The sequence below is a fragment of the Rhodohalobacter sp. SW132 genome, from assembly GCF_003390325.1.
In the GTDB taxonomy this organism is placed as follows: domain Bacteria; phylum Bacteroidota; class Rhodothermia; order Balneolales; family Balneolaceae; genus SW132.
In genome coordinates this window covers 346,029-403,699 of record NZ_QUOK01000003.1, presented here as the reverse complement: position 1 = coordinate 403,699, position 57,671 = coordinate 346,029, and the positions used below count along the sequence as shown (strand labels likewise).

Here is a 57,671-nt window from a genome sequence, read left to right as displayed (position 1 = left end):
AAAGCCTGCGCCGCCGCGCCCGCTCCCTGATTGAAATCGCCCATCCCAAACATCGCGAGGAGCTTGAAAAAGCGGCCTATGAGCGGTTTAAGGAGGTGTGAATTTTATTTTTAGGATCTCAGACTTCAGTATATGGAAGTTTTTAATTTTGAGTGATGAGTTTTAAGTGAAGCCTGAAAGCTGAGCTTAAAACTATCTTTTTTTTAAATCGTTCTATTTCTGTCCCATGGTAGCGATACTATAGATAGAGATTAACTTAATAGTACAGAGTTATGGAAAAAACAGTTTTAAAAAAGGAAGTTGAAAATATGCTTAATGATCTTCCCGAAGACGCAAATTGGGACGATTTGATGTATAAGATATATGTACGGCAATCCATTGAGCAAGGCCTCATAGATTCTAAAGCGGGTAGAACCGTATCAAATAAGCAGATCAAAAAGAAATACCAGCTGGCTGAATGAAAGTTGAGGCATGGAACCAAGCTTGCCGAGTTCTATAGCGATCTAAAAGATGAGACAGCCAACCCGAAATTCCGATAATGTAAGTTTGGCTGCAACCGATCAAACAGTAACCGGATTTCAGGTGTTGAGATGACTCATTTTTGTATATTTGTGTCATGATCCATTTTTCTTCAAGTTTATCTGTTTTGGGACTGCTTTTACGGCGGTCTTCTTTTTTTGTGATGAGGATGTTGCCTGTAATGCTGCTGGTAGTTGTGCTGCAGGCGTGTGAAGGTCAACGGTCTCCTAATCTAACACCCGTCCAGCAGCCTGAAGAGCAGTTGGCGGATCGATTCATGATTGCGGCTGCGAATGACCTGGCGGTTGAGGCTGGCCTGGACATGCTTCGAAGCGGCGGAAATGCAGTGGACGCAGCCGTGGCTGTGCAGATGATGCTCACTTTTGTCGAACCCGCCGAAAGCGGTATTGGAGGCGGAGCCTTCATGATGTTCCGCAACGGGGAAACCGGCGAAATGGTAATGTTCGACGGACGAGAAACGGCTCCCGCAGCCGCCACGGTAGATCGGTTCACGTGGCTGTTTGGCCGTCCCATGCCGCTATACCTTGCGATTCCGACCGGCTCCTCTGTTGGTGTGCCGGGCACTGTGGCTATGCTATACGAAGCCCATCAGCAGCACGGGAGTTTGGAATGGGCAGAGTTGTTTCAACCAGCCATCACTGCTGCAGCCGGGGGCGTTCCGTATCCGGATCAGCTGAAACGACAGGTTGAGCGGGATTTTTCGCTTCGTTTTTTTGGTGACCTGCGCCGGTATCTTGTCCAGCAGTCGGGGGGAGATGAGCCGGTGCTCCGCAACCCGGAGCTTTCCGAAACGCTAAGCCGTATCGCTAATGAAGGACCATCAGCACTTCTGGAGGGTGAAATTGCGGATGATATTGTAGACGCCGCCCGTTCGCGCCGGCCCCGCCGCAGCGATATTACCCTGGATGATCTCGCCGGCTACGAACCGAAACAGCGGGAAGTGGTTTGCGGCGCTTATCGGGGTCACGAACTCTGCGGACCGGCTCCGCCATCCTCAGGTGGAATTACCGTACTTCAGATTCTGGGCATTCTCGAGCAGTTTGATATTGCATCGATGGAGCCGAACTCGGCCGAAGTTGCCCACCTGATTGCCGAAGCGAGCCGGCTTGCCTTCGCCGACCGCGCAATCTACATTGGTGATCCCGACTTCACTGATGTGCCGGTGGACGCACTCATTTGTCCGGACTACCTGCGGGAGCGGGCCGCGCTGATCGATCGTGAACTCGCAATGGAGGACCCAAAGCCCGGATCGCCAGAGCTGATGGAACCTGAGCTGGATGATGTCACGCTGCCCGACGAGCAGGAGACAACCGGAACGAGTCACTTTTCGATTGCAGATGGAGACGACAACTGGGTTTCCATGACGACCTCCATCGAGGTACCGTTCGGAAGCCGGATTATGACTAACGGGTTTATTTTAAACAACCAGCTGACTGACTTCACATTTACTTCTGAGATCGACGGACGACCGCTTCCCAACCGTGTTGAGGGCGGTAAGCGTCCGCGAAGTTCGATGTCTCCTTTTTTTGTGATGAGCCCCGATGGCGATCCCAGGCTGGTGATAGGCTCCAGGGGCGGAAGCCGCATCATCGGGTACGTGGTCAAGACGATGGTAGGCGTGATTGACTGGGAGCTCTCAGTGCAGGATGCTATCAATCTGCCCAATGTAGTGCATCGCGGCGACGGACTCGAACTTGAATACGGAACCGACGCCGAATTGGCCGGGCCCGAGCTGAAGCAAATGGGCCACCGGGTGAACATTACTGAAATGGAAAGCGGTGTCCATGGAATTGAATGGGTGCAGGCGCTCAACCAGTGGAGAGGAGGGGCGGATCCGAGAATTCGGGGAATTGCACGCGGTGAATGAACTACCTCGGGGCAGAGCCCACGAGGTATCAAATTAGAAGCCATAATTATTTGGTCAATATGGAGTTTATTCTGCTCACTCCGTTCGCGTCCTCCTCAAAAGCAATGTTACTAACTTTAGAATTTAAATTTTGCTGGATTTTTTTTGTAATTCATGATCTTATTGTTTACCCAAGATTCACCGGCCTCTGATTTCTGAAGGCGGTGGGTGCTTTTCGGGGAGTGTATGCGATGTTTGTAAAAACATACCGGCCAAATCTTAGATTAAAGTAACAAAGTGAGATGGACCATTGTTTTTACATCGCAAAACGGACCGCAAAGCCCGCCTGAAGGAATCATTCGCCCGGCGGTTTTTGGGTACTTTTGAACGCTCAAAAGTACCAAGGGAAAAATATATTGTTGGCTAATATTTGTGAGATTACCTTCAAAGGGGGACTTTTATGTTTTCCGAATCAATGGGTCGGGGAATTAAACCACTTATGATTAAAGACTACCTTCCGTCATGAAAATATGCATTCTCGAAAGCGCCTATGAATCATCGGATTCACCCATGAAATCCCACGACATGGCATCTTCACCCGAGTCATATTTTAAGGGACATGAAATCGAGCACCATTTTCTGCATAAAAAAACGGCTATCCGCCGCGTGACGGAACTGGTCTCGCAGGGTTTTGATGTTTTCGTAAACCTTTGCGACGGCAGCTGGGATGAGGACCGGGCCGGGATTGAAGTGGTGCAGGCCCTGGAGCGGTTTAACGTGCCCTTTACCGGGGCCGGCAGCTCATTCTACGACCCAACCCGCGACCTGATGAAAATGGTGTGCCGGTATTACGGGGTCAGGGTTCCCGGTCATGTGATCATCACTAACCCGGATGATCTCAAAACCGAAACACGCAATCTTCAATATCCGCTCATCGTAAAACATCCGAACAGCTACAGCAGTATCGGCCTTACGTCATCCTCACGTGTCGAAAACCGTGAACAGTTGCTCAAGCAGGCCCGGATCATGATCGACCGGTTTGGGCAAGCTATGGTGGAAGAGTTTATCGAAGGACGCGAATTCACGGTTCTTGTTGCTGAAAATCCCGATAATCCGGATCATCCGGCAGCCTATGAACCCCTTGAGTTTCTGTTTCCGCCGGGAGAACGGTTCAAGCATTTTGATCTGAAATGGATCAACTACAGTGGTATGAAAACCAGGGCGGTTGAAGAGAGAGCGCTTGCAGATCAATTGATGCATGCATCCCGAAGCCTGTTTAAAGGATTAAACGGAACCGGTTACGGGCGGTGCGATTTGCGCGTGAATGAAAATAACGAGGCCTATATGCTTGAGATCAACCCAAACTGCGGAATCTTCTATCCTCCCGGAGCTGAAGGGAGCGCCGATCTCATTCTTTTGAATGACGAACGCGGCCACGAACATTTTGTGGAACTCATTCTTGAATCAGCCATGAATCGCGTCTTCCAAAAACCATGGGAGCGGACATTTCACCCCGAATATGGTTATCGAATTGTAGCCACAAAGGATATTTTGAAGGATGAGCTCATTTTTGAACATGAGGAACAGAAACACCACCTGGTCAGTCGTTCACACGTGATGAACAACTGGAGTGAAGAAAAAAAGAGGTGGTTCAGGCAGTATGCATGGCCGATTAGCGACGAGATCTATGTGATGTGGAGTCCGGACCCCGATGAGTGGACTCCAATAAATCACTCCTGCGATCCCAATGTCTGGCTGACGGGATTGAATGTGACCGCCCGCAGATCAATCCGGGCCGGAGAGGAGATCACTCTTGACTATGCCACGTTCTGCAATGAGATCATGGAGCCTTTTTCCTGCAAGTGCGGGGCAAATGACTGTCGCGGACTGATAAAAGGAACCGATTACAGGTCGGATTTTGTGAGGGAAAAATATGGGGAGCACGTTTCAGTCTACGTTAAGAAAAAGACGGAAAGAGAGGATAGCGGGAGTATGTCATGATGGTGGTTTGCCGGCCACTGCATGCTGACATCGTTCGATGCCATTCGAAAAAGTTACCGCTCTAAATAAGCCACGTAAAATTGGGATTCTCCAGAATTTACTGAAACAGGATTTTACTATAGTACTCAATACGTATTACCATATGAAGACGTTCTTATAAATAAGAGTCATTAGGTCTCCTTTCGTATTCAATATTGCCAGCTGTGGGAGTCAGCTGAGCCAATAAGTATCAAACCACCAACTAAAGAATATTAGAGAATTATATCCAGGTATAGGTTGCCTGTGTACATGAATTGAGATTCATGGAACCTGATTGAGTTTTTGCAATTACAATAAGAGATAGAAGTGAGAGAAGTTTTAAGAGACAGGTCTGTAGGTAAAGACTAAAAGGTAGTTTTAAAATTAAGATTTTAAGAGAAGATTCCTTTCAGGAGTTAAAAAATGTCCAGAGAATCATATAGATTTTATTCCGGAGAAGGTCCTGTTGTGGCTGTAGCACTCCATAGCGGGCATGATGTGCGAAACGTGCTCAAACCCCTCTACAACCTCACTGATTCAGAGCGGTTGCGCGAGGAAGATCCACATACAGACTTACTTACCACGATTGTTCCGTCACGTATTATTGTCAGGAAATCCCGGTTCGAAGTAGACCTGAACCGTGAACGCAGTTTAGCTGTGTACCGTAAACCAGAGGATGCGTGGGGCCTCAATGTATGGAAAGAGTATCCTGAGGAAGAATTGGTAGAAAAATCTTTGGCCATGTATGACAGGTTTTATGCAGATTCGAGAGTATTTCTGGGCCGCATCATCCAGAAATATGGTTACGTTATCGTTTACGACATACACTGCTACAATCATATGCGAGAGGGCCCGCATGCAGAACCGGCTGATCCGGCCGGCAATCCCGATGTAAATTTGGGTACGGAAAATCTGAACAGGCATGTCTGGGGGGCGGTCGTGGACGGGCTTGCCAATGATCTTCGCACGTTCAATTACCCGGGTGGCCCCCTCACGGTGGGTGAGAATATCCGTTTTAAGGGTGGCCATTTCTCACGCTGGATACAACAGGAATTTGGCGACCAGAGCTGCGCCATTGCTATTGAGTTTAAAAAAATCTTTATGAATGAATGGACTCATGAACTCGACCCGGTGAAATTCAACGCGCTTTACAATGCTCTTAAATCTACACTTCCGGGATTGCTGACTCATAGTAAACAAATTACAGAAGTGCACGCGGGTGGTCTGTAATGAAAAAAAGCCAGGTCGTAAGTGAACCATTTGAAGAGGTGATCGCGGATGTGACTCAAAAGCTTAAAGAAGGAGAGCAGGTCCGAATGGAACTGCCTGACGGCGGAATGCTTCACTTCGATCGCCCCTTACCCTTTCTGGTAGTATTTCGGAAACCGCAGGATGGGGATAACAGGGCGGTCAGGCTGTTGGTGCGATCCCAGACATCCTTTCTGATTGCACCAGCCGATGGCAAGCTTGAAGATCTGAAGGCGCTCGTGCGTGCGATCGCAAAAACAATTTCCAAAAAAAGTGGAGCATTTCTGATTGTTGAAATTTGGCCGGAACAGCCCACATTCAAATCCGGAGATACGGTTCAAGAGGATGATGCAGAATCAGGTCGTCCTTCAACAAAATCCGATCCTGCTGCAGACTTTCATATCCGGGCACCACGCGAGGTGGCCTATTCAAGTGTAAGCTACCTGAAAAAAGACCTGGAGAAAATCCTGATTGGACATCAGAATGCAACTGCAGAAATATCTCTGGATGACCGCCATCCCCCCGGACTGATGCAGTTACTGGAAGCGGATGATCTAAAAGAGATGGGGGCCCTGCTGATCGGGTTGGAAATTCGTCCGTTTTACATCAATTCCGAAAGCGGAAGAGCATATCCTCTTTTGCTCAGAAAAATGGCACGAGAGCTCTCAAAGGCATTAAACCGTACATTTTTTGAATTTGTCAGAATCCAAACGAATCTGGATGTTTCTCATTTTCAAATGCTGGGACGACAACTAATGACTCGCCCGGCCCGTGAAATAGATATTGATCTGGCCCGAATTGATGACAGTTTCAGTTTTCTGCAATTGGTTACACCCATAAATATTCATGAAGCCTGGTCGTATTTCAAGAGCAATCATTTCAAAAAAACACCTCTGTTTCATTACAGGCTGATGTCGGAAGACCCGGAGATCCTCAAACGCGAGCTGTATAATTTATCTATTGAACGCGTTGAAGACCCAACTCTGGAGTTTATGTTTCGGGAAAAACGGAGCGAACTCGATAAAATGCTGACTCTGCTCACAGAACGCGGAAAGCCTGAGTTCATGCCGGGAAGCATGCAATATTACGGTCCGCTTGAAGAATCGGTGACCAACCTTGCTGCGGATTTGCTGTCGGCCATTTCCCCGAATTCAGACAGCAGCGAGCAAAACATGATATCGCCGGATGATTTTGCCGAAATGGCCCGAAAAGAGATCGATTTCTATCATACTCAGTATGAACCCATTGATGCCAGGGTGTGTGTTCAGGATGATATCGCCGGGCTACTCGTTTCGAATGGAAATTTGCATATAGGGACGGATGCCCGCATCTCAACTGCGCGGGCAGAGGCATTGATACAGCATGAAGTGGGTACTCACATCCTCACCTATTACAATGGGAAAGCCCAGCCGCTCAAACTGCTCTATTGCGGGCTGCCCCGATATGAAGAGCTGCAGGAAGGCCTCGCGGTGCTCAGTGAATACCTGGTCGGGGGGCTGCTGCCGAGCCGTCTTCGGCTTCTGGCAGCAAGGGTAATTACCGTTCAGGCCATCATGCGCGGGGCTGATTTTGTCGAATCGTTTCATATTCTGCATGAAGATCACGAGTTCGATGCCCGGGAGGCATTCACCATCACAATGCGCGTGTACCGCGGGGGAGGACTTACCAAAGACGCAATATACCTGAAAGGACTGATGCGTGTTCTTAAATGGCTGGAAAATGGCAACGAGCTTCAGCCTCTCCTGATCGGAAAAATTCGTGAAGACTATCTTCCGCTGATAAATGAGCTGCTGCATCGTCGAATTTTGCGTCCGGCACCTCTGAGTCCGCGCTACCTGGAATTTCCCGGAGCCAGAGAGAAACTTGAGCAGCTAAAAAAGGGATCATCCGTCTTAGACCTCTTGCAGGAATAAGTAATTTCAAGAATGTATCCACAATCATAAAATTAAAAGAGAATTAAATGAGAATCGCACTGATCATAAATGATATTGAAACCGAAATAGCGGAGTATACATCCGTTTACCTGGGTCTGAAAATGCATAACCTGGGCCACGAAGTTTATTTTACCGGTGTTGCCGATCTGGTGTACTATCCGGACGGCCATATGGGGGCGACAGCAAGAAGGGCTTCGGGCAATAAATATAAGACCACCAAGACCTATATAAAGGCTATCAAGGATGATAGTGCAATAGAAGAAAAGATAACGGCTGACAACCTGGATGTGCTTCTGTTGCGCAATGATCCTGCCTCGGAACCTGTCGGCAGGGGATGGGCTAAAAACGCATCTGTGATTTTCGGTCAGCTTGCCCTCAGGCACGGTGTGATTGTCCTGAACGATCCCAATAGCCTGTCAGAAGCCGTTAACAAGATGTATTTCCAGCATTTTCCTGAATCCGTGAGGCCGCATACCCTCATTACACGTGACCCGAAAGAGATCCAGGAATTTCATAAAGAACAGGGGGGCAACATTATCATGAAGCCACTCCAGGGCTCCGGTGGTGCAGGTGTTTTTCTGGTAAAAGAGGACGATGCAGTAAACCTGAACCAGATGATCGAGGCGATTAGCCGCGACGGATATGTTATTGCCCAGGAATATTTACCTAAAGCCACTGAGGGTGATGTGCGGTTATTCGTGGTAAATGGTGATGCGCTAAAATGGAAAGGGAAATACGCGGCGATCCGTCGTGTAAATGAAAGCGAGGATATTCGAAGCAACATGTCTGCCGGAGGAAGTGCCGAGAAGGTAAAAGTTGATGATACGATGCTCGAAATTGTCGATACCATTCGGCCGAAACTTGTGCTTGACGGCATGTTTATGGTTGGGCTCGATATTGTGGGTGATAAACTGATGGAGATTAACGTATTTAGTCCCGGAGGACTGCAGGGAGCAAGCGAACTCCAAGGTGTGGATTTTTCAATCCCTGTAATCCAGGCGATCGAAAACAAAGTTCAATACAGAAAAAATTACACGGATTTAATTAGTAATAAGCTCCTTGCAACAATTTAATCCCCACTCATCCGATGAAAGTCCCTCATCCGCTGACTTCCTGTCATCGGATGAGTGTGTTAAGGTCCGGATCTCTACGGTAGGTTTCGGCATGCCAGGCGACATGCCCTAACGATTCATCGGATGAAGCGAATTCGTCCGATGAAAGTCACTCATCCGACGACTCCCCGTCATCGGATGAGTCGGGTAAGGCCCGGATTTCTACGTCAGGTCTCGATCTGCCAGGCAACTTGCCCTAACGATTCATCGGATGAAGCGAATTCGTCCGATGAAAATCCCTCATCGGACGACTTTCCGTCATCGGATGAGTGGGTTAAGGTCCGGATCTCTACTGCAGGTCTCGATCTGCCAGGCGCCTTGCCCCAACGATTCATCGGATGAAGCGAATTCATCCGATGAAGATCCCTCATCCGCTGAAGCTTGTAATTTCTTTCACCCAAAACACCATTATTTTGTCCGATTCTGACTCTTCATCGATATCTTTCCAGCGATAGGTGGTGCGCAGCTCCGGTTTTTTTTTGTAACCATATTTTTGCCAGATGGGATCCAGCGGCTGGTAATCATCAGGCCGAAGCGGGTGGTCATCCGGGCGCTGAACAGCACAAAAACATGTGAAATGGATGCCTGATATTTTTTTTGCATGGGATTCCCTCTCCTCAAATAAACGGCGGTAGATTCCGCGTCCCCGGTACTCTCTCTTTAAAATCGATTCTCCGCAGTAAAAATAGTTTTCGGGATTTAACCCATGTTTCTGAAATGGCCGTCTGAAATCCTCTTCCTCATCTGTCATCGGCAGGCCGGTGGAAGCCCCCACAACCTGATCTCCATCCATCACAAGTACGGCGATGCTGTTTTCCGAATTCAGATACGTTTTGAGGTACGACAGCTCATACTCCTGCGATCCGTCATACAGATAGGGAAATTCCCGGAAAACCTCGATTCGCAGGCTGGCCAGGCTATCAGTATATGGCATCAGTCTACTGCCGGTGACGGTTTTGATGGATAATGAACTTTGCATGGTAGTATTTCTTGATTCGTATTGCCTCGATTTTGAGAAAACTCAACCTATGATTTTACTACACTATATTAAATCAAGTCAGAGATAAAGTATCTGCAATTTTATGTTTAAAATGTAGTGAAACTAACTGTTTTTGATGTACGTAACCTGAATTCAACTTTAATCAAATTACACAGCTCTATGCGTCGATTTACGTTACTGATTGCAGGATTAATTTTGCTTGCCGGTTGCCTTAATGTCGGTTCATTTGCTCAGGATACTATCAAGGGAAATGGCGATATAGTCACCGAAAACCGGGATGTCGGACACTTTTCTGAGCTCAGAATCACCGGATCAAACAGCACAGTCGTTTATGGGGATGAGGATGGGCCGATTCGCATTACAGGTGATTCAAATATCCTTGAAAATATTGATTCAACCGTTCAAGGGAGCCGCCTGGTGATTACCGCCAGGGAGAATGCATTCCTGAATCCCACAAAACGAGTTGAAATTGAGATTCCTTCCACGAGTTTGAATGCGACAAGCGTCTCAGGTTCGAACCGCCTTGAACTAAAAAACATCCACCATCAGACGTTCACCATTAGAGGCAGCGGCAGTACGGAAATATTTGCAGGTGGATATACTGATATTCTGGAGATCCGAATGTCCGGCAGTTCCAGAATTATTGCCCCGGATTTGGTTTCAGAATCGGCATCAATTCGAACCAGTGGATCATCAAAGGCAGAAATAAACGCTTCTGGAAAACTGGAATCCCGTTCCTCAGGATCTTCTGAGATTATTGTACACGGCAATCCCTCAGAGATCTCTAACCAATCCAGCGGTTCTAGCCGATTGCGAACCGTTGAAAATTGATCCCACCCCTCATCCGCTGACTTCCCGTCATCGGATGAGTGGGTTAAGGTCCGGATCTAAACTGCAGGTCTTGGTAAACCAGGCAACTTGCCCCAACGATTCATCGGATGAAGTGAATTCGTCCGATGAAGATTCCTCATCCGACGACTCCCCGTCATCGGATGAGTAGGTTAAGGTCCGGATCTAAACTGCAGGTCTTGGTAAACCAGGCAATTTGCCCCAACGATTCATCGGATGAAGCGAAATCGTCCGATGAAGATTCCTCATCCGACGACTTCCCGTCATCGGATGAGTGGGTTAAGGTCCGGATCTCTACTGCAGGTCTCGATAAACCAGGCGCCTTGTTCGAACGATTCATCGGATGAAGCGAATTCATCCGATGAAGATTCAATTCCGAATCGTAATTCAACAGATTTCAGCCTATATTTGATGTCAAATTCAATCAAATCAAAGGTACCTTGAGTCAAAATCTTCTGATAAAAAACGGCAGGCCGGTCGGAAACGGCTACGATGGAAATTCTGAACTGGATATTCGAATCCAAAACGGCACGATCACAGAAATTGGCGAAAATCTGGATCAAAATGGTGATGAAGAACTTTTTGACGCTGCCGGGGCATATATAAGCGGCGGCTGGATGGACATGCACGTCCATTTCCGGGAGCCGGGGTTTGAACACAAAGAGACGATCGAGACCGGATGCCGGGCAGCAGCGTTTGGCGGATTTACCGAAGTCGCCTGCATGCCGAATACAAAACCGGCGACGCACACCCGAGATGTTGTGGAGTATATCCGCAAAAAAGCGGAAGGTGAGGCGGTGAGCGTGCACCCGATCGGCTGTGTGACCAAAGATCGCGCAGGAAAATCGATCGCCGAAATGGCCGATATGAAAAAAGGTGGCGCCGTGGCATTCAGTGATGATGGTGACCCGGTTTTCAATTCTCACGTCATGCGGGTGGCATTGGAATATTCCTCTATGCTCGGAATGCCGATCATCAACCATGAAGAAGATCTTGACCTTTCGCGTCCCGGTCACATGAATGAGGGAGAAGTCTCCACACGCCTGGGGCTCGACGGTACGCCCGGAATTGCTGAGGAGACGATGATCGCCCGTGATATTCTGCTCGCCGGATTTACAGGAGGACACATTCACGTAGCTCATATCAGCACGCGAAAGGCGGTGGACCTGGTGCGGCAGGCGAAAAAAGAGGGGATCAATGTGACGACCGAAGTGTGCGCGCATCATTTTGACCTGACCGACATTGAAATTGAAAAACGAGGCTTCGATACGAACGTGAAAATGCATCCGCCGCTGCGGACTCAGGATGATGTAGATGCCATGATTGAAGGCCTGGCCGACGGCACGATCGATGTGATCTGCACCGACCACGCGCCTCACGCGATTGAAGAGAAGGAAGCAGAGTTTATTTATGCCCCGAACGGAATCATCGGGCTGGAAACCGCCTGGAGTATCACCGTAAAGCGGCTGGTTGAACCGGGAGTTCTTACAATTAACCAGGTGCTGGATAAGCTGGTTATCAAACCCCGGGAGATACTGAACCTGGAAATTCCCGAAATTGCCGAAGGGAAAAAGGCGAATTTGACGATCTTCAACACCGATGAAAAGTGGACATTCAGTCCGTCGGAAGTCCGGTCAAAATCACGAAATTCACCGTACCTTAATCAACAGATGACCGGCCGTGCCGTTGCGATTTTTAACAATAACCGACTCGTGGAGAACACAATAGGCGGCTGATTCAACAGTTACTTCTATCTATGAACCGGCACCTGATCCTTATCTTTTCTCTCAGTTTTCTGTTTGCTTCTGCTGTTGAGCTCGCTGCGCAACAAAACAGGGGACAGGTTGATATTCGTGATCTCTTCGCAGATTTCGGAAATCTGCCCGCGGAATATCTCGACAGAGAGCCGGATCACAATTATCCGCATGAATACCTCTCCAAAAAGACGTCTATTCGTTTTGTGGAGCAATCGGGCGGTGTGGATGCGGTAATCGATCACCTGGTGCGGATTAAAATCTACTCCGATGACCCACTTGAAATTGCAGATGCAGCGCTGACAGGCATCCCGGTTTATGAAGCAGACAACATGGAGCAGGTGAGAAACCTGGAAGGGGTGACCTATCTGCCCGACGGCCGGACGTTACGTCTGGATGAGGATGATATCAGCCGTTCGGAGCTGAATACGCGCTACAACATCCTGGAGTTTGAGATGCCGGGGGCGGTAGCCGGAGCGGTTCTGGAGTACAAATATTCGGTGCACCGCCGTTATATTGAAGAGCTCCCCGATTTTTACTTTGCACACCAGGTACCCGTTCGCGAAGCATCAGTTACGTTGCAAAACGAGCGTTATTTGCGGTATGATGCCGTTACCCAACACGTAGATTTTGATATTGAATACATCCGAGAGGAGGTCGATACCAGTTCGGTTCCGCTCGTATTCAGCTATTCGCGTCCCGAACCGATTTTGCTGGAAGAGTGGCGGGCTGAAAATGTGCCTCCAGTGGATCATACAACATACGTTTCATCGGTAGACGATATCCGCGGAAAGGTGATGTTTATGATCAGTGAATTCGGGGTTCCGCGCCAGCCGCTGGAAAATAGCTGGGAGCTGGTTGCCGCCCAGATCCGGAAAAATTCATCACCGGAGAACGTCGTTTCAGCCTATACGGAATTGATGGAACGGGGCCGTGAAATTGCCGGCTATTTTGATGAACCTGAAATGGCGCAGGATTCCATCTTCCGGCTTGTAAACGAAACAGTTCAGTTTAACGGAATGAATGCGGTTTTTGCGGATGACGGACTGGACCACGTGCTGAGTCCCGAACCGGCTAACCAGGCGGAGATCAATATGACACTTTTGACACTGCTCCGGGGAGCTGGGATTGAAGCCTACCCGCTCTATATTTCCGGCCGTGATTTTGGCCAGATCAACAGGTCGTTTCCATCCCTCTACCAGTTTAACCGGATGCTGGTTCACAGCCGGATCGGGGAAAAAGAACATGTGATGGACGCATCCTTCCGGTTCAGTGAACCGGATCTGATACCGGTGGAATCGTTCAACGAGCAGGGATTTTTACTTCGTGAAAACAGCCACGAATGGATTGAAATCCGTCCGGATAAAAGCGTGTTTGACCTCACCATTTTCCTGGACCTGGAACTTTCGGAAGAGGGGCATCTCAGCGGAACACTTCGGTCCAACACCCGCGGATATCCGGCACAGCAGATTTTATCGCGGCTGGAAGCGGGGGAGAGTCAGCGCCAGGTTGCCACATCGATGTTCCTGGATATGTATCCCGAAATGGAAACGGAGCGGGCTGAAATTCGAATGAGTGAAGGATTGAGCCGGGAGGCTGCGGTTGAGATCGATTTTACCATCAACCGTTACGCAACCAGTTTTAGTGACGGCCTGGAGTTTCGGCCGATGGTGGTGGGTTACCTGTTTCGTAACCCGTTTGAATCAACCCGGCGCCGGGTACCGATTACGCTCGATGCCCCGGAAAATCTGATGATCAACTATCAGTTAACGATGCCCGATGGATACAGAACCGACGGTACAGCAGAAACGCGTCAGACCCGGCTGCCGGGTGCCGAGCTGAATGAGCGGTACGCAATCACCGGAAACGTATTGCGGTATTCGTTTGAGATTGACATCACAAGAAAAGAGTTCCCCGCCGATATGTACGGGCAGTTACGCAGAATTTATGAACGCTGGGTGGATCTGAGCAACAGCACCTGGTACCTACAAAAACTATAATATGATAATAGCGATTGAAACATCAACACCGGTCTGTTCTGTGGCGCTTCAGACGGGAGCCGGACGTACCTGGGAGAAACGGATTGAAGGGCGCGGCGTCCATTCGGAACGACTCTTTACGTTCACAAAAGAGCTGCTCGACAGGGCTTCTGTTGAGATCAGCGAGCTGGATGCCATCCTATTCAGCGGAGGGCCCGGTTCGTACACCGGCCTCCGGATTGGCGCTTCTGCAATTAAAGGATTTCTCTACGGGAGGGATGTCCCGTTTTACACCTGCCCGACGCTGATCTCCTTTGCAGCCGGGCTTCCGCTTGATGAATCTCCGAAACAGATTTTATCTGTTATCGATGCCCGCCGAACACACCTCTACGTGCAGGTTCTGCAATGGGATGGTGAGAACCTGACGCCCGAAACGGATTCGGCTGTTGAGGCGATTTCTGACATTGAAAAAAAACTGACACCAAACACCATTCTCGTCGGGACCGGCTGGAACCGGTTGAATTTTGATCCATTCGATGAGATTCAAACTTTTGGGACTGAAGCCATATCGGCAAAAAATCTGATCACAGCTTGGGAGCATGACGATTTACGAAGCAGCTTCAAAAAGGAAATAATCGAAACCTACGAACCCGATTATCTTGAGCTGGCGCAGGTGAATAATAGTGGGGTGAAGTGAGGTGAATAGCATTGTCCAAATAAATGTAGACCCGACCGTATGATAAGCTCATTATTCACCCTTGTACGGATCATCTGGTAACATCTGCCTTGTATGCCAGATTGTAAGCATATCGATTTGTTTGGGTTTCAATTCATAAATCAGCCGATAATTTCCGTGAATAATCTCCCTGATTTCAGCTCTTCTGAATTCCGGTACGATTCTGCCACTTTCCGGTTGATTGCTTAATTTCTGACACTGCTCAAAAACACCACGTGCCCATTTGATTGCGGCAGGAACATGATCAAGGGCGATATAGTCCGTGTACTCTTCAACACGACTAAGAAATTGATCGGTAAATATTACGTCCATTTAGAAAGATGCTTTTCGATTCTCTCCTCGGCTTGTTTCATGGAATAAGTTTTCCCTTGTTCAACTTGTTGTTTCGCTTCGAGTAAATCTTCAAGCATTTCCATTTTCTTGGTAAAACGTTCAAATTCTGAAACATCCATCAGCACAGCAGCACTTTTACCATGTTGAGTAAGAATTATTGGCTGTTTCTCCTTTTTTAAACGCTTTATAAACTCTGCTGATTTCTTACGAAACTCGGAGAGAGGTTCAATGTCTTTTGAAATGGAAATATTCATATAAGTACGTGTTTAGTATTTATTCGTACTAATAAAATACTTTATTTAGAGTAAAAATACTATGTCGGAGTGGGCCGGATCAGCCGAATGAGCAAGAGGAAGTATTTTCTGTGCCCTAATTGGTTTATTGGTTACCTGGTGTATTCTAATAATTAGAAATATTAGTTACATGAACTGGCTATTTCACCGATTCTGCTATAAACAGATCTATTCTTCAATAGAAAAGTGCTCATTTACCGCCTTCCTGAAAATCTCTTCATCCCGCAAACGTAAACCTGGTTTATCCCCTTCAAACTTCTAATTCTCAAAATATCTTGCGAAAGATTTTAGCTTGATCGCAGATTCGTTATTTTATCGAATTATCATCAACAAAAAGAAATAAAATGGCCTGGTTTAAACGAAAAGATTCCAACATACAGACCGACAAAAAGAAAGATATGCCTGAAGGCGTTTGGGTGAAGGTTCCCACAACAGGGGAGACGATTCACCGGCGCGAGCTTGAGGATAATCTCTGGGTGGATCCGCTGAGCGGATATCATTTCAGAATCGGCAGCAAAGAGTATTTTTCATTTCTGTTTGATGACGGTGCCTATAATGAGATCGGGGATGATATTCTTCCGTCTGATCCGCTGAATTTTGAAGACCGGAAAAAGTATAAAGATCGCCTGAAAGCCACCCAGAAGAAATCGGGCCTGAGTGACGCCTGCCGGGTGGGTACGGGTAAAATGGATAAGCTGGATGTTGTCATCGCCTGTATGGATTTCTCTTTTATCGGGGGAAGTATGGGTTCAGTTGTAGGTGAGCGGCTCGCACTGGCGATCGATACGGCACTCGAAAAAAAGCATCCGTTGCTGATTATCTCCCAATCGGGCGGGGCACGGATGATGGAAAGCGTGCTCAGCCTGATGCAGATGGCGAAGACATCAGCCAAGTTAGCACGGCTTGATAAAGCGGGCGTTCCCTACATTTCAATTATGACCAATCCCACGACCGGCGGTGTGACGGCAAGTTACGCCATGCTGGGTGATTTTAATATATCCGAACCGGGTGCTTTGATCGGTTTTGCAGGTCCGCGTGTGATTCGCCAGACGATCGGGCAGGATCTTCCGGATGGATTTCAAACGGCCGAATACCTGCTTGAACACGGATTCCTTGATTTTATCGTACCGCGACAGAAAATGAAAACACGTGTAGGCCGCCTTCTCCGGATGGTGGTGAAAAAGCCTAAAAAATAGAATCAACCAGCCGACCTTCTTCCTGAAACCGGGTGGTATTCCGGACAGATTAATTGTCCAATTAAACGTGAGTTAAGATGAGATTTGCCGATTACGCAAAAATTTATGTTACGGCCGGAAACGGCGGCAGCGGGATGTCACACTTTCGCCGGGAAAAATATGTTCCCAAAGGAGGGCCCGATGGCGGCGATGGCGGACGTGGCGGCAGCGTTATTCTCATCGGGAATGTACAGCTAAATACTCTGCTCGATCTTCGCTATCGAAAATATGTGAAGGCGGATCACGGGAAGGATGGCCACACATCCCGCAAAACGGGTAAAGATGGTAAGAATGAAATTCTTGAAGTGCCGCTCGGAACGGTAGTGTATGATGCAGATACCAAAGAGAGACTTGGCGAAATTACCGAAGATGAACAGAAACTTGTTGTAGCCGAAGGCGGCCAGGGCGGTCTCGGAAACTGGCATTTTAAAAGCTCCACCAACCAGTCCCCTACGCACGCTCAGGAGGGGAAACCGGGTGAAGAGCGAGCCATTGAACTTGAGCTGAAACTGATTGCCGATGTGGGCCTGGTCGGATTTCCCAATGCGGGAAAAAGCACGCTGCTTTCGGCACTTTCTGAAGCGCGTCCAAAAGTGGCGGATTATCCCTTTACCACACTTGAACCGAATTTGGGGGTGGTTACCTTTTCGGATTACCGCAGTTTTGTGATGGCCGATATTCCGGGAATTATTGAGGATGCTCACGAAGGGAAAGGGCTCGGTATCCAGTTTCTGCGCCATATCGAACGGAATAACCTGCTGCTTTTTATGGTAGGGTGTGATGAAGATATTAACGAGCAATACAACGCCCTGCTGCACGAACTGCGCGAATACCGGGGTGATTTGCTGGATAAACCGCGGATTCTGGCGATTACAAAACTTGACCTGGTTGAAGGGTTTGAACTTGAAGAACCGGTTCAGCTTGATGATGACGAGGTTGAAATCATTGAAATCTCCTCAGCTACGGGCCACAATATTGACGAACTAAAAGAGAAGATCTGGGAAAAATTACAAACTATTGGAGATCACGAACCATCATAGAGCCCTTGTAGCACTGATGCAGGTGCCCGGGTTTGGCCTGAAAAATGTACGGCTGCTTTTGAAAACCTCCGGCGTTAAGCATGCAGAAGATCTGTTCAGGCTCTCGCCGAAAGAGATTCAGAAAACAGAGGGTATCGGGCAGGAACGGGCAAAAAATCTCTCCTCATTCAGTGATTGGGATGCTGTTGATCGTCAGATTGAGAAAGCTCAAAAACTTGGGGCTTTCCTGATCAGCCAGGCCGATCCCCACTATCCCGAACTGCTGAAACAGATTTACGATCCGCCTGTGATTTTATGGGTTAAAGGAGATGCGGAAGCGCTGAATCGTCCGGGCATTGCAGTGGTGGGCACGCGAAATCCCGGACGTTACGGGCTGGACCAGGCGGAGAAGTGGTCCGCAAAAATTGCACAAGCCGGACTGAACGTCAACAGCGGTCTTGCCTACGGAATTGATTCGAAAGCACATATGGCGGCAGTGGAGAACGGTGGCGGTACGATTGCGGTGATGGGATCGGGAATCGACTGGATTTATCCCAACCGGAACCGCTCGCTGGCGGACCGGATCGTGAAAAACGGCGGGGTGGTGATGACCGAGTATCCGCCGGGATCAAAACCGGATGCCGGGCATTTTCCCGAAAGAAATCGTATTGTGAGCGGAATGAGTCACGGCGTGCTTGTTGTGGAGAGCGGAATTAAAGGCGGAAGTATGATCACGGCCCGGCTTGCGCTGGATCAAAACCGTGAAGTTTTTGTACTTCCACACCCGCTGAACTACATGAAAGGGGAAGGGTGCAATTACCTGATCAAAACCGGGCAGGGGAAGCTGGTTCAGTCGATGGATGATATCACCGATGAGCTTTCGATCGCGCTAAACGGACCTGATACCGGGCCAAACGGCACACATCAGTCATCCAAAAAATGGGAAAGCGCGGATCTTTCCGGTGAACAACAGCAGATATGCGAAACCATCGGCCACGATTCACTGCATGTAGACCAGATTGCCGAATCGCTTGAAACCGAGCCGTTTAAACTCGCCAATATACTGCTTGAACTGGAAATGATGGGACTGATCTGCCAGAAAGCAGGTAAATATTTTGAATTGAGATAGTATTCTATTTTGCCGTTTCCGTATTAATTCTTTAGTTCAGATATGTTTAGAGTCCAAGACGTCATATTATCAGAAGACATCGCCACAAGCCGGTTTGCCTGCGATATAACCCGGTGTAAAGGTGCGTGTTGTGTAGTTGGGGATGCCGGCGCCCCGGTAGAAAAGGGTGAAATTCCAATTTTACGAAAGGCGTTTGGTTTACTGAAAGACCGGCTCACCCCGGAAGCGTTGGCGGCTGCGGACGAACACGGTGTAGTGCAGAAGGAAAATGAAGGGCAGTATGCAATTACGTGTGTGGAGGAAGGAGACTGTATTTTTGTGGAGAAAGATGAAGATGGCGTGGCAACGTGCGCCATTCAAAATGCCTATTATCGCGGTGAAATCAACTGGGAAAAACCGCTTAGCTGTCACCTCTACCCAATTCGGTTAAAAAAGATCTCAGGAATGGATTTTGCAAATTTTGAGTATATTCCTGATCTCTGTTCAGCCGGCTGCAATAATGGCCGGCAAAGCGGAACGTATCTTTCTGAATTCCTTGAAAAAGCGTTGAAACGACGGTATGGAACCGACTGGTACGATGATTTTATCACGGCTTGTAATGAAGTGAGAAGCAGCGGAGTAACGGCATGATTAAAACCGGTCAAAATCTCAAACAGACGCAGAGCCTGCAGCAGAAACTTTCGCCGCAGCAGATTCAGTTCATCAAACTTCTGCAGCTTCCAACCATTGGTATGGAGCACCGGATTAAAGAGGAGATAGAAATGAATCCTGTTCTGGAGGAAGCTGATCCAGAGCAGCTTGAGGAGACGGTACAGGAAAATGAGACGGATTGGGATGAAAAGGAGGAGAAAACTGATGAGCTGGAACCGGTGGATCAGCATGATGAAGTAGACTGGGATTCCTTTATGCACAACACCGAGTATGAGGGAAATAACTACAGCGGTATGGGCGGGGGGAATGAAGAGTGGAAGGATCTGCCCGATCCCTATCACGATACGCTTCTTGAAGAGCTTGAAAAACAGGTTTCACTGCTCGATCTGAGTGAGGATGAGCAGCTGATTGCCGACCAGATTCTCGGTTCGCTTGATGAAGATGGCTATTTTCGCCGGGACACGGAGGCCGTGGTGGATAATATCGCCTTTAACCAGGGCGTGCTGGTAAATGCCGATGATATTGAAAAGGTGCGAAAACAGATCCAGCAGCTTGATCCGATTGGAATTGCCTCACGGGATTTACGAGATTGCCTGAGCTGTCAGATCAGTAACATACCCCAGGAAAGTGAAACACGGGATCACGCGCTGGCGATTGTGGATTCTCACTGGGAGGCGTTCGAAAAGAAACATTTTTCAAAACTGAAAAAACGCCTCAAAATTGATGATGATCAATTAAAAGAAGCGTTTGAACTGATCCGTTCGCTCGATCCCAAACCCGGCGCAGTCGTACATCCCGATGAGGATACCCAGCATTATATCGAGCCCGATTTCGAGGTCTATTATGAGCCGTCGGAGAAGGAGGGGGAGGATGGTGAATTTGTGATCCGGCTAAACCGAAGAAATGTTCCTCCGCTGCGAATCTCACCGGAGTATAGACAGATGTGGGACAACCTGAAGAAGAATTCGAAAAGCGAATCAAACGACAAACACGCCAAACGGTTTATCAAAGATAAAGTGGAGTCGGCACAGTGGTTTATCGATTCTATCATTCAGCGGCAGAATACGCTGATGAATACGATGAGGACAATTGTATCTCTGCAGGAGGATTTTTTCAAGTATGGCGAAGGCTTGAAACCGATGATCCTGAAAGATATAGCCGAGAGAATTAAGATGGATATTTCAACGGTTTCCCGGGTTGTTAATGGGAAATATGTGCAGACCAATTTTGGAGTGTACGAATTGAAATACTTTTTCAGTGAAGGACTTGAGACCGAAGATGGGGAAGATGTTTCCAATCGTGAAGTGAAAAACTACCTGGAGCAGATCATCGAAGATGAGGATAAGAATAAACCGCTGAGCGACCAGGCCCTGACCGATATGTTAAAAGAGAAAGGATATAAAGTGGCGCGCAGAACGGTGAGTAAATATCGCGAACAGCTGAATATTCCCGTTGCCCGGCTGCGAAAACAGATTATGTGATGCGAAGCCAGAATTCCCGCTGACTATTTTTATCTACGGCGCCTCTAAAGCAAAAAGGATCGGTTCTATCAGCGATGGTGAGTTGAGTGCGTAGATTAGAATTCCGAGTATAAGTAAAATGTGGACACCCACCGTTAGCAACAGAAAAACAGACTTTTGGAGACCTGTATCAAGGAATTTAGAGCTGTCGATCGCCGCAATATTAAAGCTGAAGAACCAGATCAGGATAAACAGTGCACCCAAAATGAGTATGAGTCCGGGGGCAACCCGAACCTGGTTAAAAACGATTAAAAATGTTACCACAAAAAGATTCAGATGCAGCGGCCAGCTGTAGAGATTTAAAATCTGACTGAAAGCTGTGAGCTGCCGGTTGGCAACATAGATCCAGAGGACAGATATCATTTGCAGAACCACCGCTCCAATAATACCAACCATAAAAAGAGAGAAGAGCGGATCGCCAAACCACATCACACCGGAAAAATGGTAACTGAGTATATCGAGACCGAGCTGAGAAACCACCACTTCAACACATGCAAACACAAACAGTCCGGTCAGAAGTGCGTGCTGAATCAGCAGAAACAGGCCGGGAAGTACATTTCTGAGCCGGTGCTCCATCACATCAGCTACAAAAAAGCTGTGGTTCGAAAAATAGCGAAGTACCGATTGTCCATAGATCGGCTGAAACCGGTAGTGTAGAGCAAAGCTTCCCCAGATCAGGAAGAGCAGAATTACGCTCCAGTTAATATACGGACGAGACTGAGGCTCCCCCGGGAGCGGAAGTGTGACCTGTTCTCCATTTACATAATCACGATAAAGAAATCTAAGCTCACCTCGCGATTCAATTTCCGAGAAAAACCAGGGTGCAGGCAGAATAAGGATCGATTCATTCAGTTCGTGCAAATTGTTCATCACACGATTGAGGTGCCTGTATGTTGAATGAGCATCACCGGAAGGTAAAAAGTGGATCACTGAAGCAATTGGAGTATTATCCATGCCCGGAACCACCCGCAGAGATGTAAACCGTAATCCGTCTGGTGAATCACCGGTTTGAATACCTGCAGAGCGGATATAGAGAGGGACATCGATTTCTGTGCGGATTGAATCGGTAAGAAGAGAAGCAGACCGTGAAAAGTTCGAATAAGATTCGAACGGATGACTAAGGATATTTAATGCAGTGATCCTTCCGGGAGCTTCACGATCGAAATCTCTGTAGATACGGATGACCTCCTCTGCCTGCGCTCCAATTTGCTGCGATAACACGCCGGGTACCTGGTATTTTGGACCGGCATCCGCAAAAAAGTAGAACGATTCATTCGGGAATTGCCGGATTTGTTCAGGATTCGAAATCTCGAAAATTGCGATATCCAGTTCTCTGGCAATACGAAAGTTTTGTTCTGAAAAAGTGAACCCTTCCGAAGGAATTGAAAGCACTATACGATGATCGGACTGCGGCAGATCAGATTCTGAACTGGTAAATGCAATCATTGCAAAGAGAAACGATAAAATCAGCTGCACGAAGCGTGTTCTCTGTTATTTGATATTTGCGGTTTGCTCAATGGGGAGCATCCGGGTCTCTTTAAAACTGCTGAGGACGATGTTTGAACGGGTTCGGGTTACGCCATCCCATGATTGAATGAGCGAGAGAAATTTTTCGAAAGATGCGGTGTTTTTGGTTCGAACTTTCAGAATGTGAGAGCCGTCGCCCGTAATGGAGTGGCACTCCAGGACCTCAGGATGATCAGAGACCAGCTCAACAAAGTTGATGTATTTTTCAGAGCCGTCAACCTCTACAAAGATAAATGCCGTGATGTCAAAATTGAACTTTTTAGCGTCCAGAATGGCGTTATACTCCGAAATGAGGCCGCGTTGTTCGAGTTTTCGCATGCGTTCAGATACGGAAGGGACGGAAAGATGCACGATATCTGCGATCGTATTTCGCTGTGCTCTGCCATCCTTTTGAAGATGATTTAAAATTTTAACGTCTGTTTCATCCAGTTGATGTGCCATAATTATATTTTCTACCTAATATTTCTAATTAGTAAAGTATTTATCTTAAATAAATTAGGAAAAATTCGAATACTTTGCTTGATAAGAATTGTTATTTCAAAGCGGCTTTTAAAGTGCGGAGGGAGCAAAAAAATTTCATCGGGGAGCAGATCAATCCTATCTTTGAACGTCTCTGAAAATTAAGAAAAACTTGTAGAATACAGATTATGCTTGATATTACGTTCATCCGCGAAAATGTAGAACTCGTAAAACAGGGGATGGTCCATAAAGGTGAAAAAAACGTAGAAGTTGTTGATAAAGCGATTGCAAAAGATGATGAGTGGCGCAAGGCGGTGACCGATGCCGATCGTCTGAGAGCGGAGAGCAACGCCCGGTCGAAGGAGATCGGCAAGCTGATGGGGCAGGGAAAAAAAGAGGAAGCTCAGAAAATTATCAAAGAGACCGGGGAGAGCAAGGAGAAAATTAAAGAGTTGGAAAAATCGATCACACGTTTGCGTGACGAGCTTGATGAACTCCTTTATAAAATCCCAAATGTGCCCGATCCGTCTGTTCCGGTCGGCAGCACCGAAGACGACAACCAGACCTTCAAAACCTGGGGCAAGCCTGCAGGTGATACCGGCAAAAAACCGCATTGGGATATTGCTGAGCAAAAAAAGTGGCTCGATTTTGACCGCGGGTCGAAAGTAACGGGAGCCGGTTTTCCGTTTTACATCGGCAAAATGGCTGCACTCCAGCGGGCGCTGATCAACTTTTTCATCTCAGAAGCGGCGAGCGCCGGATACACAGAGATGCAGGCACCCTTTTTTGTGAATGAAGATTCGGCGCGCGGGACTGGACAAATTCCCGATAAGGAAGATATGATGTATGAAATTCAGCGCGATCAGTTTTTTGTGATTCCAACGGGTGAAGTTCCTATTACTAACTACCACCGCGACGAAATCGTGGGTAAGGATCTTCTGCCGCTGAAATATGTTGCGCACACGCCGTGCTGGCGCCGTGAGGCGGGAAGTTACGGAAAAGATGTGCGCGGGCTGAACCGCCTCCACCAGTTCGATAAGGTGGAGCTGGTAAAAATCGTGCATCCTGATGAATCGGAGACCGAACTGGAAAGCCTGCGTGTTCACGCAGAACAGCTGCTCGAAAAACTGGAACTCCCTTACCGGACCCTGTTGATGTGTACCGGTGATATGGGCTTTACCCAGACTAAAAAATATGACCTTGAAGTGTGGAGCCCGGGACAGCAGCGCTGGCTTGAGGTAAGCTCCTGTTCCAATTTCGGATCTTTCCAGGCACGACGGATGCAGCTCAGGTATCGCGATGAAAAAGGGAAGATTGAGATGGTTCACACGCTGAATGGATCAGCACTGGCACTGCCACGAATTGTAGCGGCTATCCTGGAGACCTATCAAACCGAAAACGGTGATGTGAAGGTACCGGATGTTCTTCAGCCGTTTATCGGAAGTGAGGTTATTTGATTTTAAATGTAAATCTATCCTTCTCCTATATCAGACCGTTTTCAATCTTATAAGATTTAAGCTGTTGATATTTCGGGTGATGTACGTCGAAATGTTGAATTAAATATTTGGAATCAAACTTAACTAAACGAAATACTTTTTTTACCTTTTGCAGGTATGAGAACTCATCCGATGTCTGCAATTCATTATATCAGTAAAAACCACAAATCTATACCAACCAATTGAATGAAAGAAGCCAAAGAGAATCTTTCTTATCCCAAAGAAAATATTAAAATCCTGCTGCTGGAGGGAATTCATCCCAAAGCGGCTGAAAATTTTAAAAAACATCACTTTACAAATGTTGAAACTCATGATGTTGCCTGGAGCGAAGAGGAGCTTCTGAACAATATTGAGGATGTGCAAATCATTGGCGTTCGCTCGAAAACGCAAATTACAGAGAAGGTTCTCAAACACGCAAAGAAATTGAAGGCAATCGGTTGTTTTTGTATCGGCACCAACCAGGTGGATCTGGATGCGGCAACCCTGGCGGGCGTTACGGTTTTTAATTCACCCTACTCCAATACCCGGTCTGTTGCTGAACTGGTGATTTCGGAATCAATTATGCTGATGAGGCGCATTCCATTGCGCGATAAAAAAGCGCACGAAGGAGTCTGGTTGAAAGATGCTAAAGAGAGTTACGAAATCCGCGGCAAAAATATTGGCATCATCGGGTACGGACATATCGGTTCCCAGGTATCAGTACTTGCGGAAAATATGGGTCTGAATGTGCTCTACTACGATATTGAACCAAAACTACCGATGGGCAACGCTACACGGGTAGAGTCGATGAACGACCTTTTAAAGCGATCGGATATTGTTACTCTGCACGTGCCGGCAACTTCAGGTACCGAGATGATGATGGACGCCGACAAACTTTCTCAAATGAAAAAGGGAAGTATTTTGCTGAATCTTTCCCGCGGTTCCGTTGTGGATATAAAAGCTCTCAGTGAAGCCATTAAATCGGGCCATATTTCCGGCGCGGGGATTGATGTCTATCCGCAGGAGCCTGAGTCGAAGGGAGAGCCGTTTCAATCTGAATTGCAGAATTTGCCGAATGTTATTCTTACGCCGCATATCGGCGGCTCTACTATTGAAGCCCAGTACAATATTGGGGTAGATGTCTCCACAAAACTGATCAACCTTATTGACAACGGTACCACGGTGGGATCGCACTCACTCCCGTCACTCAACCTGCCAGTGCAAAAAAATGCGCACAGAATACTTCATATTCACGAAAACAAGCCGGGTGTTCTGTCGGAGATCAACCGCTGCCTGTCTGATATGGATATCAATATTCTCGGGCAGTATCTCAAAACAAATGAGAAAATCGGTTACGTGGTTCTGGATGTTGACAAACATCACGACGACGGACTGCTGAATGTTCTGAATGAAGTAAAGCATACCATCAAAGCGCGAATTCTATATTGAACGATGCCCTGCGACAGGGGCAGTTTCATGAAAGGATAAACCGGGCTGATTTGCTTCAGGCCGGGTCAGCTTCCCGTAACCGTAACCACTAACCTGCGTGATCCGCCGCGATTTCGATGCTCGCACAGGTAAATTCCCTGCCAGGTTCCCAGGTTAAAACGTCCGTTGGTGACCGGGATGGAGACAGAATGTCCGAGAATTGAACTTTTGATGTGTGAAGTCATGTCATCCGGCCCCTCAAGCGTGTGCTCAAAGAGAGAGGTGTCTTCGGGGACCATGCGGTTGAAGTGCGACTCAAAATCGCGACGCACGGATGGATCCGCATTTTCATTGATCGACAAGCCGGCACTGGTATGCTGAATGAAAACGTGCGCTACGCCGGCCTTGATCTGTTTCAATTCCGGAAATTTGCCAAGGATCTCATCCGTAACCAGGTGAAATCCCCTCGGTTTTGGTGAAAGTGTGATGGTTTTTTGAATCGTTTCCATAAATATGTTGTCGTTCGGAGCGGTTTGATTTGGTGTGATGAATAAGTAGCCTGAACTAATCACCCAAACAGGTTCCGATTTCGCGGGCGGTCCTGATGGTATCGCCGTCGAGAGGAACCAGTTTCATTTTGTTAGCAACCTCGGCAATGGGAATCCGCTTGATTTGATTCTGCTGCATTACGATCAATTTGTTGGTATCGCCTTCGTCGATGGCACGGACTGCGGCTGCTCCAAAGCGGAGTGAGATGAGCCGGTCGTAGGAGCTGGGAGTTCCGCCGCGCTGAAGATGGCCCAGGACAATCGAGCGCGACTCCTTGCCCGTCAATTCTGAGAGTTTATCCGCAATATACTGATCGGCGCCGCCAAGCTGTTCCGACTGGCCGATCACTTTTCCTTTCACAAAATGCGTTTCGCCTTTTTCCACTGCACCTTCTGCCACAACCACGATGGTGTGGTGGCGTCCGCGTTTCTCACGCTCTTCAATCTTTTTCAAAATGGAATCAAACGTGTACTCCACTTCGGGTATCAGGATGATATCGGCCGATGCAGAGAGCCCGGAGTGCAGTGCAATCCAGCCGGCATAACGCCCCATCACCTCAACCACCATGATGCGCTGATGTGATGCTGCCGTCGTGGTGAGTTTATCAATCGCTTCCGTGGCTGTAGATACAGCAGTATCAAACCCGAGTGTGATATCCGTTGCCCAGATATCATTATCGATCGTTTTTGGGATGCCGATGATCGGGATACCTTTTTTGGTCAGTTTATCGGCAATGATCATTGATCCGTCGCCGCCAATCGCAATCAGTGCATCGATTCCATGCTTTTTGAAGACATCTATCGCTTCATCGGATCGATCCTCAAGCGCCCAGCTCCCGTCATCTTTCTGATACGGCATCTCAAACGGGTTTCCGCGATTTGCTGTGCCGAGAATTGTGCCGCCCTGGAATGTAATACCGCGAACAGTATCCTGGTTCAGCGGAATAAACGGCTCTTCGGTGTAAAGTGACCCATACCCATTTTTGATGCCCACAACTTCCCATCCGTGAGACAATGCCGCGAGTGTAGCAGCGCGAATGGCTGCATTAAGTCCGGGAGCATCCCCGCCGCCTGTATTGATTGCAATCTTCATACGTAAAGAATTTTTTGTTTTTAATTACCCCATGCTGCAGAAGAAGATTAATGTAATGAATCTATTGGGTTTAATACATCCCGAATCGAGTGGTGTGGTCTGGATGAATATTTTTTAGTTTTTGTTGAGATCTGAGTTTGATTGTTAAATCTTGAACTTGAAATAATCTCTCATACTTGTACAAACTTGAAAGATCCGCTATTGGCAAACTGTTGTTTTATGCGAGAATGGGAGATCGCGGATCGTGTTCCGCGATGACGTGTGAGAAGGAAGAATGTGTACGATTTGTAACTACCAAATTTCTAATAGTTACCGGGCTTCCCGGTTCGGCGAACCGGGTTACATTAATCAATCAAGAATACCCGCCAGTCTGTCGAGTTCGGATGGAAGGGTTCTGAATTCACCCCAGCGGATGATTCCAATGAGAAAAGTGAGTGTTTTGCCGGTATTTGTGAGTTTTCGGGCCAGAGCAGCAATCACCCGATCCCGGTTTTGAATTTCCAGGTTTTTATCGGAAGCTTTCGCGTATCGGCAGGCAAAAAGCCAGGCTCCGTCGCGAGCGGTTAGGATACTGAAATCGATGAGCATTTCATCCCGGCCGTTTGCCAGGCGGATCATCGGTCCAAAGAGTAAGGAGACCCGTCCGATATTTGATTTCACCTGTTCAACCAGGGAAGATAAAATGCCGTTTACTTTATCGTAGTCATTCCAGATCTCATCCATGTTTTGCCCCTGCATGGTTTCTGCAGCCGCAATGCCAAGGTCCAGGTTGATGTGAGCGTTTATGCCCAGAAACAGGTGCTGCATAATCACATAATCTCCTGATTCAGCCGAGTTGAAGGCGTGTTTCCAGCTCTCAGTTACCGGTTCGCCTCTGTTGTTGTAATGCCCGTCAAACGCATCAAAAAAACGCTGAGCAAAAATAGCGTCCAGCCGCTCCATTCTTGCAGAATCGTCAAAATCGCCATTTTCAATGCACTGCTTAATTCGAATCGTCACAAACCGATAGAGCACGGCGAAATACCCAGCCCGGAGGTGATCACGTTTGCACTGATCCACAATGTCGTCCATTCGTAAAATTACCTGCTCAATTGAGTCCATACGATTTCCTCTGGTTGTGTGGAATGATTCCGGATTTTGAAATTCTGCCCACACACAGGTGGGCAGAATTTTCAGAGGAATATATTGATTATCGCACGAATGAAGAACCGAGTATAGGATTTTTAAAACGAATCATCATCGGCACTGCCGCCGTAGCTGCTGGGAACGGGAATGTCCAGGAGCCGGTAATAGACGCCAAGCTGGGCGCGGTGGTGAGTGATCTGGTTCAGTGTGTGGCGGATCATCTCCCACTTTTCCGTCTCTGAAAAAATGACCTCACCGGCACGAAGCGTCCACATTTCCGACAACATACTTTCATCGGAAGCACCAAGGGCAGCTAACCCGCGTTTCAGGCAATCTTCAAAAAACGCAATCAGTTCATCTCTGCTTGATCGGTCATTTGGCGTGTAGGGCTCTTTTTCGAAGTCTAACTCTCTGGTTTGAATAACTCCCTCAATCCACTCTGGCAGTTCGGCAACGTGATTGATCAGGCGTTTCAGGGTCATACTTTTGGAATGAGGCTGCCACTCCATTTTATCTTCGGGAACTGACTGGAGAAATTTTCGGGTAATTTCAGCTTCACTTTTCAGTTCTTTGGTAAACATTTCAAGGATGGTCATTTTGGTTTTATTTGGTTATGGTTGAATCACTTACGGGAATGTAGCAGCCGATTTTGACAACCCTGTGTCAATACGTATTGAATTTTTTTTGGTATGCTATTCCGTCTGGGTTTCTGGAAGAGCGCCTGAGATAAATGGCTTAATTTTGAAACTACAGAATAAACGGGCGTTTAATCATAAGTGGTTTAACTCCCCGACCCTCTGGGTCGGAAAAGACGAAGTCCCCCTTCCCCCGAAGGGATGCCCGCGGCAAAAGGGGGCACTCCAGAATAAACTCCATATCGACCAAAAAGGTATGGGACCCAATTTGATACCTAGCGGGCTCTGCCCCGAGGTAGTTTATTTATAGTGCATGACAAGCTCTTCAACCAAACCCTTCACCCTGTTCCTGATCGATGCCGGCCGGATAATGGTAGCTCCATCACCCCAGATCAGCAGCCATCGGCAAAAATAATCACACCCGGAAGTGAGAAAGGTCATTTCAATACCGGTATCCGTTTTTTTCTCTGAAATCCAGCCGTGCCAGTACTTTTGATCACCAATGTAGCGGGTGACTGCAGAATCGAAATGGATTACAATCTCAATAAAGTTATCCTCATTTTTAAGTTCACGGTCGTAATACTCCTGCAGGGTGTGCGAAGGCGGGTCGATAAGCTTTTTAGATGTGCCTTTCCACTTTTCAAAACGGTCGGTGCGAAACATCCGGTAATCTTTTCTCAGCCTGCACCAACCGGCAAGATACCAGTGGTTTGTCATGAGAAGGATTCCGAGCGGCTCCACTTCGCGTGTGGTTTTCTTGTCAGAATAGGGAGAGTGATAGGTGATTTCTATTAACTCTTTGGCGTAAATTGCTTTCTGCAGAAATGAGAAAATATCATTGTCTGGCGGATGCTGCCGGCCGTTAGAGTGGGGAATAATCCGTGTATGATGATCCAGCACTTCAACATACTCTTTTGATTCAGATGGGAGAGTTGAACGGATTTTGTCGAGAGCTGAAACGTACGATTTTCCCAGACGTGTCTCCGACCATTTTTGCATTAAGCGCTCACCGGCGATCAGGGCGGAGGCTTCATCCCGGCTGAACATCACAGGGGGAAGGTGAAAACCGTGAATGATTTGCCACCCTTTTTTGGGATCGTTTGTTAGCGGAACTCCGGCTTCACCCAGCGCTTTCAGGTCGCGATATACCGTGCGGCTGCTGATTCCGTATCTCTCAGCAAGCTCCTCCACAGCAACTCCTTTGCGTCCCTGGAGGTAGATGATTATTCCGGTAAGACGGTCGATTCGGTTCATGGGAAATCAGTGTAAGAATAAAATATAATAAGGTTCTACAGTAATTCTTGTGGGTAAACGAAAATCATAGCATTACAATCTTGGTGAAAAAATTTCTAAGTAAATGATAAATTTTGAGGATGATAAACCATCCGGCGTTTCGTCCACTCTCAAGGAGATCCCTCCGGGGAAAGTCACGAAAACGCAAAGGTTTCACGAAGATTAGTAATTTGATATTTATACACTCCGTGGTACTTCGATCCGCCAGCCAGCGGACTCCTGGTAAAAAAATCATATATTTTAAGATTCTTAATTTCTATCCAACATTGTTCAACGGAGCGAGAATACCAATGCCCGAACCCCTGGTGAAGTTGGCGAATCTACGGGGCAAACATCTCCTGCAAGGTTTTCAATACTTTCTCTTCAGCTGTTGAACTAATAGTGCCAAGATTTTTGATCAAACGGCTTTTATCTACTGTACGAATTTGATCTAAAACTATCTGCCCCTTTTTGCCCTGAAATGTAGTAGTGACCCGTGTAGGGTAATTTTTGATTGCAGAAGTCATCGGTGCGATGATTACGGTTCTGATATGCTTATTCATTTCATCGGGTGAAATGATTATGCAGGGACGGGTTTTTCTGATTTCAGATCCCTTTGCCGGATCAAGCGAAATCAGATGAACCTCAAACCTTCGTACCTGATGTTTATCTACCATGTCCACTCAGTTTTATCCCAATCGGATGGCTGTTCAACCTCTTCCTTATCAAATAAAGAATCATCACCTTGTTCTTCCATTTTTTTGAAAGATGCTTCCCAATCCTTTCTTGTTGTTTCAGCAGAGCGAATAATAATTTCGTCGTCTCTGAGAATCATCTCAATTTCTTCGGTTAATCCGCTTTCTTCAATCAGTGGTTTTGGAATTCGAACCCCCTGAGAATTCCCAATACGTATTATTTTTGTTTTCATGGCTTTGATCGTTATTAGATTGATTTTTCAATATAATTACAATGTACTTACATTTCAACGAAAGAAGAGAAGTTATATGAAACCACTTAACATATCGGGGCAGGCGGCAGGTATTCAATCCAAATTCCTGTAGAACCAAAAGTAATAGAAAGTTGATAGTTTGTTTATCGGCAAAGAAAGTCGTAAATTAGTTCAACATTAAACTAAATGATTAAATAAAAGCCCAAATCAATGAAAATCATAGCATTTGCAGGAAGTCTCAGGTCTGGATCATTTAACAAATCGCTGCTGAAAGCCGCGATAGAAGAAGCGTCAGACAGTTTGGAAATTGAGATTTTTGACCTTGATGGAATTCCACTGTTCAATGCAGACATTGAGACGGAAGGTGATCCGAAACGGGTTTCTGAATTTAAGGATGCGATTCGGAGCGCTGATGGAATTTTGATTGCCTCACCGGAGTACAATCACGGGATGACCGGCGTCACGAAAAATGCCATTGACTGGGCATCACGGCCGGGAAATGATATGCCGATCGGCGGAAAACCGGTTGGGATTTTAGGCGCCTCACCCGGAATTACGGGAACAGCCAGAAGCCAGGATCAGCTCCGTCAGTCGCTCAAGTCGGTTGGGGCGCACTGCATGCCGAAACCGGAACTGCTGCTTTTCAGAGCCCATGAAAAATTTGACAACCAGGGAAATCTGACAGACGATTCCACAAGACGATTTCTTGGGAAATATTTGAAAGCGTTTGAAGAGTGGATCAAACCGTTTACCTGAAAATTTTATCGAATAACTGAGAAAGAAAAGGAGAAATAGTATGAAACCATCAAATAAAGGAATTCATCACATTACCGTACTTGGCGGTGATGGTCAGCGTACGACGGATTTTTATGTAAAAACGCTGGGATTGCGGATGATCATGAAAACGGTAAACCAGGACGATCCATCGACATATCACCTGTTTTATGTGAACGGTACATCTCAGCCGGGATCGAGCATGACGTTCTTTCCATGGCCGATGGCGGTGCAGGGCAAACCGGGAAGCGGAGAGTCTGCGGTCGTTTCATTTGCCGTACCATCCGGCTCGATTGGGTACTGGGCGGAACGGTTTGGTGAGCAGGACATCGATTTTGACGGTCCGTTTGAGAGGTTCGAAAAGCAGGTGGTCTCATTTATGGATCCCGATCGACTGAAACTGGAGCTGGTTTTTGATGATTCGGTCAACTCTGTGGATGCGTGGGATAAAGGAACTGTTCCGGCAGAATACGGTATCCGCGGATTCTGGAGCACAACGATGAAGATTACCGAAACGGAGCCGACGGCAGCTCTGCTTGAGGAAGTTTTTGGGTTTGAGAAAATAGTAACTGATGGAAATCAGACGCTGCTGCAGACCGGTAATCGGGTTGGCGGGTCTGTTATCCTGGAAAAAGTGGAGCCGAAACAGGGGCAAAACGGTCGCGGTATCGTCCATCATGTTGCGTTCCGGGCAAAAGACGATGAAGAGCACGAGGAGATGCGGGAGATGGTTCTGGAGCGTGGTTTCAATCCAACAGGAGTGATCGACCGCCGTTTCTTTAAGTCAGTCTATTTTCAGTCACCGGGCGGCGTGTTGTTTGAAATCGCAACCGATGGCCCTGGGTATGAATCGGCGCAGAATGAAGAAGATCTCGGCCGGAAACTTTACCTGCCCGAACGGTTTGAAAGCCGCCGGGAGATGATTGAGAAGCGGCTGCCGGAGATTACGGTTTAAAATTTTTTTGAATTATAAATCCATAAACCTCCAAGGTTTTAGAAACCTTGGAGGTTTTTCAAACGACGACAATTTTCTATGCCACTCTTTCGCATCAAACCAAATCAGCCAGTTTCAGGACCACACCAGGAGGAGAACTTTGTGGAGAGCGGTGCACCCGTTTCCCGTGCAAAGGCAGCGATGATTATGATTCATGGGCGCGGTGCAGAGGCAAAAGGGATTCTGAGTTTAAGCGATGATTTTGCCCAGCCGGATATTCATTATATCGCTCCGCAGGCGGCCGGCCGGACCTGGTATCCCCATCCGTTTACAGAACCGTTAAAGAAAAATGAACCCTGGCTGAACAGTGCGCTGCAGCGGGTGGATGATTTGATACAACAGCTGAACGGGCAGGGAATCGGCACGGGAAAGATCGTATTGCTTGGGTTTTCACAGGGCGCGTGCCTTGCACTGGAATATGCCGCGCGGCATCCGAGGCGGTATGGTGGCGTCATCGGCTTGAGCGGTGGTCTGATTGGCGAAGAGATCCGGGCATCGGAATATTCGGGCGATCTGGAGAATACCCCGGTGCTGATTGGATCCGGGGACCAGGATCCGTACCTGGAGCTCAAACGTGTTGATGAATCCGCAGCGCTTTTTGATACACTGAATGCAGATGTAAGCAAGCAGATTTATCCGGGAAAAGGACATGTGATAGTGGAGGATGAAGTGAAATACATCAGGGCATTATTTTCATCCATTTTGTATGGTGATTCGATTTCATGAGCTCATGGTTTTATCAAACCAGCAATCATTCCCATCAAAACTTCCCAAAGCGAAGTCCGGCCATAGCGGAAAACCCGGAGAGGTCTGAGTTGGAGGTGCCGGCCAGGCTGACACCATCCGTAAGTCTGTACAAAACTCCCCCGCTGACCCTGAACCACCGGGTGATGTTCACATGTATATTAGCGCCCGGCTGAAGCACAAAATAGGCGTCTGATGTGTTGTTCAAATCAATATCGCGGTCGCTGAACCGAACCGTTCCTCCTCCGATTAATAGCTGACCCCCAAAATGAACGAGCTTGTACGACCGGTTGAAATATTCAATTTCGAAGCCACCGTAATTCGTGCGAAGTTCCGGTGTCGGAATTGCGGTTTCCTGCCAGTTTACCGCGTCAAACGGGCTGTTGGTGCGATAATTTCCCAGGCCCAAACCGACGGTGTGCCCTTCGCGAAATTTCAGAAGCCAGGCTCCCCGCGTTCCCCGCAAATATGCCGCCTCTCCGTTGACGGATGTAACTCCGAAAATCAGGGCGCCATATCCGCCATGATCTACATTTCCGTTAAACAAAGTTTCCGCCTGCTGTCCGTGGAGTGATATCGGGAGTGATAGAGATGCGATAAAAATCAGGAATACTGGGAGATAATTTTTCATAAGAACTTTCCGAATTTTAAGGTGATGGTGCCGTTCCAGCCGGAGAAATCGCTATCACTGAATCCAAACCTGCTGATGCCGCTTGTAAACCGGTATTCAGCGCCGGCTGAAATCCGGAAAAAGGAGGTAACGTTCAATTCTGCGTGCAGACCCGGTTCAAATACGAAATAGGTGTCGGGATCATCATTCACCTCATCATAATCGCGATCGCGCAACATCAGTCCGCCGCCTCCGATCAGGCTTGTGACGGTGAAGTGTGCGAGTTTGTGGGATCGGTTGGTGTATTCGATGATAAACCCTCCGTAACCATTCAGGGCATAGAGGTCGGGATCTTCAGGAGAGGTGTGATCCGTTACAAGACCGTATCCACCGCCGCCAAGGGAGATTGCGTGACCGGAATTCAGATTCATAATCCAGCCGCCTCGACCGCCCACCCAAACACCTGTATCTCCGGCTGTTTCACCAATTTTGACGACAGGGCCACCAAAACCTCCGTGCGATACCGAGCCGTCAAACAGAGTTTCTGTCTGCTGCCCCAGAATTGATGAGGGCTGTATGAAGAAGAGAAAAATCGTTAGCAGCGGGACTGTGAGGTAGGTGAGTATTCGGGCCATGGTTGAGTGCATGAGAAGTTGAGAGTATCTTGTTTTGTATACGCAAACCAACTTCGCAGGTTACACAAAAACTAAAACCGAATCACAAATCCGAGCTGAACCATAATCATATCTGTACGTGATTGCAGGGTGTCAAAAGAGACGGAACCGTTTTCTATGGTGATGGAACCCTCTTTAAGATATTCCGCCTGTGAACCGTTAAGATACCGTACCCCGATGTTGATATATCCGGCACTTATGTTTTCAAACCAGCGTTCATCCGCCTGCTGATCGCGGAGGTCGAACACCCGGATTTTAAGCCCGGCACCGCCGCCCCAGGCAAAAGCAAAATCCTCGAAGTTAGTGTCCGATGCGATCGGATCAGCCCCGGAATCTCTGCGGTCCCGGATGCTTGTTTCGGTAAAGAAATAGTTGAACCCGGCCAGGCCTTCGGCAAACGGCCTGAAGATGCCATCTTGCCTCTGGACTTTGGCCTGCATCATGAGCTGAATCAGGTTGTACTGGTTTTCCACACGAACTCTGAGGTCCGGTATGGTCGTGCTGAACGCTTCATCACGTGAATCGCTGCCGAAATTGATGAAGTTGAAATCAAGACCAAGACCTACCGGGGAGTTGGCGAACCGGTAGTGTCCGTTTAGATTTAAACCACCCCCAAGGGTATTGATACTTTCGCTGAACTCATTTTGTGGAATGGCGAGCTGACCGTTTAAACCGACCGTAAGTTCTTGTGCAGAGAGCGAATGCAACCCGATTGAAAGGAAAAAAATCAGTAAAAAAAGAATCTTCATGAATAACCCCGGTTTGATAATCAGCAGTTTATTTTGGGTGAAATTACAGATAAATCAACGGATATGATACGGGCCGGAGTGGATAATTTTTCTGGTTATACACGAATTCTTACGGGTTAATAAAAATCATTGCATTGCAATCCACAATAGAAAAATCTGTAGAAAAATGATAGAATGATGGGCAAAAAATCATCAAATGTTCCGGCCAATCCCAATGGGACTCCGGCGAAAATCACGAAAACACGTAGGTTTCAAGAAGGTTAATAACTTGTTCATTGTCATGCAACGATACTGAGGTCAAAGAAGAATCTAGAATTCAATTACATCAAAGAAATCAGATATGGTTTTGATTTCTGTATTCCCAATTTTCTTTAACACTAATAGATCTTTGTCTCCGGTCAGCAAGTAATCAGCTTTCCCGTCAACTGCCAGCGAGAGCAAAAAGTTATCTTTTGGATCCCGGCATACGGATATCTCGGAAGTTACATTCACAAATTCAGCAACTTCATCAATCGCCTCCAAAAGATCTTCTAATTCGTCCTTTGAAATATATTTTCTGAGTTTTGGGCGATTAACAACAGTTACAAATTCCTCAAGAAGTTCCTCGCTAAAAAGAAGTTTACATTCCTGAATAAACAGTAATTCATCTAGTTTCTCATATTTACTGCTAATCAAAAAACTGATCCAAAGATTGGTATCAAGGATAAGGCGCATTGTTACTTATTTGTTCGCCTGGAACGGACGACATCCACTTCTCTGGCGATATCTTCAAGGCTTGGCGCAGTTTTAGAATTGGACCGGATTCTTTTCAATACTTCAGAAAATTCACTCTTTGTTGATTTACGAATAGCAATTAGATCTAAATCAGCCAGGTCTTTGAGTAGTTTTCTGGCTTTTGGATTTAATATGTCTACTTTTATTGTTTCCATGTTTTAATGTACAAATTTGGTCTTGATTCGGAAAGTTTTGATTGAGTGCTCAGCCGTTATTTTTAAACTTCGTAGAATTGAAAAAAACTTTCCCATTTTTAGACTTTCTGTTTTTACAAATTTATTATAGCCTATTTTTTTAGCCTTAAAAAATCACTCACATTCCGAAATTCCAAGGTTTTTGAACCTTTATTTTATAAAAATAGTAACTAAAAGAAGATTTCAGGCAGATCATTCAAACACTTTCCGCGGATGTCGAGATCGATTGCATCAGCTCTGAAAATCGTTTATGAGAATTCACTCGTTCTCTGTAATCGTACAGATAAGATGCGATCATCAGTTCATCGGCATCGGTAATTTCAATGAATTGCTCAACCTTTCGCTGCACGGTTTCTATACTGCCGGTAAACGTGTAGGTGAGCATCTGTTCCACGGCGGCTTTTTGATGCATATTCCAAATCCTGTTCATGTCATCCACAGGGGGCGGCATCGGTTTTCGGTCACCCGTAACCACGCCCATGAACATCTGGAGCATGGAGGTAGCCAGGTATTCCGCCTGCTCGTCCGTTTCAGCAACTACAACATTGATGCCCGGCATAAGATAGGGCCGGTCGAGCTGTGCAGAGGGTTTGAACCGCTCACGATAAATTCGGGTCGCGGGCAGAAGCTGATGCGGTGCAAAATGACTTGCAAAAGCGTAAGGTAATCCCAGCTCAGCAGCAAGAAAGGCGCTGTCGGTACTTGATCCGAGAATCCAGATCGGCACATCGGTTCCTTCGCCTGGAATGGCACGGACCGCAGATTCACTGTTTTCCGCTGACAAATAGTTTTGAAGCTGCTTTATATGCTCGGGGAACTTATGAACCCGTTGCATCCGGTCTTCCCGGATAGCCGCCGCTGTAACCTGATCGGTACCTGGAGCACGGCCCAGCCCGAGATCAATCCGCCCGGGATACATCGTGGCAAGTGTGCCGAATTGTTCGGCTATGATGAGCGGTGAATGATTGGGCAGCATGATTCCGCCCGACCCCACGCGAATGGATTGAGTTGCTTCGGCAACATGACCCAGCAAAATTGAAGTAGCCGAACTGGCGATATTCTCCATATTATGATGTTCAGCCATCCAGAAGCGGTTATAGCCGAAAGACTCGGTCTGAATGGCCAGATCGCGGCTGCGTTCAATCACTTCTGCAATTGTACTGCCTTCGGTTACGACGGCTAAATCAAGCAGAGAAAACGGGATGGGGAATTTCGGTGATTTCATGGGTATATTTGATTCATTCTATTGTTGTGCTATTGATGCAGTGCCGCGTCTGTTGGGTGTGGATCTTCACCGGATGAATTCGCTTCATCCGGTGAATTGCCCGGTTTTTTTGACCCACCCCCAAGCCCCTCCCTATGTCGCAAATACACTCCACATGGAGGGGAGCTCAATTAACCATTCATAGCCTGCTTAAAGTATTTAGGTTCTGAGAATTCAGTTAATACTATTTGGACAGCCTGATGAGGATATATCCTAACCCGTTATCTTACAATATTATATAACACAAAATCTACTCTGCAACCGCCATCTCATCATCCGAAACGGCACGAAGCATATCTACACGCTCCATGAATCGGTCAGCGCGCAGAAAGCCAACCACCCGGGCATCGGTAATCTCTTCGCCATCCGGGCCGATGAACACAATGGTTGGAACTCCGGCAACTTCAAATCGATCGCGAAGTTCACGGGATTCTTCCGATTCGTACTGGGTCATATCTACTTTAAAGCGTCTGAACTCTTCTGTAGCTTCAATCACCTCGCCATCCGTGAAGGTGGATCGCTCCAGTTCCAGGCAGGGGATGCACCAATCAGCGTAAAAATCCATCATAATGGGCTGATTGTTCTCTATCGCATCGTTAAACGCCTCATCACTGTATGGCTCCCACTCAATTCCGTCTTTCTGCAGATTTAAAAAGAGCATAGCCCCCAGAATGAGGGATGCCGCGCCGAATCCCCACTTGATGCGGGTAAAGGTTTTGACACCGCGCCCGGAAGATTCCAGAAAACCGAGGTAAATTCCGCCGATAAGTACTGTTGCTACAATTACGTGGAATGAGTAGGCGGGGAAAAAGGCGAGTGCAAGATAGAAGAGTGCCACTCCAACCAGAACCACACCGAATACTTTTTTGACCCAGACCATCCAGGTTCCCGATTTCGGCATTTTGGAAAGCAGGCCGCTGAATGTTCCCAGGATCAGGTAGGGGAAACCGAGCCCGAACGCCATCACAAAAAAGATGGTAAATCCAAAAAGCGGATCGCCCTGTGAGCCCACAAAAGCAAGGAGTGCGATAATCGGAGGCCCGATACAGGGAGCTGCAAAAACACCTACGACCAGACCGGAGAAAAAGTGGCCTACTACACCACCTGTTTTACGCTGGGTTCCGCTGAGCGACTGCATCCAGGAGGAGGGAGGCTGAAGTTCATATAATCCGAACATGCTGAGAGCAAGGGCAAAAATCAAAATACCGATTCCTGCCAGAACGATCGGGCTTTGCAGCCAGCTACCAAAAAGAGCTCCGGTAAACGCCGCGGCAACTCCGAGAACGCTGTACATGAACACGATTCCCATCACATAAACAAACGCCATAAAAAAGGAGCTGCCCAGTTTGCTCTCTTCCTCTTTTCGGCTACCGAAAAGGGATACCGTAACGGAGAGCATCGGGTAGACACACGGCGTGAGATTGAGCGCGAGTCCGATCAGAAAAATCCCGGCGAACGCCCAGAACAGACCCAGAGAGTCAAAGAGTGCGGCTATTTCACTGCCGCCTCGTGCGGTGAGGGCATCGGTGATTGAACCGCGCGCGGATTCTACTCCATCAAAAAATTCTGCATTCAGCGGCTGATAGCCTGTCCCTGCCGCTGAAATTTCAATCGGAATAGTGATATCAAGCGTGATGGGGGCCAGGCAGACTTCATTATCACACGCCTGAACGCGAAGTGTGCCTTCCAGCTCATAGCTGCCCGGTTCAATATCTTCTGATGCATAAACCGTAAACAGAATCGGGGCTTCACCTTCATATACATCCACCGGTTCCGGTGAAAAATCGAACGTATACTCTTTGGATGGCGGATAGCGGAACGCGGTGGCGGTGAGATGCTCCGTATCGGTAATCATCAGCTGGGTGCCAATCAGGAAATCCTGAGACGGCTGATTGGAGTTGACGTGCCAGGTTTCTTCGAGATTCAGCAGCACGGCAACCTCGGCTGAACTCCCGGCCGGGATAACGTTTTGTGAGTGTTTCACTTCAGGATCTACCTTATCGGCACTGGATGCACCGGACTGCTGTGCCGACAGATGAAGTGGCAGCAAAAACAGCAAGAGAAACAGGAATGATGATATCCTTTGGTTCATGAAATTCCGTGGAAACGGGTTTAAAATTGGTTCAGGATTGATTTTTGATATCTGAAATTTTGTTCTCCGTACAAAATACCGGATGATATGGATCTGGTTTTCTATCCTATAAACGATATCCAGCTCTGTAACGGGTACCGGTATATATTCTTTTTAAATTTATCTGAAATAACCTCAAGACTTAAAGGTAAGAAGAATCGCGCAGATTTTGGATGGTAAGTTGTGAATAACGATCCTGAAGAAGTTCAGAGAAGATATTATTTATCGATTGACCGGATAAACGGTGTAGATCTGATCAAACGTGGTCACCGGAGTTTGTGGCGATTGACAGATTATTAAAAACGTTTTATCCTAAAAAAAATCGTTTTAAACCACGAAGGCACGAAAACACGAAGAAATCACGAAGTTTCTTACATTCAGATACTGTTCTTGTGTCCATTAAATTTAAGATTCATTTGTTTGTTAAATCCAAATTTTTACGCCTTATCAAGAACATAATAATGCTGATGATATTGTCAGTCAGCAAACCAGATGTCCCACAGTCTTACTGTTTGTCAAATGGAAATTCCTGTATCCAGTTGAAGTCCCGGCTGTGTAGCAGAAATTCGTGCAGATCGTACCTGTTCATTGAAATGGTAAGAGAGTTCTCATCCATTTCGTCGGTTAGCATGAGTGAAGTACCTTCATGATTGAGATTAAAAGAGTACTGTTCTGATCCGTTGTTTAATTCCATTATAGCTTCCACGGAGTCAGTTTCGGCGGAAAACCTAATTCTGTTATCGTTCATGGTGATGATATGAGCGTCTCCATTGTTATCAATAATCAGATAACGCCATCTTTCCGGATTATTATCATAAGCTGGAATATCTGAGCCGTTAGACCCATTGGACTCTACATTCCAAATGCCATACAGGTATGGTTTTTCCTGTTCCGACCCTGTTTGTTGGTTCATTTGCCAGGCATGCATTGCAGAACTAAACATGATGAAGCCGGCAAAAAATATTTTAATCGCTGAGAACCCAATTCGATCCCATCGATCCGTAAATACTTTTCGATAACGTACAGGAGTGACAGGCTTGTTTAGAATCAGAATATGCATGAGCCTTCTGGCGTCATTTGAAAATAAAAGCACGGCAAACAGCAGAAGATGTATTGAAAATTGCTTAACCGGAATGTCGTAGCTGAAATTCAACGCTACAACGTTGGTCAGAACAATTACTGCGATAAAAGCTCCGAGAGTAGTGGTTTTTCGGAAAAGTAATAGCAATGCAGCGATGATTTCCATCATACCGATAAAGAACGTATAGGATCCGGAGAATCCCGTAAACGACCATGCATGTCCCATTGGAGAAGCCTCTCCCAGTGGTTGCATGAACCGCCATAAATTCGGATATAAAAACTGAGAATCAATGACTTTTGATATACCGTAGACAAAAAGTGTTGCGAAAAGAAAGAATCTCAAATGCAGACGAAACCAATAGATAAGTTTTCTATAGTTCAGCCGGCGATGGTCCAATATTGACCAGATGAGGGTTCCTGCTGCAGTTATTAAAAGACAGACGACCACTCTGAGATAATCAATTAGCCTGTCACTACTCCCCATGAATTGAGTGTTGATCTCTCCATCGAGAGATAAGATAGTTGTTCCAAACCAGACGGTGACCATATTCCAGAAATTATTGAAATAATCACCAAGGGCAGAAATGCCGGGTACTGCGGAATAGGGTTCAGGCAGTGTATAAAGAAGAACATACAGACAAGCGAACCGGAACAGAATTTTCTTGCCAAGCCCCCACCTCTCGTTGGCATAATAATCCATTTTTTAAATCAGACCCCAATTATGTTTTTGCAGTGTTGTCATCCCACTACACATACTCAATAATGCAGATGTAGTTCCCGGGTTTTCCAACAGATTGTTTGAGATTTACACTCGCAGAGTTTCGCAAAGTAGTACGCTGAGTTGCGCTGAATTGTGAATTAAACCTTAAAAATTATCACGTAAAATTATGTTGAGAAGGAAAAGGAGGTGATCAAGAGTTCACTCCATTCAGGTGTTCAGATATCAAAAAGTGTGTGCCGGATTCTACTCGGATCTCTAGGCCACAATCGGATCGAGGCGTGAGGCTTTATACTCGCAGAGTTTCGCAAAGTAGCACGCTGAGTTGCGCTGAATTGTGAATTAGACCTTGAAAATTATCACGTAAAATTACGTTGAGAAGGAAAAGGAGGGGATCAAGAGTTCAATCGATTCAGATGTTTCAGAAATCAAAAAGTGTGCACCGGATTCTACACAGATTTCAAGGCTACAATGGGATCGAGTCGGGAAGCTTTATACTCGCAGAGTTTCGCAAAGTATCACGCTGAGTTGCGCTGAATTGTGAATCAGGCCTTAAAAATTATCACGTAAAATTACGTTGAGAAGGAAATGGAGGTGATCAAGAGTTCACTCCATTCAGGTGTTCAGAAATCAAAAAGTATGCGCCGGATTCTACTCGGATCTCGAGGCCACAATCGGATCGAGGCGTGAGGCTTTATACTCGCAGAGTTTTGCAAAGTAGCACGCTGAGTTGCGCTGAATTGTGAATTAGACCTTAAAAATTATCACGTAAAATTACGTTGAGAAGGAAAAGGAGGTGATCAAGAGTTCACTTCATTCAGGTGTTCAGAAATCAAAAAGTGTGCACCAGATTCTACTCAGATCTCGAGGGCACAATCGGGTCGAGTCGGGAGGTTTTATACTCGCAGAGTTTCGCAATGTATCATGCTGAGTTGCGCTGAATTGTGAATAAGTCCTTTAAAATTGTCACGTAAAATTACGTTGAGGAGGAAAAGGAGGTGATCAAGAGTTCACTCCATTCAGGTGTTCAGAAATCAAAAAGTGTGCGCCGGATTCTACTCAGATCTCAAGGCCACAATCGGATCCAGGCGTGAGGCTTTCCAGGCGGGGTAGAATCCGAAAAAGAGTCCAACTGCCGCCGAAACGCTCACGGCAATAATCATCGCCTGTGTGGAAAAGAATGCGGGCCAGCCGGCATAGTTTGCAATCACTTCTGTTGAAATCAGGCCAAGTATGATCCCGCCAATTCCGCCAAGCAAACAAAGGATGATCGATTCAATTAAAAACTGGAGCATTACATCGGGTGCCCGGGCGCCAACGGCCAGCCGCAAGCCCACTTCACGCGTTCGTTCGGTAACGCTCACCAGCATCACGTTCATAATGCCAATTCCGCCAACAAACAGGGAAATTCCGGCGATGGAGGCGAGCAGCCAGGTCATCACCCGTGAGGTTTCGGTAGCCGCTTCGGCCACTTCTTCCTGGGTTTGAATGGTGAAGTCGTTCTCCTGGTACGGAGCCAGGTTATGGCGTTCACGCAGCAGGTCTTCAATTTTGGCCCGTGCAATATCCATCGAGTCGTCATCGTATACCTGCACATTAATCACCATGGCGTGAGAACGGCCTGAAACTCGCTGAAACGCGGTGGTGTAGGGTATAATCATGATATCATCCTGTACGGAACCCATCAGCGACATCCCTTTCTGCGAAAGTACACCCACAATGGTGATCGGAAGGCCGCGGACACGAACCGTTTCACCAATAGGATCGGCACCTTCAAAAAGTTCATCAACCACGGTTTGTCCTACAACGGCGACCAGTGAGGCGCGTTCCACTTCTTCTTCGGTAAACATCCGTCCGCTTTCAATCGGCCACTGCCGGATCTGCAGATAATCGGCCGTCTGTCCGTAAATCCGGGTGTGCCAGTTTTGGTTTCCGTAAACAAGAACTCTCTGAGATCGAACTTCCGGACTTGCCGCAACCACTTCAGGGATCTCTTCACGGAGGGCACGGGCATCCTCAGTAGTGAGCGTGTTTGCACTTCCCCCGCCGATGCTTACACCGCCAAGCTGACGCGCACCGGGAAAGACCAGCACCACATTCTGGCCCAGACGGTTAACCTGCTCCTCAACTTCCGATTTGGCGCCCTGTCCCAGTCCGACCATGGTAATCACCGCTGCCACACCGATCACAATACCGAGAGCGGTAAGAAGGGTGCGCATCAGGTTGCGTTTCAGTGCCTTTCCGGCAACATAGGGTACGGCTGTCCATTTCATGACATTTGCTCCGTTATGGTTTCAATCTCTTTTTCATCCTGCCAGTTTTCAATTGCCGTTGCGGCATCGCTCGGTTCGTTCGGACGGTCGTTCAGGATTACTCCGTCCCGCAATGTAACAATACGCCTCGTAAACTTAGCGATGTCCGGTTCGTGAGTCACCATCAGAATCGTGAGGCCTTCCTTGTTGAGCCGCTGCATGGTGTTGATGATTTCCAGGCTGGTGCGGCTGTCGAGGTTACCGGTCGGCTCATCGGCCAGTAGAATGTTCGGCTCGGTGACCAGCGCCCTGGCAATTGCCACACGCTGCTTTTGTCCGCCGGAGAGCTCATTTGGGGTGTGATCCAGCCGATCCCCCAAACCGACAGATTCCAGCGCTTTTTTTGACCGGTTATGGATCTCTTTCCAGCTCAGTTCATCCTCTTTATAGAGCAGGGGAAGCTCCACATTTTCAAGTGCAGAAGTCCGCGGCAGCAGATGAAACGCCTGAAAGACAAATCCAAGGGTTTGGTTCCTCAGTTTGGCAAGATCCGATTTTGCGTAGGTTGATACATCCCGTCCATCAAGCAGGTAGGTGCCATCGGTAGGTTTGTCCAGGCATCCCAGGATGTTCATCAGCGTGGATTTACCCGATCCGCTGGAACCCATGATGGAGACAAATTCCCCCTTCTCAATACTGAGATCAATGCCGCGCAGCGCTTCAACGGCCACTGCGCCGGTTTTGTACACGCGCCGGATGTTACTGAGTTCTACAATGGCCATTATTCAGTTTGGTTGAGTATACGGTTTGGGTTTTATTGGTACCCCTTTGAAGTTGTTCAAAAAAGTGTAGAAGACAATTCATCACTAAGACCGTCATGCCAGACTCCTCCAAGAGGGATGACGCCTTTTTGACCCACCCCCGTCCCCTCCCTATGTCGCAAAAACACTCCATATGGAGGGGGGCTCAATAAAAAATCATATTTAAATAAGGCATGGTTAAACCTCGAACAACTCCGCCTTGGGGTAGTTCATTTCAATATTGAGCCTGGCTGCCGGTCATGAAACTTCGGTCGTTGCCATTCTGCTCGCTTCGCAGGGAGAGTCCGACGGCGAGGGTATCGCCGGGGGAGACCCCTTCAAGAATTTCGGTGTAGACGCCATCTGTCAGCCCGGTTCGTACGGAATGAGCCACCAGTTCTCCGTTCTGAAGCCTGTAGACTGTTCGGCCATCATCAAAGGCTTCATCAGGATCAGCGGGACGTAGATTATCCGGCAAACGTGCGCGCAGTGCTGTGTTTCGGACTCTCATCACATCCTGTTTTTCTTCGGTAATGATCTCCACTTCGGTCGTCATACCGGGCTTCAGGAGCTGCTCGCTGTTATCCACGGCGATGATTGTTTCGTAATGGACCACATTATCTTCCATCATCGGAGAGTTTCGCACCTGGATCACTTCACCCTCAAAATTTCGATCTCTGTGTGCATCTACCCGAAAAGTAGCCCGCTGGCCTTCCAGGACGTTCCCGATGTCAGCTTCAGAAACGCTTGCGTGAATGAGCATCCGGTCCAGGCTTGCGGCCAGTTCAAACAGAATCGGGGCACTGAGGCTTGCGGCTACGGTTTGACCCACATCCACTTCGCGGGAGATGACAATTCCGTCAGTGGGAGATTTGATGGTACATCGATCCAGTTCCCGCTGGGCGCGCTGCAGGGCGTGGCGCCGGACTTCTACCTGAGCTTCCGCCTGGCGAAGGGTGGAGCTGGCTTCCTCCACCTCAGATGGGGAGATAAACTGACGTTCACGGAGTTCCTGAACCCGCTCCCAGCGTGTCCGTGCCAGGTCGAGTCCCGCTTCAGCCGATTCCAGTTCAGCCTGAGCCGAACTTACTTCCGCCTCAAAGGTAGAGGGATCGATCTGGGCGATCACCTGTCCGCGCTCTACCACGCTGTTAAAATCCACAAAAATTTGATCCACGATGCCGGAAACCTGGCTTCCCACAGTGACTTTCTGCACCGGCTCCAGCCGTCCGTAGGCTACCACACGCTGGGAAACGTCCCCGTGGCCAACCTGTTCGGTGTGAAGCGGAGGAAGGACCTCCCCGGAAGATGAGTAGTAGTTGGCAGCCCACCAGGTGGCAGCGCCGGCCAGTAAAAGAAGAATAACCGCAACTTTTCCTTTTGTCATATCAAAGTGAATTTAGAATTGGCAGTCTTATAAACTAACGAAAGAGAAGGATAGATGAATAACGCAGCAGTGTAAAAAATGTTAAGAGAAGAGGGTGAATTTAAAAAATATGTAATTAGAAGTGGTGTTAAACTATCCGTTGCATAGTTTAATGATTTAAACTATAATAGTAGTGATTTATCATGTTTCAAGCTCAAGAGGAGAGAGCTTTCTTGGTTTTACAATACTACATCAATTATAGAGGATCATTTAACCCGACATAATCGTTATGCTAAACAAAATTAAAATTACCTCTTTTCTAAAAGTTTTTATATCCGTTTTTATTTTAGTGGGTTGCGGATCTAATGAACAGGAAGAAAATATTGAATTGCATCCAATAGAAGATCGGATCCCTTATGCAGATCATCCTGTTCAAAAGCATCTGATCGAAAAAAATATAACCGGAAATTCAAGCGGAATGGTCGAGATTATTATTTCCGGGGAATACTTATTATCACAACCGACTTTCACGCAAAAATTGGATATATCTCAATCCAGGCTTATGGAGTTGCCATTCATGAGTGATCAGTTGATGCTATTCGAAAGTGTTGATGAAAACAGAATTATAATTTTTGATGTAATGCGCCAGGTGCTATTTGAATATCAAATAGATTCTGATTCCTGGTTAGAGTTGGCAGGCAGTGGTCCTGGCCCTGGTGAGCTTTCTTTTGCAAATGATATCGTCTTCGAAAATGACACTTTATATGTTGCCTCACAGGATTCCCGAATCACATTATTCTCGTGCAATGATTTTCCATGTGAATATTCACACGTAGTCAATTTGGATAGCAATGTTCAACCTGTTTCTATTATTGCGAATACCGATCGATTTATTGTTATGGGTAATAAAGTTACTTCCAGATCCGAGAATACATCAGATATTAATATAAATAGTATGTTTGAGTTTGACAGATCTGGAAGTTTAATTCATTCATGGGGTGAAATCTATGATACAAAGGGGCATTGGATGCTATTGGAACCCTTTTCGAGAGGTAAAACTCTGGCCCGGGAAAATTCATCGGGGTTGGTACATTTTTTCGAATATTTCCCATTTATCTATCATTATGATGAAGAAAGACAACTTGATAGAATAATCCAGGTGGATGATTTTGATATGGTCCAACAAGAGTATTGGCCAAAATTGTCCAGACTTAGAGTACCTGAGGGTAATTTCAGCCGTATTGAAAATTTAGTTTTTATTGATGAGGATTATTATATCCTCTCTATTCTCCACCGGCGTGAATTTCCTGTTCGTGGAGGTGAAGATAATTTCAGGGTTGAATTTATTAAAGATTTTTATCTCAACAATTTCACCTCAGAAGACACTTTTTATTTAGGGAGCTTAAATAACATTTCAGAAGAAAATAATATTCACTTTACAAATCATCACATCATTACAAAAAAGAGTGATGAGTATCATATTTCAGGATTTGCTCTGAATTAAATTCATTATCAGATTAAATGGGATGTCCCGAAAATCCATTTTTAAATTATAGGTTTGCATTTCTCGAACACTTAAACTAAACTGATCGTAGGGTAGGGGGTATAACGATTCGGCTGACCTCATCTGTTTTACTTCATAACTATAATTTCCAGTTAAGTAGCGCCAGGATTTACCTTTAATATTATGAGAGCTTACTATTTAAGCATATTGATTAGTTCATTATTATTAGGCTTTCTGACAACGGGCTGTCAGAAAAAAGGCGCGGATAATTCTGAATTTACCGGGGTAAAAGTCCATGAACTCAAGTTTTATGAAAATCTGCCGGAGAATAAGGATTTGTTTTTAGGTATGCTGGCAGGATTAAAGTATGATGATGAAACCCAGCATTTATTTATCCAGGATTTAGCCAGATCGGCAATTATTGAGATAGATGAAAGTAGTAATGTTGTTAATGTCTTTGGAAGCAAGGGACGCGGCCCTGGGGAAGTATTACATATTGAAAACTTTTTTTTATCCAAAGAGCATCTTTTTATCGTAGATGGAGAACAGTTTTTAATAAATAAGTACAGTCGGCTGGATGGGCAACATATTTCTTCGCTGGATTATGGAGAACTCTTAAACCAAATAATTTCTCCACTACTACCAAATACAGACATGAATAACAGGCCGTTTGTAACATTGAATGAAACGATATTACTTCCATCCCAGGTCGACGGCAAGTTTCTCTATCAGGCTATAAATTGGAATGGAGATGAAATCGCCAATATTGGAGAATTACCAACAGATTGTACAGCTACGGAAGATAACGATATAATCAGGTCAGCACTTGAAAGCAGGAACGTTCCTCGACGAGATTTATGCCTGGCTTTTCCGGTAAACGATCACTCTGAACCTGACGAATTATATATAGTATATAGTGCTATTCCCAAAATTGCCAAATACAGCCTTTCCGGTAGAAAAATATGGGAACAAACAATTGCTCGTACGCCGGAAATCGACTCACTAATGATCGATCTCAGTAATATTGTGGACAACCGACCTGATTATCTTGAGCCGGTACGGAAATATATAACGGGAAGAAACAGTCCCAACGGCGATTTATATCTTTTTACGTTTATGAATCAGAATGCACTAAATTTTCAAAGACCAATGTGGATACACCAATTTGATTCAGAAGGTGGGCTCATTAATCGGTATAAAATTGCTTCCAACGGCGAATTATTCACTAATTTCGCGGGAATTGATTTTAAAAGAAGTAGAATATTGACCGCAACAATTAATGATGCTGAGATAAGATCCTATCATTTTTGAAATCCCATTTGATGATTGAAAGATCAAATCACGTGATAGGTTGGGAAGAAATGATAAAGTTGATGCTGTAGAAATTTGTGAAAACTGTGAAAATTTTTTCCGTAAGGCGAATATTTATTTGTTTTATCAGCATACTCTTTATCTGCGGCACGGGCTACAAAATCAAGAATCCAGCTAAAAACCTGAAAAGGTACAGTGACTCAGCTTATGAACAGATAGTGGGAACGCTGATTATATCAATAAACCCAGGTTTATCGCGACTTTAAAATATCTATGTGAAGAAACTGTTCTTCCCTGATCACATGGATAATGTAGACAATTTTACCTGCCAGCCGATAAAAAATTCTGCAAGGTGGGTTTACGATTTCTCTATAAATCGTTGCTTCAAATTCTTCCACAAGCTTACCGCTTTTGGGATGATGAGCTAAATGATCAACCCGTTTGAAAACTTCGCGAACCAACTTTTTTGCTGCAATTGAATTATCTAATGAAATATAATCGGCAATTTCATCCAGCTCCTGTAAAGCAGGTTCGGTCCAGACTATTCGAGCCATCGCGCCATGCGCTTTTTGGCATCAGCGTGCGATACAACCCGATCTTCAAGAATGGCTTTTTCACCCCGGGCCAGGCCTTCCAGCAGTTTTAATCTCTTTTGAATGTGTTCAAAATGTTCTACGTCAACCAGGTAAGCAGAAGGTTTTCCGTGCTCTGTGATGAGTACCGGTTCTTTTTCCTCTCGGAGTTCTTTTAAGAGCTTTGTTGCCTGACGTTTAAGTGTTGTAACAAGTTCTGTTTTCATAGTGATACTAAAGTACTACTTTTTTAAAATCTTGGCAACTCTCTAGATCATTGAGATAACACTAAATTAGACGAACTTGACTCTGAACCTAATATAATCGCATTTGAAAATTACGAGGCAGCTCTTTTTTTGAATACATTAAGGCTGACCAATACTTAAGCCAATTTCTGGATGATTTTCCATCTGTAACCAGGAAACAAGCCATTCAGGTGCTTGAGAGATTTAAAGATCATCTACTTCAGCCTCATTTATTACGTTCAGCTTTTCTTGCATCCAGGGAGTTTTTGCCATATACCCTCTCTTTTAATACACGGGCAGCGGCTTGTCGTTCTTCAACACCCATACTGAGGTGTTGTTTGATGTCCCACTGTTGGGCTTCTTCGGCATTTTTGGAGATGTTGACAACTCGTTTCATACTGAGAATGTATCATAGGAGTAAGGAATTTATAAATAGCTTTATATCATTGAAATCTGCCAGAGTTATTTCATGACTTAAAGTTTATATGAAACTATATCCGTGAAAATTAAAATTTGCCCATCCTCTAATAATAAACTATTATAGTCGTACTATTGAGGTTTGATACAATTTTGATTAACAGACGCCTGAAATAGTAAGTAAGCTGAAAAAACTTGGCAAGATTGAAGGAATTGAAACGAGAAAAGAATTTTTGTTTTTACTGAAGAAGGGGAAGTTCGGGCGTATCATTATTAATGCGCTGCCTCGGTATGACCTCAGCGTCACATCGATTGCACAGCGAACAAAGAGAAAAACATAGACCTACACGCGTGCCCGCATTTTGGGGGCTCCTTAATAGGTCTGGCTAAAATTGCTGTAGACTAATTTCGAAAACCACTCCCTCCGTGTCCCCCTGCGATCTCCGTAGTTAAAACTTAATGAATTGCATCAAAAACCCACAAACAATCTATCTCAGATGATGTACTGCAGATATATACTTTTTGCGTTACTGGTTCTATTCATTTCGTGCTCTTCAGAGCCGGAAAATGATCCCGCTGTGGACGGTGCTCCACCAGATCTTCAAAATGTAATTGTTATAGAAAAAAACAGTTCACCGGAGTCAACCATCACATTCATTCGTGACTTAGTGATAGATGACAGTGATGCTACTGGTTCCTGGTACCATAGCACGAGTGGCGGATTTGCATTTGGAGGGTCCGATTTTTTCGCAGGGCTTGAGGTTGATGATACCGGCAAAATATATGTTGGGGATAACTACGAAAAAGTGATCCATGTTTTTGATTCTACCGGTGCATATCTGCGAAGATTAGGTGGTGAAGGCCGTGGGCCGGGTGAATTTGAGGGTATTTTTGATATTAAAATACATTCCGATCAACTCTTCGCATTCGACTATTTTCAATTTCGATCTACTTTTTTTTCTCTTGATTCCCTCGATGTAATTGATGTCCGGAATGTATATACAAATCGTGCGCCTGATCGTGAAGAGTTAAGGGGGTTGCCATCTCGTCCTGTTTCCCTGATTTCAGATGATTTATTCATAGTGAGATATAAGGATGAGATGAAAAATGCCAACTACGGGACAGAACATTATAATTTAGATCAAGAGTTACTTGTCAGGTACTACGTTGTGGATCGGGAGGGGAAAATCAGATCCGAAATGATAGATGAATTGAAAGATATGGAAAATATAACAGCCGTTGTTGATGGCAACCACTTATTCAACCTTAGTCCTGTTCCGTTTCTGCAACAGCCTATGATCTCTATTTCTAATGAAGGAACTATTTTTACAGCCAATAGCGAAGATCCATTAGTTAAATTGCATAATAAGAATGGGGATTATATCAGGGCTTTTTATATCCCAATGGAAAAAAAGTCAATAGACCGGGAAGAGATTATCGACTTGATTGCACAAGATGATGAAATAAATACAAATTTATTGCTACATGCAGAGCTCCCCGAAAAATGGCCTGCATTGAGTGATATAGTGACTGATGATGAAAACCGGCTGTGGGTAGCTACAATTCCTAAAAGTGAAGAGTTGATACATGAATGGTGGGTATTGCAAGATACCGGAGAACTCATTGCAACATTCAAGTGGCCGGGAAACCGATCTATAGAAAAAATAAAAAATGACTATGTATATGCACGTGAAACAATGGAAACAACAGGTCAGCAGCGGGTGGTGCGATACCGGATTGAGATGGAATAGCGGAGATAATTTGAAGTGTATTCTACCGGCTGAAAAGTGTAGGTGTCACAACTTCGAATAAGAACCTATGTAGAAGAATATATTTACATGGAATGAGGTTGATCAAACCATGTATATCTGAATAGTACTCTATAATGTTATTAGAATGAACTTCTTTCTCAAAATAGTTGTCTTAATTCTCCTTCAATTCCTGATCTCCGGTTGTTCAAACCCGGATTCTTCAGAAATACCGGAACATCTCGGGGAACTTGAGAATCTGACCGTATATTCTGCGGATGCTGAACCAGCCTACAGTATACAACTGAAGAGAGAGCAAAATTTTGGCGACACCGACGAAGTTTTCATTGGGTGGTTAAACGCTGTAACTGTAGATCATACCGGCCGGGTATATATAGCCGATGGAGAAGAATTGGATGTCAAAGTATACGAACCGAATGGAAATTACCTGGGAAATATAGGCGAAGATGGAGAAGGCCCCGGGGAGTTCCGCAACATTAAGTCATTAAGAACCATTTCTGACCAGGTTGTAGTCCTGGATGCAAACCGGCAACTGATTCAATGGTTTTCTGCGGATAGTTTTGATCTGCTGGATTCGAAACTGATGGAGCCGGGTGTGGATGATATGGAAGCGGCAAGAGTGGCTGATATTTTTATAAGAAACGATCAATCCATGCTTTTACAGTTCAGCAGAATGATTAGCCGGAGTGAGCGGATCAGTCACTATTCTTTGCTGGATCATACCGGTGAAATTACTGCTTCTAAAATCCTGGAGCACCGGGATGCTGATATTTTTTCAGATAATACAGATGGGTTTGCCTTCGCAATGGTGCTGCCATTTACCCGGAAACCACTCGTGGCGGTATCAAATACGAGCGGAATGTATTTGGCATGGAATGATGATTTTTTTGTAAAAAAATATAATTACAATGGTGAGTATAGACGGGCATTTTATTATCCTTTTGAAAATGAGGAACTGATTCGCAGCGAGGTACTTGGCAGGTACAACGAACGCTATCGGCGGGGCATACAAAATGCCGATTTTCCTGAAACCTGGCCGGCGCTGGATGAGATGCTCATTGACGATAAAAATCGCCTGTGGATCTCAACTATTGTTGAGGATTTTGATATCTACGAATGGTGGGTTTTAGAAGAAACCGGAGAACTCATCACCAAATTCGAATGGCCCCGGAATGAACCGATTGAGGTTGTCCGAAACGGCAAGATGTACACCCGCGAAACCGATGAAGAAACAGGACTGCAACAGGTGGTGCGGTACAGGATTGAGATGGAATAATCAGAGCAAAACTACTTGAACCATGACAATATCATGTAAATCCTTGTACCGGATGTTAATTGTAGCACTTGCAGCTTTTGCATTTGCCTGCAATAAAGAATCCCGGCAAGCGACCGTTCCTGATCATCTCGATGAGATCGAAAATCTTACCATATTCTCAGGAGCAGATTCTCCTAATGCTGAGATCAACTTTGAACGTGAAATCTCAATAGGCGACAGCCCTGAACAACCGATTGGACGCATGGGCGGGTTTGCAGTCGATGATTTGGGACGGATTTATATGAGTGATGTTCAACAGAATACATTACATATTTTTGAACCCGGTGGGGAATATTTCACATCGGTAGGGAGAAGTGGTGAAGGGCCCGGAGAATATGCAGCCGGTCCTTTTCCCGTGATTAAAATGGATCAACTCTTCTTATTAGATATAAGGTTGTCAAGAGTGACCCAATATTCAATAGCAGATCTTGAGCTGGTTCGTACAATTAATGTATATCCAACGAATAAAGGCAGTTTTGATGGAATATTTGATACCCATATTCACCAAATCCAAATCCTGGGTGAAGAGACGTTTCTTGTAATCCTGTTAAATCATATTCCAACGATTCCGGAAGACGCCGGTGAGTTGAAGGAGGACAAACAATACTATTTCTATTTGATGAGAGATGATGCCAGACTTACCAGGCCGCTCATAGATCCGGTACCACTCTACGAAATTACCGGAAAATCTTCGCCCGAGCAGTCCCGATTTACAGGGCAGTATACACGGGCGGCACCGAGTCCCCAGATATTCACTAAACCAATTTTTGGGGCATCGGATGATGGGAGTATTTACTTTGCAATGTCAGATCACATACTGATCAGGAAGTACTCTACTGACGGTGATTATCAAAGTGCGATATACCAACCGTTTGAAAATCTTGAGATGAGCCGGGAGGATGCAATCAGCTCTCAGGTGACTCCATACCTTGCTGATTTAGTCAGCCAAAATGAAATTCCGGAAACCTGGCCGGCAATGGATCGCATGCTGGTGGACGATGAAGGGCGAATATGGATTGCCACAATCGTTGAAAATTTCGATGTCTATGAATGGTGGATTTTAGAAGAGTCCGGAGAACTCATTACCACATTTCAGGGGCCACGGGATGAACCGATTGAAGTTGTGAGAGACGGGAAGATCTACACCCGCGAAACCGATGAAGAAACCGGTCTGGTTCAGGTGGTGAGGTATCGGGTGGAGATGGAGTAGAATGTACTATGTCCTATTTCGTGACTTTGAAAACCCTCACCGACAGGTGATTCTGTAAATTTAAAGGTAGTCGGAGATTTGTTGGGTAGGAATGGTATAGTTCCATGTTTTTATATTTTATAAAGGAAAATATTATGAATAATTCGTTGAAAATATTTTGCCTGCTGATTTTAGCAACTTGCTTAAATCATTGTTCTGAAAGTGATAAAGAACATTTTTTTGAAGATAAAGATCCACAAGAGTCATCAGAGCGGGAAATCAGAGGAGTACTGGAAATTGCAGAACAAATCTCATTATACGATCAATTTAAATTATACAACGCGTCCGGTCTCATAGTGTATGGAAATACACTATTTATTGCAGACCGCTCACAATTTAAAGTTATTGGAATCAATACTGGTTCTTTTGAGATCGAACTGTCTTTTTCCATTCCAGAAGGAGAAGGCCCGGAAGAACTGACAAGTTTATCTCTTGGATCCGTCTCAAACGAGACATTTGTTTTTTATGACCGCAGTTTATCAAAATTTCAGTTTAGAGATATAAAAGGGACGCTCATCCATGAATTTATATCCGAAGAGCTTCAACCAAGCAGAATTCGTTTTTTAAGCAATGGAAACATCATCACGTTGTCTGACCCTTTCAGCACCGGGAAGAATTATATGTTTCATGAAATGAATCAAGAGGGAGAGGTTCTTTCTGAATTTGGCAAGATTGACCGGGATCATTTTCATACCCTCATGTATCCCGGAAGTATCGAAATCGATAAAAATGACAATTTTTATTACGCCGGTTTTGCTGAACATATCCTTAGAAAATGGGATTCGGACTATCGTCAAGTTTTTTCAGTTACGTCGATTGACGATTTTCCAGCCGACTTGAATTATATAACGTTCGAAAGCGGAGAAAACCGGGTTTTTAGATATTCAGAACATGGATATTTCTCTGCTATCGGATCTGCCCTGCACAACGATTATTGGCTGATACTACAAGGCGGAGTTTCGGGAGATGAACATGAATATCCCAAATTGGATATCTACAGTCAGGAGACAGGTGATTATCTCTATACGTATGAAATCCCATATCGTGCAACAGGTAGCATGGCCGTGGATGACCAATTCATCTACTTGCTTCATATGATTGATGATGATACACATTTAGTGATTTATGAAAATAATCTTCAATAAAAAATCTCCATGGGACCTCGATGCGGATGGGTTGTAGAGAGGCATGTTGTGAGTGTATCGTTTTTCCACATTGTACATGCCATAAAAGAAATTGAGAATTAAGAATGGTGTGATCAAATTATTTTACTTTCTTCTTAATTATCATTAAAAATTGATTATCAATTACTAACATGTTCAAAATCTTTAGGTTAATATTACTGTTGTCGTTTGTTGCAGCTTGTGCAAAAAGTGAAGGAGAAAGGGCCCAAGATTCAGAAGCTCCGCTTTCATTGAGAGAAGTTACATCGTGGGAGATCAACAGCCCGGAGGCCATTCCGAACCCGTCTTACCCTGGTGTACTCGCTGACGGAAGCCTGATCGTCATTGATAGATCGCTGAATACCATCAACCATTTCGATGCAAATGGTGATCTGATCCAAACATTTGGCGGTATGGGTCGCGGTCCCGGCGAATACTCCACGATTACTTATGCGGCCGTAAATCCAGACGGAAGGGTAGCTGTGGCAGATGTGACGAATGCACGCATTACGATCCAGGATGTGGTTGAGGATACTGTCGTCTCTTTTGATTTGGATAACGGCTGGCACACAAGGCTCAGCTGGATATCGGAAGGTTTGATTATTACGAATAATCCTTTTCGGGTCGGTGCTGAAAGTCGCGGTGACAGCATTCCAGGTGATATTATAATGAGGAGATACGATCCTGTATCAGGATCAAAAGAGCAATTTTTTCACCTTGAACTGGAATTACAAGATTTGCCGCCGGATCAGATCTCATGTACGTTTTGCGAATTTCGGTTTATGGATGATTTTACTTTTTTCACATCGCCTCCGGATACAAGCTACAGAATTTACAAGATGGACCCCTCAACTCAGGAAACGACATTGTTCACCCGACCCGGAGTGCCTGCGGTGCGTCTGACTGAATCTGAACAAGAAGAATGGCGGGATGAAAGGGTTCGGGCATCAGAAATGACTGGGGTAGCTTTAGATGAAGAGCCGCCAACTCACAAGCGGCGATTTGTAGATTATTTTTCCGATCATGCCGGACGTTTGTGGGCCCTGGTGAATGTGCCGCAGAATGAACAGTTGCGATTCGACATCTTTTCGCCGAATGCGGAATACATAGGATCTCTTGAGATCCCGGAAGAAGCGGAATCCGTCGAATTTATTTCCGGTGACCAAATTCTGTTTAAATACCGGTCCGATGATCCTGATCTGTGGAAAGCGGGTCTTTATCAAATTGATGAATGATTATAAGATCTGGTTAAAACGGATGTAAACCGGAAAATTATTTTTGTGATAGGCAATTA

General features: G+C 46.0%; 56 protein-coding genes (1 of these 56 only partly in view). 29 read left to right on the top strand and 27 right to left on the bottom strand.

Annotated features, from left to right (window positions below; genetic code table 11):
• From DYD21_RS08660 to DYD21_RS08630, 7 genes are all read left to right on the top strand, one after another.
• Positions 1–101 carry the end of an acetyl-CoA hydrolase/transferase family protein gene (locus DYD21_RS08660; RefSeq protein ID WP_116035329.1) on the top strand. Its footprint begins 1,171 nt before the window's first position, so only the last 101 of its 1,272 coding nucleotides appear in the window; its start codon lies off the left edge, out of view; its stop codon occupies positions 99–101.
• Between the two features lie 171 nt (positions 102–272).
• Positions 273–461 carry a hypothetical protein gene (locus DYD21_RS08655; protein ID WP_116035326.1) on the top strand — a complete coding sequence of 63 codons (189 nt, stop codon included), beginning with the start codon at positions 273–275 and terminating at the stop codon, positions 459–461.
• Positions 462–616: 155 nt separating this feature from the next.
• Entirely contained in the window at positions 617–2,407 is a 1,791-nt protein-coding gene (ggt, locus tag DYD21_RS08650) for a gamma-glutamyltransferase (RefSeq protein ID WP_116035324.1), read from the top strand.
• 501 nt (positions 2,408–2,908) lie between these two features.
• Positions 2,909–4,387, top strand: a complete 1,479-nt coding sequence (locus tag DYD21_RS08645) for an SET domain-containing protein-lysine N-methyltransferase (RefSeq protein ID WP_116035321.1) — start codon at positions 2,909–2,911, stop codon at positions 4,385–4,387.
• Positions 4,388–4,828: 441 nt separating this feature from the next.
• Positions 4,829–5,635, top strand: a complete 807-nt coding sequence (locus DYD21_RS08640; RefSeq protein ID WP_116035319.1) for an N-formylglutamate amidohydrolase — start codon at positions 4,829–4,831, stop codon at positions 5,633–5,635.
• A complete protein-coding gene (locus tag DYD21_RS08635) occupies positions 5,635–7,566 on the top strand; it encodes a flavohemoglobin expression-modulating QEGLA motif protein (RefSeq protein ID WP_116035317.1) in 1,932 nt (643 codons plus the stop codon). Before DYD21_RS08640 ends, DYD21_RS08635 begins: the two co-directional genes overlap by 1 nt.
• Before the next feature lie 47 nt (positions 7,567–7,613).
• Positions 7,614–8,660, top strand: coding sequence for a glutathione synthetase (locus DYD21_RS08630; RefSeq protein ID WP_116035314.1), 1,047 nt, complete (start codon positions 7,614–7,616; stop codon positions 8,658–8,660).
• 206 nt (positions 8,661–8,866) lie between these two features.
• Here DYD21_RS08630 and DYD21_RS08625 read toward each other — a convergent pair whose 3' ends face one another.
• Together DYD21_RS08625 and DYD21_RS08620 are read right to left on the bottom strand one after the other, a co-directional pair.
• Positions 8,867–9,070, bottom strand: a complete 204-nt coding sequence (locus DYD21_RS08625; protein ID WP_116035312.1) for a hypothetical protein — start codon at positions 9,068–9,070, stop codon at positions 8,867–8,869.
• Entirely contained in the window at positions 9,067–9,678 is a 612-nt protein-coding gene (locus tag DYD21_RS08620; protein WP_116035310.1) for a GNAT family N-acetyltransferase, read from the bottom strand. The genes DYD21_RS08625 and DYD21_RS08620 overlap by 4 nt, the downstream gene beginning before the upstream one ends.
• Before the next feature lie 180 nt (positions 9,679–9,858).
• On the opposite strand from DYD21_RS08620, the gene DYD21_RS08615 reads away from it, so the two are divergent.
• The 5 genes from DYD21_RS08615 (at position 9,859) to tsaB (ending at position 14,978) form a co-directional block, all read left to right on the top strand.
• On the top strand, positions 9,859–10,530 hold the full coding sequence (locus DYD21_RS08615) for a GIN domain-containing protein (RefSeq protein WP_116035307.1): 672 nt from the start codon (positions 9,859–9,861) through the stop codon (positions 10,528–10,530).
• 161 nt (positions 10,531–10,691) lie between these two features.
• Positions 10,692–10,895, top strand: coding sequence for a hypothetical protein (locus tag DYD21_RS20885; RefSeq protein ID WP_147303539.1), 204 nt, complete (start codon positions 10,692–10,694; stop codon positions 10,893–10,895).
• Positions 10,896–10,988: 93 nt separating this feature from the next.
• Entirely contained in the window at positions 10,989–12,284 is a 1,296-nt protein-coding gene (locus DYD21_RS08605) for a dihydroorotase (protein WP_199535493.1), read from the top strand.
• A gap of 20 nt (positions 12,285–12,304) precedes the next feature.
• A complete protein-coding gene (locus tag DYD21_RS08600; RefSeq protein ID WP_116035299.1) occupies positions 12,305–14,302 on the top strand; it encodes a hypothetical protein in 1,998 nt (665 codons plus the stop codon).
• A 1-nt stretch (position 14,303) separates the two neighbouring features.
• Positions 14,304–14,978 carry a tRNA (adenosine(37)-N6)-threonylcarbamoyltransferase complex dimerization subunit type 1 TsaB gene (tsaB, locus tag DYD21_RS08595; protein WP_116035296.1) on the top strand — a complete coding sequence of 225 codons (675 nt, stop codon included), beginning with the start codon at positions 14,304–14,306 and terminating at the stop codon, positions 14,976–14,978.
• A 51-nt stretch (positions 14,979–15,029) separates the two neighbouring features.
• Here the strand turns inward: tsaB and DYD21_RS08590 are convergent, their stop codons facing one another.
• Together DYD21_RS08590 and DYD21_RS08585 are read right to left on the bottom strand one after the other, a co-directional pair.
• On the bottom strand, positions 15,030–15,329 hold the full coding sequence (locus tag DYD21_RS08590) for a type II toxin-antitoxin system RelE/ParE family toxin (protein WP_116035294.1): 300 nt from the start codon (positions 15,327–15,329) through the stop codon (positions 15,030–15,032).
• On the bottom strand, positions 15,320–15,604 hold the full coding sequence (locus DYD21_RS08585) for a type II toxin-antitoxin system Phd/YefM family antitoxin (protein WP_116035292.1): 285 nt from the start codon (positions 15,602–15,604) through the stop codon (positions 15,320–15,322). Before DYD21_RS08585 ends, DYD21_RS08590 begins: the two co-directional genes overlap by 10 nt.
• A 383-nt stretch (positions 15,605–15,987) precedes the next feature.
• Here DYD21_RS08585 and accD point away from each other — a divergent pair, with 383 nt between their 5' ends.
• The 5 genes from accD (at position 15,988) to rpoN (ending at position 21,158) form a co-directional block, all read left to right on the top strand.
• Entirely contained in the window at positions 15,988–16,839 is an 852-nt protein-coding gene (accD, locus tag DYD21_RS08580; RefSeq protein WP_116035290.1) for an acetyl-CoA carboxylase, carboxyltransferase subunit beta, read from the top strand.
• A 77-nt stretch (positions 16,840–16,916) separates the two neighbouring features.
• Positions 16,917–17,918, top strand: coding sequence for a GTPase ObgE (obgE, locus tag DYD21_RS08575; RefSeq protein ID WP_116035287.1), 1,002 nt, complete (start codon positions 16,917–16,919; stop codon positions 17,916–17,918).
• Positions 17,896–19,026 (top strand): DNA-processing protein DprA, encoded by a 1,131-nt coding sequence (dprA, locus tag DYD21_RS08570; protein ID WP_233505503.1) that lies wholly within the window; start codon positions 17,896–17,898, stop codon positions 19,024–19,026. The genes obgE and dprA overlap by 23 nt, the downstream gene beginning before the upstream one ends.
• A 42-nt stretch (positions 19,027–19,068) precedes the next feature.
• Positions 19,069–19,656: a DUF3109 family protein gene (locus tag DYD21_RS08565; protein ID WP_116035285.1), complete on the top strand. Its 588-nt coding sequence runs from the start codon at positions 19,069–19,071 to the stop codon at positions 19,654–19,656.
• Positions 19,653–21,158: an RNA polymerase factor sigma-54 gene (gene rpoN / locus DYD21_RS08560; RefSeq protein ID WP_116035282.1), complete on the top strand. Its 1,506-nt coding sequence runs from the start codon at positions 19,653–19,655 to the stop codon at positions 21,156–21,158. Before DYD21_RS08565 ends, rpoN begins: the two co-directional genes overlap by 4 nt.
• Positions 21,159–21,191: 33 nt before the next feature.
• Here rpoN and DYD21_RS08555 read toward each other — a convergent pair whose 3' ends face one another.
• Entirely contained in the window at positions 21,192–22,673 is a 1,482-nt protein-coding gene (locus DYD21_RS08555; protein WP_116035280.1) for a hypothetical protein, read from the bottom strand.
• 15 nt (positions 22,674–22,688) lie between these two features.
• Positions 22,689–23,165, bottom strand: a complete 477-nt coding sequence (locus DYD21_RS08550) for an Lrp/AsnC family transcriptional regulator (RefSeq protein WP_116035277.1) — start codon at positions 23,163–23,165, stop codon at positions 22,689–22,691.
• 206 nt (positions 23,166–23,371) lie between these two features.
• Between DYD21_RS08550 and serS the strand changes: the two genes are divergently transcribed.
• Positions 23,372–24,640, top strand: a complete 1,269-nt coding sequence (serS, locus tag DYD21_RS08545) for a serine--tRNA ligase (protein WP_116035274.1) — start codon at positions 23,372–23,374, stop codon at positions 24,638–24,640.
• Positions 24,641–24,865: 225 nt separating this feature from the next.
• Positions 24,866–26,107 (top strand): phosphoglycerate dehydrogenase, encoded by a 1,242-nt coding sequence (serA, locus tag DYD21_RS08540; RefSeq protein ID WP_116035271.1) that lies wholly within the window; start codon positions 24,866–24,868, stop codon positions 26,105–26,107.
• 65 nt (positions 26,108–26,172) lie between these two features.
• Here serA and DYD21_RS08535 read toward each other — a convergent pair whose 3' ends face one another.
• The 7 genes from DYD21_RS08535 to DYD21_RS08495 form a co-directional block, all read right to left on the bottom strand.
• Positions 26,173–26,595: a secondary thiamine-phosphate synthase enzyme YjbQ gene (locus DYD21_RS08535; protein ID WP_116035269.1), complete on the bottom strand. Its 423-nt coding sequence runs from the start codon at positions 26,593–26,595 to the stop codon at positions 26,173–26,175.
• 55 nt (positions 26,596–26,650) lie between these two features.
• Positions 26,651–27,727 carry a 6-phosphofructokinase gene (locus DYD21_RS08530; RefSeq protein WP_116035267.1) on the bottom strand — a complete coding sequence of 359 codons (1,077 nt, stop codon included), beginning with the start codon at positions 27,725–27,727 and terminating at the stop codon, positions 26,651–26,653.
• A 348-nt stretch (positions 27,728–28,075) separates the two neighbouring features.
• Positions 28,076–28,828 carry a DUF5995 family protein gene (locus DYD21_RS08525; protein ID WP_116035543.1) on the bottom strand — a complete coding sequence of 251 codons (753 nt, stop codon included), beginning with the start codon at positions 28,826–28,828 and terminating at the stop codon, positions 28,076–28,078.
• Between the two features lie 122 nt (positions 28,829–28,950).
• Positions 28,951–29,448, bottom strand: coding sequence for a DinB family protein (locus DYD21_RS08520; protein ID WP_116035265.1), 498 nt, complete (start codon positions 29,446–29,448; stop codon positions 28,951–28,953).
• 339 nt (positions 29,449–29,787) lie between these two features.
• Positions 29,788–30,741, bottom strand: a complete 954-nt coding sequence (locus DYD21_RS08510) for a YafY family protein (RefSeq protein WP_116035259.1) — start codon at positions 30,739–30,741, stop codon at positions 29,788–29,790.
• 359 nt (positions 30,742–31,100) lie between these two features.
• The gene (locus DYD21_RS08500) at positions 31,101–31,436 is read right to left on the bottom strand and encodes a type II toxin-antitoxin system PemK/MazF family toxin (protein WP_116035255.1); all 336 of its coding nucleotides are present in this window, start codon (positions 31,434–31,436) and stop codon (positions 31,101–31,103) included.
• A complete protein-coding gene (locus tag DYD21_RS08495) occupies positions 31,430–31,687 on the bottom strand; it encodes an AbrB/MazE/SpoVT family DNA-binding domain-containing protein (RefSeq protein WP_116035253.1) in 258 nt (85 codons plus the stop codon). Before DYD21_RS08495 ends, DYD21_RS08500 begins: the two co-directional genes overlap by 7 nt.
• 231 nt (positions 31,688–31,918) lie before the next feature.
• Here DYD21_RS08495 and DYD21_RS08490 point away from each other — a divergent pair, with 231 nt between their 5' ends.
• The 3 genes from DYD21_RS08490 to DYD21_RS08480 all read left to right on the top strand — a co-directional run bounded on the left by DYD21_RS08490 (position 31,919) and on the right by DYD21_RS08480 (position 34,202).
• On the top strand, positions 31,919–32,464 hold the full coding sequence (locus DYD21_RS08490; RefSeq protein WP_116035250.1) for an NADPH-dependent FMN reductase: 546 nt from the start codon (positions 31,919–31,921) through the stop codon (positions 32,462–32,464).
• Between the two features lie 40 nt (positions 32,465–32,504).
• On the top strand, positions 32,505–33,437 hold the full coding sequence (locus DYD21_RS08485; protein WP_116035247.1) for a VOC family protein: 933 nt from the start codon (positions 32,505–32,507) through the stop codon (positions 33,435–33,437).
• 78 nt (positions 33,438–33,515) lie between these two features.
• Positions 33,516–34,202, top strand: a complete 687-nt coding sequence (locus DYD21_RS08480; protein ID WP_116035245.1) for an alpha/beta hydrolase — start codon at positions 33,516–33,518, stop codon at positions 34,200–34,202.
• Positions 34,203–34,236: 34 nt separating this feature from the next.
• On the opposite strand, the gene DYD21_RS08475 is transcribed toward DYD21_RS08480, so the two are convergent.
• The 11 genes from DYD21_RS08475 to DYD21_RS08425 all read right to left on the bottom strand — a co-directional run bounded on the left by DYD21_RS08475 (position 34,237) and on the right by DYD21_RS08425 (position 46,853).
• Positions 34,237–34,851: a hypothetical protein gene (locus DYD21_RS08475; RefSeq protein ID WP_116035243.1), complete on the bottom strand. Its 615-nt coding sequence runs from the start codon at positions 34,849–34,851 to the stop codon at positions 34,237–34,239.
• Positions 34,848–35,477 (bottom strand): hypothetical protein, encoded by a 630-nt coding sequence (locus tag DYD21_RS08470; RefSeq protein WP_147303538.1) that lies wholly within the window; start codon positions 35,475–35,477, stop codon positions 34,848–34,850. The genes DYD21_RS08475 and DYD21_RS08470 overlap by 4 nt, the downstream gene beginning before the upstream one ends.
• Positions 35,478–35,536: 59 nt before the next feature.
• Positions 35,537–36,253 carry an outer membrane beta-barrel protein gene (locus DYD21_RS08465; RefSeq protein WP_116035237.1) on the bottom strand — a complete coding sequence of 239 codons (717 nt, stop codon included), beginning with the start codon at positions 36,251–36,253 and terminating at the stop codon, positions 35,537–35,539.
• A gap of 309 nt (positions 36,254–36,562) precedes the next feature.
• Positions 36,563–36,967 carry a putative toxin-antitoxin system toxin component, PIN family gene (locus tag DYD21_RS08460; RefSeq protein WP_116035235.1) on the bottom strand — a complete coding sequence of 135 codons (405 nt, stop codon included), beginning with the start codon at positions 36,965–36,967 and terminating at the stop codon, positions 36,563–36,565.
• A gap of 2 nt (positions 36,968–36,969) precedes the next feature.
• Positions 36,970–37,182: a hypothetical protein gene (locus DYD21_RS08455; RefSeq protein WP_116035232.1), complete on the bottom strand. Its 213-nt coding sequence runs from the start codon at positions 37,180–37,182 to the stop codon at positions 36,970–36,972.
• Between the two features lie 235 nt (positions 37,183–37,417).
• Positions 37,418–38,446 carry an LLM class flavin-dependent oxidoreductase gene (locus tag DYD21_RS08450; RefSeq protein ID WP_116035230.1) on the bottom strand — a complete coding sequence of 343 codons (1,029 nt, stop codon included), beginning with the start codon at positions 38,444–38,446 and terminating at the stop codon, positions 37,418–37,420.
• A gap of 289 nt (positions 38,447–38,735) precedes the next feature.
• Complete coding sequence (locus tag DYD21_RS08445) at positions 38,736–40,577, bottom strand: protein-disulfide reductase DsbD (protein ID WP_116035227.1); 1,842 nt, start codon at positions 40,575–40,577, stop codon at positions 38,736–38,738.
• 544 nt (positions 40,578–41,121) lie between these two features.
• Positions 41,122–42,396, bottom strand: a complete 1,275-nt coding sequence (locus DYD21_RS08440) for a hypothetical protein (RefSeq protein WP_116035224.1) — start codon at positions 42,394–42,396, stop codon at positions 41,122–41,124.
• 1,073 nt (positions 42,397–43,469) lie between these two features.
• The gene (locus DYD21_RS08435; RefSeq protein WP_116035222.1) at positions 43,470–44,687 is read right to left on the bottom strand and encodes an ABC transporter permease; all 1,218 of its coding nucleotides are present in this window, start codon (positions 44,685–44,687) and stop codon (positions 43,470–43,472) included.
• On the bottom strand, positions 44,684–45,448 hold the full coding sequence (locus DYD21_RS08430) for an ABC transporter ATP-binding protein (protein WP_116035219.1): 765 nt from the start codon (positions 45,446–45,448) through the stop codon (positions 44,684–44,686). Before DYD21_RS08430 ends, DYD21_RS08435 begins: the two co-directional genes overlap by 4 nt.
• 253 nt (positions 45,449–45,701) lie before the next feature.
• Complete coding sequence (locus DYD21_RS08425) at positions 45,702–46,853, bottom strand: efflux RND transporter periplasmic adaptor subunit (protein WP_116035217.1); 1,152 nt, start codon at positions 46,851–46,853, stop codon at positions 45,702–45,704.
• 268 nt (positions 46,854–47,121) lie between these two features.
• Here DYD21_RS08425 and DYD21_RS08420 point away from each other — a divergent pair, with 268 nt between their 5' ends.
• Together DYD21_RS08420 and DYD21_RS08415 are read left to right on the top strand one after the other, a co-directional pair.
• Positions 47,122–48,336: a hypothetical protein gene (locus tag DYD21_RS08420; RefSeq protein WP_116035214.1), complete on the top strand. Its 1,215-nt coding sequence runs from the start codon at positions 47,122–47,124 to the stop codon at positions 48,334–48,336.
• Positions 48,337–48,519: 183 nt separating this feature from the next.
• Positions 48,520–49,647, top strand: coding sequence for a hypothetical protein (locus DYD21_RS08415; RefSeq protein WP_147303537.1), 1,128 nt, complete (start codon positions 48,520–48,522; stop codon positions 49,645–49,647).
• Positions 49,648–49,898: 251 nt separating this feature from the next.
• Here the strand turns inward: DYD21_RS08415 and DYD21_RS08410 are convergent, their stop codons facing one another.
• From DYD21_RS08410 to DYD21_RS21010, 3 genes are all read right to left on the bottom strand, one after another.
• Positions 49,899–50,201 (bottom strand): type II toxin-antitoxin system RelE/ParE family toxin, encoded by a 303-nt coding sequence (locus tag DYD21_RS08410; RefSeq protein ID WP_116035209.1) that lies wholly within the window; start codon positions 50,199–50,201, stop codon positions 49,899–49,901.
• A complete protein-coding gene (locus DYD21_RS08405; protein ID WP_116035207.1) occupies positions 50,189–50,446 on the bottom strand; it encodes a type II toxin-antitoxin system Phd/YefM family antitoxin in 258 nt (85 codons plus the stop codon). Before DYD21_RS08405 ends, DYD21_RS08410 begins: the two co-directional genes overlap by 13 nt.
• Positions 50,447–50,690: 244 nt before the next feature.
• Positions 50,691–50,861 (bottom strand): hypothetical protein, encoded by a 171-nt coding sequence (locus DYD21_RS21010; protein WP_158551464.1) that lies wholly within the window; start codon positions 50,859–50,861, stop codon positions 50,691–50,693.
• A 517-nt stretch (positions 50,862–51,378) separates the two neighbouring features.
• Here DYD21_RS21010 and DYD21_RS08400 point away from each other — a divergent pair.
• From DYD21_RS08400 to DYD21_RS08380, 5 genes are all read left to right on the top strand, one after another.
• Positions 51,379–52,632: a 6-bladed beta-propeller gene (locus DYD21_RS08400; protein WP_116035204.1), complete on the top strand. Its 1,254-nt coding sequence runs from the start codon at positions 51,379–51,381 to the stop codon at positions 52,630–52,632.
• A 145-nt stretch (positions 52,633–52,777) separates the two neighbouring features.
• Positions 52,778–53,926, top strand: a complete 1,149-nt coding sequence (locus tag DYD21_RS08395; RefSeq protein WP_116035202.1) for a 6-bladed beta-propeller — start codon at positions 52,778–52,780, stop codon at positions 53,924–53,926.
• A gap of 22 nt (positions 53,927–53,948) precedes the next feature.
• Positions 53,949–55,175, top strand: coding sequence for a 6-bladed beta-propeller (locus DYD21_RS08390; protein ID WP_116035199.1), 1,227 nt, complete (start codon positions 53,949–53,951; stop codon positions 55,173–55,175).
• Positions 55,176–55,309: 134 nt separating this feature from the next.
• Positions 55,310–56,359, top strand: a complete 1,050-nt coding sequence (locus DYD21_RS08385) for a hypothetical protein (protein ID WP_147303536.1) — start codon at positions 55,310–55,312, stop codon at positions 56,357–56,359.
• 170 nt (positions 56,360–56,529) lie between these two features.
• On the top strand, positions 56,530–57,612 hold the full coding sequence (locus DYD21_RS08380; RefSeq protein ID WP_147303535.1) for a 6-bladed beta-propeller: 1,083 nt from the start codon (positions 56,530–56,532) through the stop codon (positions 57,610–57,612).
• Positions 57,613–57,671 lie beyond the last annotated feature (59 nt).

Bases quoted from the DNA above. Each gene is read 5' to 3' on its own strand.
- DYD21_RS08475 (WP_116035243.1), bottom strand. From the start codon at position 34,851: ATGAAAAATTATCTCCCAGTATTCCTGATTTTTATCGCATCTCTATCA.
- DYD21_RS08590 (WP_116035294.1), bottom strand. From the start codon at position 15,329: ATGGACGTAATATTTACCGATCAATTTCTTAGTCGTGTTGAAGAGTAC.
- rpoN (WP_116035282.1), top strand. From the start codon at position 19,653: ATGATTAAAACCGGTCAAAATCTCAAACAGACGCAGAGCCTGCAGCAG.
- DYD21_RS08445 (WP_116035227.1), bottom strand. From the start codon at position 40,577: ATGAACCAAAGGATATCATCATTCCTGTTTCTCTTGCTGTTTTTGCTG.
- DYD21_RS08550 (WP_116035277.1), bottom strand. From the start codon at position 23,165: ATGGCACATCAACTGGATGAAACAGACGTTAAAATTTTAAATCATCTT.
- DYD21_RS08625 (WP_116035312.1), bottom strand. From the start codon at position 9,070: ATGAGGGATCTTCATCGGATGAATTCGCTTCATCCGATGAATCGTTGG.
- DYD21_RS08615 (WP_116035307.1), top strand. From the start codon at position 9,859: ATGCGTCGATTTACGTTACTGATTGCAGGATTAATTTTGCTTGCCGGT.
- tsaB (WP_116035296.1), top strand. From the start codon at position 14,304: ATGATAATAGCGATTGAAACATCAACACCGGTCTGTTCTGTGGCGCTT.
- DYD21_RS08495 (WP_116035253.1), bottom strand. From the start codon at position 31,687: ATGAAAACAAAAATAATACGTATTGGGAATTCTCAGGGGGTTCGAATT.
- DYD21_RS08450 (WP_116035230.1), bottom strand. From the start codon at position 38,446: ATGAAATCACCGAAATTCCCCATCCCGTTTTCTCTGCTTGATTTAGCC.
- DYD21_RS08655 (WP_116035326.1), top strand. From the start codon at position 273: ATGGAAAAAACAGTTTTAAAAAAGGAAGTTGAAAATATGCTTAATGAT.
- DYD21_RS08535 (WP_116035269.1), bottom strand. From the start codon at position 26,595: ATGGAAACGATTCAAAAAACCATCACACTTTCACCAAAACCGAGGGGA.
- DYD21_RS08425 (WP_116035217.1), bottom strand. From the start codon at position 46,853: ATGACAAAAGGAAAAGTTGCGGTTATTCTTCTTTTACTGGCCGGCGCT.
- DYD21_RS08410 (WP_116035209.1), bottom strand. From the start codon at position 50,201: ATGGCTCGAATAGTCTGGACCGAACCTGCTTTACAGGAGCTGGATGAA.
- DYD21_RS08390 (WP_116035199.1), top strand. From the start codon at position 53,949: ATGACAATATCATGTAAATCCTTGTACCGGATGTTAATTGTAGCACTT.
- DYD21_RS08405 (WP_116035207.1), bottom strand. From the start codon at position 50,446: ATGAAAACAGAACTTGTTACAACACTTAAACGTCAGGCAACAAAGCTC.
- serA (WP_116035271.1), top strand. From the start codon at position 24,866: ATGAAAGAAGCCAAAGAGAATCTTTCTTATCCCAAAGAAAATATTAAA.
- DYD21_RS08420 (WP_116035214.1), top strand. From the start codon at position 47,122: ATGCTAAACAAAATTAAAATTACCTCTTTTCTAAAAGTTTTTATATCC.
- DYD21_RS08630 (WP_116035314.1), top strand. From the start codon at position 7,614: ATGAGAATCGCACTGATCATAAATGATATTGAAACCGAAATAGCGGAG.
- DYD21_RS08490 (WP_116035250.1), top strand. From the start codon at position 31,919: ATGAAAATCATAGCATTTGCAGGAAGTCTCAGGTCTGGATCATTTAAC.
- accD (WP_116035290.1), top strand. From the start codon at position 15,988: ATGGCCTGGTTTAAACGAAAAGATTCCAACATACAGACCGACAAAAAG.
- DYD21_RS08400 (WP_116035204.1), top strand. From the start codon at position 51,379: ATGATGTACTGCAGATATATACTTTTTGCGTTACTGGTTCTATTCATT.
- DYD21_RS08395 (WP_116035202.1), top strand. From the start codon at position 52,778: ATGAACTTCTTTCTCAAAATAGTTGTCTTAATTCTCCTTCAATTCCTG.
- DYD21_RS08485 (WP_116035247.1), top strand. From the start codon at position 32,505: ATGAAACCATCAAATAAAGGAATTCATCACATTACCGTACTTGGCGGT.
- obgE (WP_116035287.1), top strand. From the start codon at position 16,917: ATGAGATTTGCCGATTACGCAAAAATTTATGTTACGGCCGGAAACGGC.
- DYD21_RS21010 (WP_158551464.1), bottom strand. From the start codon at position 50,861: ATGAAACGAGTTGTCAACATCTCCAAAAATGCCGAAGAAGCCCAACAG.
- DYD21_RS08380 (WP_147303535.1), top strand. From the start codon at position 56,530: ATGTTCAAAATCTTTAGGTTAATATTACTGTTGTCGTTTGTTGCAGCT.
- DYD21_RS08465 (WP_116035237.1), bottom strand. From the start codon at position 36,253: ATGAAGATTCTTTTTTTACTGATTTTTTTCCTTTCAATCGGGTTGCAT.
- DYD21_RS08635 (WP_116035317.1), top strand. From the start codon at position 5,635: ATGAAAAAAAGCCAGGTCGTAAGTGAACCATTTGAAGAGGTGATCGCG.
- DYD21_RS08470 (WP_147303538.1), bottom strand. From the start codon at position 35,477: ATGCACTCAACCATGGCCCGAATACTCACCTACCTCACAGTCCCGCTG.
- DYD21_RS20885 (WP_147303539.1), top strand. From the start codon at position 10,692: ATGAGTAGGTTAAGGTCCGGATCTAAACTGCAGGTCTTGGTAAACCAG.
- DYD21_RS08565 (WP_116035285.1), top strand. From the start codon at position 19,069: ATGTTTAGAGTCCAAGACGTCATATTATCAGAAGACATCGCCACAAGC.
- ggt (WP_116035324.1), top strand. From the start codon at position 617: ATGATCCATTTTTCTTCAAGTTTATCTGTTTTGGGACTGCTTTTACGG.
- DYD21_RS08620 (WP_116035310.1), bottom strand. From the start codon at position 9,678: ATGCAAAGTTCATTATCCATCAAAACCGTCACCGGCAGTAGACTGATG.
- DYD21_RS08460 (WP_116035235.1), bottom strand. From the start codon at position 36,967: ATGCGCCTTATCCTTGATACCAATCTTTGGATCAGTTTTTTGATTAGC.
- DYD21_RS08480 (WP_116035245.1), top strand. From the start codon at position 33,516: ATGCCACTCTTTCGCATCAAACCAAATCAGCCAGTTTCAGGACCACAC.
- DYD21_RS08640 (WP_116035319.1), top strand. From the start codon at position 4,829: ATGTCCAGAGAATCATATAGATTTTATTCCGGAGAAGGTCCTGTTGTG.
- DYD21_RS08600 (WP_116035299.1), top strand. From the start codon at position 12,305: ATGAACCGGCACCTGATCCTTATCTTTTCTCTCAGTTTTCTGTTTGCT.
- DYD21_RS08525 (WP_116035543.1), bottom strand. From the start codon at position 28,828: ATGGACTCAATTGAGCAGGTAATTTTACGAATGGACGACATTGTGGAT.
- DYD21_RS08430 (WP_116035219.1), bottom strand. From the start codon at position 45,448: ATGGCCATTGTAGAACTCAGTAACATCCGGCGCGTGTACAAAACCGGC.
- DYD21_RS08455 (WP_116035232.1), bottom strand. From the start codon at position 37,182: ATGGAAACAATAAAAGTAGACATATTAAATCCAAAAGCCAGAAAACTA.
- DYD21_RS08500 (WP_116035255.1), bottom strand. From the start codon at position 31,436: ATGGTAGATAAACATCAGGTACGAAGGTTTGAGGTTCATCTGATTTCG.
- DYD21_RS08645 (WP_116035321.1), top strand. From the start codon at position 2,909: ATGAAAATATGCATTCTCGAAAGCGCCTATGAATCATCGGATTCACCC.
- DYD21_RS08520 (WP_116035265.1), bottom strand. From the start codon at position 29,448: ATGACCATCCTTGAAATGTTTACCAAAGAACTGAAAAGTGAAGCTGAA.
- DYD21_RS08435 (WP_116035222.1), bottom strand. From the start codon at position 44,687: ATGAAATGGACAGCCGTACCCTATGTTGCCGGAAAGGCACTGAAACGC.
- DYD21_RS08415 (WP_147303537.1), top strand. From the start codon at position 48,520: ATGAGAGCTTACTATTTAAGCATATTGATTAGTTCATTATTATTAGGC.
- serS (WP_116035274.1), top strand. From the start codon at position 23,372: ATGCTTGATATTACGTTCATCCGCGAAAATGTAGAACTCGTAAAACAG.
- DYD21_RS08530 (WP_116035267.1), bottom strand. From the start codon at position 27,727: ATGAAGATTGCAATCAATACAGGCGGCGGGGATGCTCCCGGACTTAAT.
- DYD21_RS08385 (WP_147303536.1), top strand. From the start codon at position 55,310: ATGAATAATTCGTTGAAAATATTTTGCCTGCTGATTTTAGCAACTTGC.
- DYD21_RS08440 (WP_116035224.1), bottom strand. From the start codon at position 42,396: ATGGATTATTATGCCAACGAGAGGTGGGGGCTTGGCAAGAAAATTCTG.
- DYD21_RS08585 (WP_116035292.1), bottom strand. From the start codon at position 15,604: ATGAATATTTCCATTTCAAAAGACATTGAACCTCTCTCCGAGTTTCGT.
- DYD21_RS08510 (WP_116035259.1), bottom strand. From the start codon at position 30,741: ATGAACCGAATCGACCGTCTTACCGGAATAATCATCTACCTCCAGGGA.